Raw genomic sequence first — 57,671 nt, forward strand, 5'->3', positions numbered from 1 at the left:
AAAACCAGTAGAAGGCCTGGTATTCCCTGGGCAGCGGCGCCAGCAGGGCCATGAAGATGGCGACCAACAAGATGGCGGCCCCTTGGTAGAAGGGGCTGTCCAGCAGTAGTTGTTGGATGATATCGTACATCGCGTCGTTGTCTGTATGCCGTCCCTGAGCCTGACTGTTACAGGTGCTTCAGCAGCGAGATCACCATCAGCGCAGAATGATGACCGGCCTTCACCAGGTAGCTGTCAAAATCTACCGGCGAATCGTTGTTGGCGTTGTCTGAGAGGGAGCGGATCACCACGAAAGGCACCTTGAACTGGTGACACACCTGGGCAATCGCCGCACCTTCCATCTCACAGGCCGCCATGGTCGGGAAGTTACTTAGCATCACCTTAGTGCGTTCAGGGTCGCAGATAAAGCTGTCGCCGGTGCAGATAAGCCCCTCGATAGCCTTCACCTCCCCCAGATCCGCCACTGCCTTCTTAGCCGCCTCGACCAGTGTTCTGTCTGGCATGAAGGCCGCAGGTTGCTGGGCCATCTGACCTATCTCATAGCCGAAGGCGGTCACGTCCACATCGTGGTGACGTACCTCAGAGGAGATAACGATGTCGCCGATGGCCAGGCTGTCGACGAAGCCGCCCGCCGAGCCCGTGTTGATCACGTAATCTGGGGCATATTTCTCAATCAGCAGTGTGGTGGCGACACTGGCGGTGACCTTGCCGATGCCAGAGCGGGTGACGATCACCTCTTTGCCCTCTAGCTGTCCGGCGACAAACTCTATGCCCGCGATGGTCTGGCTCTGGGTGTCTGTCATGGCCGAAATTAGGTGAGCGACTTCTGGCTCCATGGCGCCGATAATACCAATTTTCATTGAATGCCCTTTATGGTCTAGGTGGATCTGGCCGCGCGAAGGCGCAGCCTGTCTAAAGATAATGGGCGCTAATATAGCAATAAAGTGGTTCGGTGGCGAGATAGGGGGACTCACGCCGAGACATCAGGCGTTATTTTCAATTGCCTGCGGCAATTCGGTTTCGCTTCTTTAGCATCTACCATAAATAGTATTTGAAGGTTAATTTATAATCATTGCTTTATGGTTTACCTATTGCCTGCGGCAGGCTCATGTGCAGATACGCCTGTGAGCCGCCGTGAATACATTCCCTGTAGGCTCTGCCGAAACATCCATGTTTCGGAAGCTCACCGGCGTATCTACACCCGGTTTTCCATCTCTTCGATTTGACCGTATTTGATAAGCATAGGTATTTGAATAGGGCGTGAATGGCCAAGGTTTTGTGGAAATGAATTTTGCCTGCTGAAGACCAATGCTACATAGTTTTGAATTGCTTGGCAGCAAGTGCAGTGCATGGATGCACCAATTTTTTTGGACATTTTTGTGTTAGAACTTTAGTTCCATATTGATGAGTTTCAGATTAATTTTTTTATGTGCTAGCGCCGCATTAAGGTGTGAGCAACGCTACCACTGAATCTAACCGTACCACAGTAAACACAAAACCCAACGATGACATTAAAAATGCCAAGCGTTGGGAATCACTCTTAAATGCTTTGTATGGTTGCCTTGTGCTTATACGCAAAGCTTTTTTATATGTTCTTGTTGAGCAAGTTGTTTCCCATGTTCAACAACATCACCAATACAGGCAAGAATAAAGTTTTCCTCAATGGCAGTAGATGCACTTACCAACTCTTGATGTAAAAGTCCTATTTTTTTCTTTACTTCTATTGAAACATTACCATAGTCAACAAACTTATATAAGAACCGCAAAAGGCCACAAACCTCAATTGTTTCTTTACCTTTTGAATCTAATGGGATAAAGAATAAAGAAGAGTTAAGTATTTTTATATGCTGATGATATATATCCAGATGAGGATGAATAATTAAATAATCTTCTTTGTTTGATGGTAATGTCTTTCTCTTTCTATTTTTTAAAACGTTCTTGTTGCTTTTTGCTTGATTACAATCTTTACAAGATACACATAAATTTAATGGAGAAAACATAAACTGAGGAAAGTCATCCTTAGGAATTATGTGCTCTGCATCCCATACACCATTGTGCTCAACTACATTCTTTTGCTTACAATATGGACAAAGAAAACCCTGAACATTTATATAGTGGTCTTTTATGCTTTTTTTTAGGTTTTTAAGGTCTACATCTTTATCATTATTCCAGTACTCGCCACACTTCTCAGTATTGTCTAATTCATTATAAGAGTCTACTTTTCTCTGATCTTTATCATTATACTTTATTAACATTTCAGACATTCGCGACTTCCATAAAAGCTTCTTGCGCCATTTCCATTAGCTTAAATACAGGGTCAGAATTATCTATTTTATCTTTCAACGACAAAAGAGTACTAAGCTTGTTTTTCTCGTATTCATCTAGCCTACCAGTCTCTCCAAAACTGGTTAAGATTGATATTAACTCTCTAGTTAGATACTCATTTTTGTACCCCGGCGTCATAAAGGTGTTTGCCAACTGAAAGTCAACAGATTTTTTATTTACCTCAGATGCTGAAACTATCGAACCATCGTCCATTTTCACAAGATAACAGTTTTCATCTCTTAACTTTGAAACTAGTAATGGGGAGTGCGTAGCAATCAGGAATTGACAGCCACTGAAGTTCTTAAATGTATTAATAAGAACATCAATATATCTCTCTTGCCACTCAGGATGAAGACAAACTTCTGGCTCATCAATACAAATTAAACTGTTATCTTCAATTTGACTTGCTATCCCAAGAACGTTCATTACAACACTCTGCTCTCCAGAGCTAGCATCTCCAATTCTAAAAATACTACCACTATTTTTTTCTAGATTGATTTCCCTTAAGCTTGCCATACCAAGCTCTGAAAGGAAGAATAAATCATCAATATTACCGAGTTTATCAAGATCAAAGTGAATCCCATTTTCCTCGAAAACAATATCTATCCTAGGTCTTAAATCCATAGACCCCATCCTAGAATAAATATCAATAAACCTCTCAACTATTTCATAATTAACATTTCGATCTTCGTTAAAAAAACCTCTATATCTCGCAGATATGGATGGTCTTCTATCGTTTGACGTGAGAAAGTCAACAAAATTATCTACAGGATTTGAACTGTTTATTACATCGTTTATACGGTTCCTTGGTAGTTCCAAGTGATACCTAGCTTGAATTATAGGGTTATATCCAAGAAATCCCAGAACTTCACAAATTTTTGATATTCTAGATTTATCACCACAAGCTGATTTAAGTAAAGACATATATATATTACTCATATAAGCCATGCCTAGATCAGCACTTCTCAAATTACGTAGCCCAAGATATGAATATTTTTCGTGGAGATTACCTCGTAAATCCAAGGGGAATTTATCAAACGGGCTTGTTGACACTGCAATTATTTTACTTGGTAAAGTATTTACTACTATTTTGTCACTCAACTTTCCATCAAATAGCCCAGGTGAAACCAGTGTCTCTCTTCGAAAATCATTCCGTCGAGACGTGTTACCAATGAATTCTTCAATAATAGCTTTCATCAACCGACTTTTACCGGTACCGTTTTTGCCTACGATCGCAGTATAAATATTCCCATTATTCTCAATTTCCCCTTGAGAGAAACTAAAAACCTTGCCTTTAAACCTGTACTCTATTAACACTCTATTTCTCTCTATATTTGCAACATTGACTTGGCAACTAACGCTTATTAGCGAGAATGCCGCCTATGTAAATCACCATCATCTAATGTAAATCGCGACCATTTTTTTAACCATCTGAAATTTATATCAATAATGGCATTGCATAACAAGTTGAAAGTAAACAGCTCTAAAACAAAATGAGACTCGATTTAACGAGACCCTCACCTGTTCCCATTAAATAGAAAGCTCTAAGTCATTAATTCAAAATAATCAATACGTTAAACCTTAAAGTAAAAGTAAAGCGAGAATCGAGAGATTACATAATAGGAAGTGAAAGTGGGGCGTTTTAGCAAAAAAACATTATACCTGTATAGATCCGCAGTATAGCGAGCAGAGTTTGGTAACCTTCTGAACATTCAACTAGTCCCCTAAGCATCATCAAAAATGGCCAAATCGAAGAGACGTTAGATACCGAGTGTAGATACACTGGTGAGCTTCCGTGACAGGGATGTCACGGCAGAGCCTACAGGGAGCGTACTTGCGGCGTCTCACAAGGGTATCTGCACAACCCCCGCCGGGCAGGCGTTAGGTTGCCCTGAAGGTACGACCTTCAACAATCCACCCAATACTCAAACAGGTAGACGCTACAACCTATAAGCACCCCATACGCCCTCGCTCCACAGGCTATAAGCATCAATGAAGGTGCGGCCTTCAACACCCCACCAAATACCAATAACCGCTAGAAGCAACAAAACAAAAAACCAGCCTGGTTTTCCCCAGGCAAAAAAAGCGCTTTAACTCTCACTCAAAGTTAAAGCGCCAATCACAAGCCAAATTGTGTAGCTCAGAGACTGAGCCAGTTCAGACTTAAGCCTCGAAGCTGTTCAGTATACCGAGTGCGGCGTCGCGGCCCTCGGCGATGGCGGTAACCACAAGATCTGAGCCGCGCACCATGTCGCCACCGGCGAACACCTTAGGGTTACTGGTCTGGAAGGGGTTATCGGCGACCTTAGGCGCCACAACCCGGCCCCACTTATCCAGCTCTATGCCATAGTCGCCAAACCACTTGGCGGGGCTCGGCTGGAAGCCGAAGGCGATGATGATGGCATCGGCCTCTATCAGCTGCTCGCTGCCAGCAATCGGTTCAGGGCGACGACGACCCGAGTCGTCTGGATCGCCCAGGGCGGTCTCGACACACTCGATGCCGCTGACCGCGTCGTCAGCGGTCTTGATCGCCGTCGGCTGGCGGTTAAACAGGAAGTTGACTCCCTCTTCGCGGGCGTTTTGCACCTCGCGGCGTGAGCCCGGCATGTTCTCTTCGTCGCGGCGATAGACACAGGTCACCTCGCTGGCGCCCTGTCTGACGGCGGTGCGCACACAGTCCATGGCGGTGTCGCCGCCACCGAGTACTACCACCTTTTGCCCGGCCAGGCTCAGGTAAGGGGTCTCTTCATCTGTGGTGCCCATGACGTTATGGGTGTTACCAATCAGGTAGGGCAGGGCCTGGTAGACGCCCTTGGCATCCTCGTTGTCCAGTCCGGCCTTCATCGGGGTGTAGGTGCCCATGCCGAGGAAGACGGCGTCGTACTCTTCCAGCAGGGTGTCGAAGCCGATATCTTCACCCACGGTGACGCCGAGCCTGAACTCTATCCCCATGCCTTCCATGACGGTGCGGCGGATCTCCATGACAGACTTGTCCAGCTTGAAGGCGGGAATGCCATAGGTGAGCAGGCCGCCTATCTGAGGATGCTTGTCGAACACCACCGCCTTGACGCCGTTGCGGGCGAGGATGTCGGCGCAGCCAAGGCCAGCCGGCCCCGCGCCTATGATGGCCACGCGCTCCTGACGCTTGACCACCTTGCTCATGTCCGGGCGCCAGCCCTGGGCGATGGCGGTGTCGGTAATGTATTTCTCCACATTGCCTATGGTGACGGCGCCAAATTCGTCGTTGAGGGTACAGGCACCTTCACACAGCCTGTCCTGGGGACAGACGCGGCCACAGATCTCCGGCAGTGTGTTGGTCTCATGCACCAACTCGGCGGCCTCCATTATGCGTCCCTGTTTGGCCAGCTTCAGCCAGTTGGGGATATAGTTGTGCAGCGGACACTTCCACTCGCAATAGGGGTTACCACAGTCGAGGCAGCGGTCTGCCTGTTCGTTAACCTGAGGCTGTGCAAATGGCTGATAGATCTCGATAAACTGCGTGGCGCGCTGTTTGGCGTCATGCTTGGTCGGATCCTTGCGGCCTACTTCGATAAATTGAAAATCGTTACTCATGGCCATTACCCCGCTACCACTGCTAATGCAGGTTCAGTTTGTTCCAGACGCAGGAGATCATCGAGCGCCACATTCTTAGGCTTGACCAGGACGAAACAATCGATCCAGTTTTCAAAATCGTTTAACAACATCTTGGCGTGCTCGCTGCCGGTCTCGGCCACGTGCTCTTCGATCAGCCCCTTGAGGTGCTGTTGCTGTATCGGCGCGGTCACCTTCTGCATATCCACCATCTCGGTATTGAGGCGACGGTTGAAATGACCGAAGCGGTCGAACACATAGGCGAAGCCGCCCGTCATGCCCGCACCGAAGTTCACCCCTGTCTTACCCAGCACCACCACGATACCGCCTGTCATGTATTCACAGCCGTTATCGCCCAGGCCTTCGACCACGGCGATGGCGCCAGAGTTACGCACTGCGAAACGCTCGCCCGCCTGACCCGCGGCAAACAGCTTACCGCCGCTGGCGCCGTAGAGGCAGGTGTTGCCCAGGATAACGCTCTTCTCGCTCTGGAACATGCTGCCCACTGGCGGATAGAGGGTGATCTTGCCGCCCGACATGCCTTTACCCACATAGTCGTTGGCATCGCCGCACAGATCCAGTGACAGGCCAGGGGCGTTCCAGACGCCGAAGCTCTGGCCGGCACTGCCGCTGAAGTTAAGCTGTATCGGCGCCTTGGAACCCTGACGGCCCACCTTGGTGGCGACATAGCCAGAGAGGGCGGCGCCCACGGAGCGGTCGGTGTTGTTGATCTCGAAGCGCGCTGTCAGTGGCTCACCCGCATCCACCGCCGCCTGGCAATGGCCGAGAATCTTCTGGTTAAGCTGGCCCTTGTCGTCGGTTGGGTTGGTCTCACGCCAGGTGAGGGCGCAGCCTTCCGGCACTTCTGGCTTGTAGAGGATGGCGGATAGATCCAGCTGTTGCTGCTTGTCTGTGGCGCCTTCCAGCGCAGCGAGCCAGTCGCTGCGACCCACGAGCTGTTCAAACTCGGTGACGCCGAGGGCGGCCATCCACTCGCGGATCTCGCGGGCCATAAACTCGAAGTAGGTCATCACACGCTCGGGCAGGCCGTGGTAGTGATTGTCCCTCAGCTGCTTGTTCTGAGTCGCCACGCCGGTGGCGCAGTTGTTCAGGTGACAGATACGCAGGTACTTACAGCCCAGGGCGATCATAGGCACGGTACCGAAGCCGAAGCTCTCGGCGCCCAGCAGGGCCGCCTTGATCACGTCTGTGCCCGTTTTGAGGCCACCGTCCACCTGCAGGCGGATCTTGTGGCGCAGGCCGTTGGCGACCAGCGACTGATGCACCTCGGCAAGCCCCAACTCCCAGGGGCTACCGGCATATTTCACCGAGGTGATCGGGCTGGCGCCCGTACCGCCGTCATAGCCCGAGATGGTGATCATGTCGGCGTAGGCCTTGGCGACGCCTGTGGCGATGGTGCCGACGCCGGGCTCTGATACCAGCTTGACCGAGATCATCGCGCTTGGGTTGATCTGCTTGAGGTCGAAGATCAGCTGAGCCAGATCTTCGATAGAGTAGATATCATGGTGCGGCGGCGGTGAGATCAGGGTGACGCCGGGGCGCGCGTTACGCAGCGCGGCGATCTCCACACTCACCTTGTCGCCGGGCAGCTGACCGCCTTCGCCGGGCTTGGCGCCTTGGGCGACCTTGATCTGCAGTACCTCGGCATTCACCAGGTAGTGCGCGGTGACGCCGAAGCGGCCCGAGGCGATCTGCTTGATGGCCGAGTTACGCTCAGAGTTGAAGCGGCGCGGATCTTCCCCGCCTTCGCCCGAGTTAGAACGTCCGCCCAGGCGGTTCATGGCCACGGCCAGTGCCTCGTGGGCCTCTGGGCTGAGGGCGCCGATACTCATGGCGGCGCTGTCAAATCTTGGGTAGAGGCTTGAGGCGTCTTCGACCTTATTTAGCTCGACGGCCTGCTGGTCGCCCTTGACGGTGAAGAGATCCCTCAGGGTCGCCACGGGTCTGTCGTCCACCAACTCGGTGAAGCGCTTGTAGATGCCATAGTCCTGGTCGCGCAGGCTCTGCTGCAGGGTGTTGACCACATCCGGGTTGAAGCAGTGATATTCACCGCCTTCCACATATTTCAGCAGGCCGCCCTGAGGCAGCGGCTGGTGGGCCTGGAAGGCAAGCTTCTGCAGCGTCTGTTGATCTTTCTCCAGCAGGGCAAAGTTTGCCCCCTCGATGCGGCTGACCACCCCCTTGAAGCAGAGTTCGACCACATCCGATGCCAGGCCCACGGCTTCGAACTGCTGGCTACAGCGGTAGGAGGCAACGGTGCTGATCCCCATCTTGGACATGATCTTACGCAGCCCTTTGTCGATGCCCTGACGGAAGTTGAGCATCAGCTGTTGGGTTTCGCGCACGCCGTGGCGGCTGGCCAGCGCCGAGATACTCTCGTAGGCCAGGTAAGGATAGATGGCGGTGGCACCAAAGCCCAGCAGCACGGCGAAGTGGTGCGGATCTCTGGCCGAGGCGGTCTCGACTATGATGTTGGTGTCGCACCTCAGGCTCTTGTCGACCAGGACGCGCTGCACGGCGCCCACGGCCATGGCGGCGGGGATCACCTGCTTACTCTTGTCGGTGGCCCTGTCTGAGAGGATCAGCAGGGTGGTGCCGGTGCGTGCCAGGCGCTCGGCCTCGTCGCAGACTCGGCGAATAGCCGCCTCTAATCCTTCGCTGAGGTCGTAGTTAAGATCGACCGTGTTGGCGCGGTAGTAGGTCGAATCCAGCGCCAGCAGCTGATTGAAATCGCTGTAGAGCAGGATAGGCGAGCTGAACATCACCCGGTAGGCATGGCCCGTGGTCTCGTTAAACAGGTTCTGCTCTCGGCCGATACAGGTGGCCAGAGACATCACATGCTTTTCCCGCAGCGGATCGATTGGCGGATTGGTCACCTGGGCGAATTTCTGGCGGAAGTAGTCGTACAGGGTACGGGACTTCTTCGACAGCACGGCCATAGGCGTATCGTCGCCCATGGAGCCGGTGGCTTCTTCGCCTTTTTCGGCCAGCACCCAGATCACCTGCTCCAGCTCCTCGCGGGAGTAGCCAAACTGCTTCTGATATTGCACCAGGGTATCGGCGGAGAACTCGCATACCCCCTGGGCTTCGCTCGGCATCTGCTCGGCGGGGATCAGGGTCTGACTGTTCTTGGCCATCCACTCCTTGTAGGGGTGACGGCGCTTGAGGTCGTTATCGATCTCAAACGAGGAGTAGAGCTGACCATTGAGGGTGTCGAGCACCAACAGCTCACCCGGGCCGACACGACCCTTCTCGACCACCTCGTCTGGTCCGTAGTCCCAGATGCCGATCTCTGAGGCCAGGGTCAGGATGCGGTCTTTGGTGATCACATAGCGTGACGGGCGCAGGCCGTTACGGTCTACCGCGCAGGCCACATGGCGACCGTTGGTCATCACTATGCCCGCCGGGCCGTCCCAGGGCTCCATATGCATGGAGTTGAAGTCGTAGAAGGCCTTTAGCTCATCATCCATCTCTGGGTTACTCTGCCACGCGGGCGGAATGAGCAAGCGCATGGCGCGGTAGAGGTCCATGCCGCCGGCGAGCAGCATCTCCAACATGTTATCTAACGAGGAGGAGTCGGAGCCGCTCTCGTTGACGAAGGGCGCCGCCTGCTGCAGATCCGGCAGCAGTGGGGCATTAAATTTGTAGGCGCGGGCGCGGGCCCACTGACGGTTACCCGTGATGGTGTTGATCTCGCCGTTATGGGCAAGGTAGCGAAACGGCTGTGCCAGCGGCCACTTGGGGGAGGTGTTGGTTGAGAAGCGCTGGTGGAACAGGCAGATGGCACTTTGCAGGCGAATGTCGGCCAGATCCGGATAGAAGGCGGGTAGATCGGCGGGCATCATCAGGCCCTTGTAAACGATCACCTGGCCGGAGAGGCTGGCGACATAGAAGTCTTCGCAGTCTGTCATCTGCTGCTCTAGTCGGCGACGGGCCATATAGAGGCGGCGCTCGAGATCTTTTTCACGCCAGCCAATTGGGGAGTTGATCAGCACCTGCCAGATCTTAGGCTGGCTAGCCTGGCCTATAGGGCCAAGCACCTCAGAATTGACCGGGACTTCACGCCAACCGGCGACACTCAGGGTCTCTTTCTCAAGCTCTCTTTCCAGGGTGCGTTTAGTGTAGTCGGCCTTTTCCTCATCTTGGCTTAGGAATAGCATGCCCACGGCAAACTTACGGCTCAGGTGCCAGTCGTTCTCGCTGGCCACGGCTTCGAAGAATTTAATGGGGAGTTGCATGAGTAGGCCGCAACCATCGCCGGTACGACCGTCGGCGGCGATGCCGCCGCGGTGTTTCATGCGATCCAGGCCATGAATGGCAGTACGTACAATTCTATGGCTGGCCTCGCCATCCATCTGGGCGATTAAGCCAAAACCACAGTTATCCCGTTCAAAACTGGGGTGATACAAGCTCATATAAAAACTCCCTAATACTAACCAATACATCGTCGGGGAAATTCAAGCGATTGATGTGCACCCGAACCATCCAAATTAACTTTTGCCTAGGAAAAGGTCAATTCAAATTTGTGCATAAAGTGTGACTAGGTGAGGGTGTTTGATACGGTTTATATTTTAACCTTACGTTAACGTTAACTGTAAAAGTTGCTGTATAACATTATGAATAAAAAGAATTTTGAATCTAGTGCCGAATGTTTTTTACCAAAATGTAACAAAGTGGATTATTGTCTTTTAATCTAAAAAAGTGATTTTTATTGCATATACAGTGAATTATTTAACAAGGCTTAGACCAATGTATTAGCCTATATTGTGCTACATAGCTAAGTTTGCACCGGCTTTGTGAGCTAGCGCACCGGGAAAGGGGCTAAAAATTGATGTAGCACCAAGAACGACGCTATCAAGCCAGTTACAATCGCCGCCCCTTTATTGAGCGAGAGAATACCCCGTGGGACTGGATAGTCACGTCAATACCTTTGGTCTGCATTGCAAGCGTCAGTATGGTCAGCGCCTTAAGAAGCTGACTCTGGACGCCAAGTTTACCTGCCCCAACCGCGACGGTAGCCTGGGGCGGGGTGGCTGTACCTTCTGTAACGTAGCCTCCTTTAGCCATGAGCATGGCTCGGTAGACAGCATCGCCGTGCAGCTGGCCAATGGCCGCGAGCGTACCCAGGGAAAATCGACCAAGTTCATCGCCTACTTTCAGGCCTATACCAGTACCTATGACGAGTACCGCCTGCTAAAGCAGCGCTATGATGAGGCGGTGGCCGACAGTGACATCGTCGGCCTGTGTGTCGGCACCCGGCCCGATTGTGTCAGCGACGAGGTGATCGCGCTGCTGGCGGGTTATCAGGCTCGCGGTTTGGAGGTGTGGCTGGAACTCGGCTTGCAAAGTGCTCACCCTGAGACGCTTAAGCGGATCAATCGCGGGCATGGTTTCGAGGAGTATCGTGATACTGTCACCCGGGCGAGAAAGGCGGGAATCAAGGTGTGTACCCATCTGATCTTGGGGCTGCCCGGTGAGACTCATGAGGACTTTTTAGCCAGTCACAGGGCCGTGCTCGAGGCCGGGGTCGATGGGCTCAAAATTCATCCACTGCATATCGTCGAGGGCAGTACCATGGCCAAGGCCTGGCGGGCCGGGCGCATGAGCTTATTGACTCAGGAAGCCTACGCCGAGAGCGTCGGTGAGCTTATTCGCCTCACGCCTAAAGAGGTGATATTTCATCGTGTTACCGCCTATGCCAAGAAACCTATGCTGCTGGCTCCCGACTGGTGCGCCTATCGTTGGGAGGGATTAGTCGCCATCGTTAAGAACCTGGAACGCCTCGGCGGACAGGGTCATTACTTAACCGATTCGCTAGGTGATCAAGTGTCGGTTTAGGGGCAAAAAAACGTGAATAATTGAGCAATTAATTTAATGCATGGTTAATGGAAGGTTAAATAAGGAGGTATTTAACTTGCATATGCTTCAATTAGTTGCGCCCGCCATTCTAGGCGCTATTATGGGGTGAATTTTATTCTTGTCCCGTCAGCTTTTTTTCGAGAGGTGCCTTAAGATGGCAACAGCCGAGTTAGAATCAATATTGGATCTCAACACACTTGAGCAGTACTGCAGCGCTATCGGTGCCGGCACCCTGTTAAAGAGTGTTGTCTTGTTTGAGCAGTTGATGCCTGAGTATGTTGGCAATCTGGTCAATGCTAAAGAAGCACAAGACAAAGATACCTTATGTTCTGAGGCCCACAAGTTCAAAGGCGCCGCCGGTTCAGTGGGACTGAAACGCATTCAGCAATATGCCCAGCTGCTGCAGCATGGCGAGGCGGTCGAGTGGCCAGCCGAGCACGCCAACTGGCTGCAGGTGATCGTAGACAACGCCAGCCAGGATCTGGCCGAGCTTAAGGCTTACCTTGAGTCTAAGGCCTAATACGGCAAAGGCAGTAGGCTAAGGCCTGTATATCAGAGCTAAGCTTGATAGCGCCCTCGATGAGAGATCATCGGGGGCGTTTTTGTTTGCGCGCTATTTGGCCGCTTTTGGGTAGCGTCTCACACTTCTGACATAAGAGAGGGTTAATCCTAGGGCCGCTTGTGCTAGAGTTAGATTGAGTAATTGAATGTAAATGGAAGTTGGTAATCGATTTTATGAAACATCTGCCGAGCCTGAAAAACCTTTACTATCTGGTCAATCTCTATCAGGAACAGAACTTTAATCGTGCGGCCAAGCTGTGCCACGTGAGCCAGTCGACGCTGTCGAGCGGGATTCAAAACCTGGAGGAGCAGCTAGGTCATCAGCTGATCGAGCGGGATCACAAGTCTTTCATCTTCACCGCCATAGGTGAGGAGGTGGTACAGCGCTCCCGTAAGCTGCTGACCGACGTCGACGATCTGGTGGAGCTGGTAAAGCACCAGGGCCAGCCGATGACGGGGGATATCCGCCTGGGCTGCATTCCTACCATAGCCCCGTTTCTGTTGAGCCGGGTGGTGAGGCTTTGCCAACAGGACTACCCAGATCTGACCCTGTTTTTGAAGGAAGACACCACGGAGCGACTGCTGGATGCCCTGGGCAAGGGCGAGCTGGATCTGCTGCTCCTGGCCCTACCGGTCGACACCAGTGGCTACCACAGCATGAAGGTGGGGATAGATCCCTTTAAACTGGTGATGCATAAGGAGCTGAGCGGCGAGGTGCGCCAGCCCATAGATTACAAGGCGCTGCCCGATGAGAGCATCTTCCTGTTGCAGTCAGAGCACTGTATTACCGGCCATGCCATCAGCGCCTGTCGCCTGGCCGACAGCGATAAGATTAACCCCTTTGCGGCGACGAGCCTGCACACACTCGTGCAGATGGTAAACAGTAAGCTGGGAACGACCTTCTTGCCGCAGATGGCTATCGATGCGGGGATCCTCAAGGATACGGATCTCACCGCACTGACACCGCCGGGTGAGGCGCCATACCGGGATATCGGCCTGGTCTGGCGTCAGACCTCCAGCCGTATCATGACCTTCAGAACCTTAGGCAAGGCGATTCAAGGCTTGTTGGAACAGGCGGAAGCGGAAAGTTAGCTCTAACTATTGCTACCCTTGGGGGAAACGCCATACACCTCGATAGAGTGTTGTTTCCCCTTGAGTTTGATCGGGCCAAGATTAGCAAAATCGTAATGACTGTCGCCGGTGTCGATAAGCGACTGCAGGGAGCCTGAGATCAACATTCGCTGCCCGAGCGGGTTACACTGATCTTGGAGTCTCGCCAGGGTATTGAGCACATCGCTGAAGAAGCTGATCTCCTGCTTCTGCACCCCAACCACAGCCGCCACCACCTGACCACAGTGGGCCGCCGCCTTGAATTTAGGCACGAAGCCATATTGCTCTTCGAAGTACTTGCGTTGCCAGTTAAGCTGCTGGCTGAACTCATAATAAATATTGAAGCTGCGATCTTCTATGATGCCGTTCTCCAGCGGCCAGTGGATCAGCACGGCGTCGCCCATATAGCGATAGATCTCGGCGTCGTTATTGACCACGGTATCCGATAGCAGGCTGAAGCAGTCCTGGATCAGGCGGCTGAAGCGATAGTCGCCCAGGGATTCCGCATGGGTAGTCGAGGCCACCATATCCAGATAGAGAAACAGGCGCTGCTCATATCTAGGTCTGTGATATTTACCCAGGCCGATATTAAACAGAATGCGTGGGCCGACGAGTAGCGCCATCTGCTCGATGAAGGCCAGGCCGACACGCACCACTACCAGGTAGATGAGCAGTGCCTGGAACGAGGGGCTATAGAGGATATGGGCGGTCAACATCTGCCTGAGCGTCGACATATGGTTCTCGATGGCCCACATGTTTAGGAATTGGGTCATGTAGGCGAGGGTCGTAGCCCCCAGCAGTAGGAAGAGGCCCTTGAAGATCACCGAAAACAGATAGGGCAGGCGGTTGATGGCGCTAAAGTCGGCGATCAGGTTCGACATCCAGTGCAGACTACCAAAGATGATCCCCATATAGATCGCCAGGGTCGCGAGATCGGCGGTGCCTACCGCCCATTGGGGCAGCTCTGGTGTTTGCGCATAGCGGAAAAACACAAAGGCCGCCATGGCAATAGCCCAAGCGAAAATGGCAAATATGAGCTTCTTTGCTTGAATGCGTGCTCTCACGGTGACAGAAAATTCCTAAATGCTGCACAAATCTCAGGATGCGCTAGTGTATAGAAAACACCCCTATAATTTCCAGTGATATTTGTGATCTAAGTCAAATGAAGTCTAGAAGTGCCAAAAATACGACAATTTCATGTTGAATACTTGTTAAGTTACCGTTGTGATTGTTTTTTTTCTTGGGGGATACTTACAAAAAAAGGGGTACCTTGTCGATTATCTAAAAGTCTAAAGTGTGACAAATAACCCTTCGCTACTATCCCTTTTAACTAGAGAGCAGAGCCTGGTTCAATTAGCTGTGAGATAGCGGCTTAAGATCTGCTGGGTGAAGGGGATCTTGAGATAGAAGCCTCTGGGGTTGGTGAGCTTAACCTGACCATCTTGGGCTATGCTCTGGGTGAGGGCGCGGCTGTTGGCGCCCTTGGGTCTGAGCTGTAATACCTCTCCGTGACGGGCGGTGATCTGTTCGACCTTGCCTAGGGCGATCAGCTCCATGATCTCTTCCCAGTCCTGGCGTATCTGGGTCATCTCCGCTTCGCTTGGGGTCCAGAGGATGGGGCTGCCGATGCGCCGCTCGCCTATGGGTTTCTGACGAATGCCTTCCACCGGGATCCATAGCACGCGCTGTAGCTTGTGGTATACCAGACTCTCCTGCCATCTGAGCCCATTGATATTCATCAGCGGCGCGACTGTTACATAGGTGGTCTCGAGGGGTTTACCCGACTCATCCACAGGAATGGTTTTGAGCTCGACACCCAGGTGAAGGAAGTCCTGCTCAGGTTTAGAGCCAGCGGTGGCGCCCAGTTCGAGTTCGATAAGCTGGCCTATCCAGCCCTTGTCCCGTTTCAGGTTGCTTGGTACGGCGACATTGTGGATCTCGGCCAGTTGGCCCAGGTTGAGTCCAGCCATTTCCTGGGCGCGGTGCATCAACTCATCGATGGATTCGGGGGGAAGAATTTTACTTTTCATGGAAGGGATTTTACTCGAGTTATCTACTTAATCAATCGAGGTTAAAAATTGCCCGATCTTTTTATCAAGGAATCGAGACTGTGAGTATGGATATTAAGTTACTGAAATTAATTGGTTTAGTCATAAAGTGATCTCTGTCTGATATCCAAGATCTTAAGTTACTCTGTTATTTCCCCACCCTTTCCAACACAGTTATCCACAGATTTATTGGATAACTGTATAAGTCTTGCGAATGCCTAGATTAAAAATGGCTTGTCAAGGGGGTTTTGATGACATTTTTACGGCGAAGCCGTAGATAAATCTGTGAGTCTGTGAATAACCTTTGAGATATTCATCGAGATTTTCCTCAAGCATCGGCTTTGGGTGATTTTTGTGCGATCCTTGTTTGTGAACAAGTCATCTTACCTTTTGGATAGTTTATTTGGTTTGTTTTACATGTGGTTATGTAAGATTATCTTGTGGGGTTAAGGTGAGGTTTTGATCTGGAATTTGGCCAAATTGACAATTTTAACTGAGTTTCAAACATAGATATCCACAGATTTTGTGGATATCCTCCGCTTGGTGATGGTGGCTCTGTTGATAAAAATAAAAATTTTAGTTTTTTATCCAGACAATATCTGTTAATGGGGAATTGCCGCCGACGCCGCTTTGTGAAACAATCGATTCATTAGATTATTTCAATTTGGAGTCCATGTGATTGATAGTGACGGCTTTCGTGCAAATGTAGGCATCATTATCTGTAATCGCTTTGGGCAGGTGATGTGGGCCAGAAGATTCGGTCAACATTCCTGGCAATTTCCGCAAGGTGGCGTGGATGAAGGCGAAAGTGCCGAGCAAGCCATGTATCGGGAGTTGTATGAAGAAGTTGGGTTAAGGCCTGAACATGTGCAAGTGTTAACCTCAACTCGTTCCTGGTTGCGTTATAGATTACCAAAACGGTTAATTAGGCAAGACAGTAAACCCTTATGTATCGGACAGAAACAGAAGTGGTTTCTATTACAATTGAAGAGCCAAGAGTCTGCCATCGATCTGGCGGCTAGCGGCCACCCCGAGTTTGATGACTGGCGATGGGTCAGCTACTGGTATCCGGTCAGACAGGTGGTATCCTTTAAACGAGACGTGTACCGAAAGGTCATGAAAGAGTTTGCGCCGACGGCCTTGCCTTTTCAGGCGCAGGAAAATTTCCATAGTGGCAGAAGAAGAGGTCGCCGCAGGTAAGTATAAGATGGCGAAGGTCAGCATCGAGGCATAAAGAGAGGTAGGCTGTGTTAAAGACGCTCAGAGATATTACTCAGGCCGTTGCCGCTGCCGACGATCTTCAATCAGCCCTCTCTTTGCTTGTTAGCCAGACCAAGTCGGCCATGGAGACCCAGTGCTGCTCTATCTATATCTTAGAGGAGCAAGAGCTGGTGCTATCGGCCACCGATGGACTGGACCCCAGGGCCGTGGGCAGTGTAAAGATGCCTCTAAGCCAAGGTCTGGTAGGTCTGGTGGCCGAACGCGAAGAGCCGGTCAACCTAGCCGATGCTCAGCAACACCCCAGATTTAAGCTATTCACCGAAGTCGACGAGGAAGATTTTCGAGCCTTCCTCGCCGTGCCCATCATCTATCAGAAATTAATCCTAGGCGTGCTGGTGGTGCAGCAGGCCGACGCGCGCCAGTTCAGTGAGGCCGAGGAGGCCTTCCTGATGACGCTCGCCGCCCAGTTGGCGGTGGCGGTACGCGAGCAGCGTAAGAAGGCCGAGGTCAAATCGGCGCCGGACAAGTGTGTCTATACCGGTATCTCGGCGGCCGGTGGGGTAGTGATTGCCCATGCCATGGTGCTGGGGGGGGAGATCCCCCTCGAGCAGCAGGGGCGTCGCACCCAGCAGGTCGATGAGGAGCTGCTGGCCCTGAGTCAGGCGCTGGATGCCTGTCGCAACACCCTAAGTGCCCTGTCCCAGCGCTTCGATGGCGAGAATGAGAAAGAGGTGCAATCTATCTTTTCCGCCCTACAGCTGCTGCTGGACGATACCAGCCTGGGCGGGGAATATGTGCGGGAGATCCAGGCGGGCTGGACGGCTATCTCGGCGGTGAGCCGGGTGTCGCTGCGCTACATAGAACATTTCCTGCAGATGCAAGACCCCTATATGCAAGAGAGAGCGACGGACATTCGCGATCTGGGCCATAGGGTGTTACGTGAGCTGATCGAGCCGCAGAAGATGCAGCTGGAACTGGATGTGCCTGTGATCCTCGTGACCAAGGAAGCCACTGCTACCATGCTCGCCGAGTTTCCCGAGCACAAACTAGTCGGCATAGTCACAGAGCAGGGCGGGGTTAACTCTCACGCGGCGATTCTGGCCCGGGCCTTTGGCGTCCCGGCGGTAATAGGTGTCGAGGGGATCCTCAATGCCGGTATCGATGGTAAGCAACTGATTCTGAACGCCAATCGCGGACAGGTATTAATCTCGCCCACGCCGACCCTGATCGGCGAGTATCGTAGCCTTATCTCGGCGGAGAAGGCGCTGCAGAAACGCTATGCCGAGGAGCTGTCCAAGCCGGCCAAGACACTGGACGAGCGCAGAATTCATCTCTACCTCAATGCCGGGCTCTTAAGCAGCCTGGCCTCGGAGATTGCCGAGGGGGCCGATGGTGTCGGCCTGTATCGCACCGAGATCCCTTTCATGTTGCAGACTCGCTTCCCCAGCGAGGCCGAACAGGTTGAGGTTTATCGTCAGGTGTTGGATGCGGCCCTGGGGCGCCCCGTGGTGATGCGTACCCTGGATGTGGGCGGCGACAAGCCCTTATCCTATCTGCCTATCATAGAGGAGAACCCCTTCCTTGGCTGGCGTGGGGTCCGTCTGACGCTGGATCATCCCGAGCTTTTTTTGGTTCAGCTTAGGGCCATGCTCAATGCCTCGGGAGAGGGTAAACAGCTGCATATCTTGCTGCCCATGGTCTGCTGTTTAGATGAGATAGATCAGGCGATCGTCTACCTGGAGCAGGCCTATCTCGAGGTGAAGCAAGATGTGCATCCAAACCTGAAGCGGCCTCAGATAGGCATAATGCTGGAGGTACCGGCGCTGCTGTTCCAGCTCGAGGAGGTGGCCAAGCGGGTTGACTTTATCTCCGTGGGCTCGAATGATCTGACGCAATATCTGCTGGCGGTGGACAGGAACAACCCTAGAGTCAGCACCCTGTATGACTCCTATCATCCTGGGATATTACGGGCGCTGACTCAGGCGAGGCTGGCGTGTAAGGAATATCAACTGCCTATCAGTGTGTGTGGAGAGCTGGCCGGTGAACCCATGGGCGTGTTGCTGTTGGTGGCCATGGGCTATACCCAGTTGAGTATGAACCAGGGAAGCCTTGCCAAGATCAACTATCTGATCCGTAGGGTGTCCTATCAAGACTTGAGCGAGCTGCTTGCTCAGGCGCTCTCGCTCGCCAATGGCGCCGAGGTGCGGGAGTTGCTGACCCTTTACCTGAGAGAGAAGGGCTTAGACGAGTTCCTCTAACTAAGTCTTTAGTCTGTAGCGATGTTTTCAATCTGTGGGTATTTCCATTAAGCTAGTGCCTCCTTTTGCCACTGCCGTAGAGGTTTCATGTTCACCATAGTTGTCAGTTGTATCGCCCTGGGGGCCTTCATCGGCTTTATGGCGGGCCTGTTAGGCATAGGCGGTGGCGTGATAGCCGTTCCCGTCTTGCTGTTTCTCCTGCCCATGGCGGGTGTGGTGCCAGAACACCTGACTCATGTGGCCATAGCCACTTCGCTGGCGGCGATCATATTAACCTCGCTCTCTTCGGCCAGGGCCCATCATGCCCGCGGCAATATTCCCTGGCATCTGTTGACCATCATGTTGCCCGGCTTAATCATAGGCGCCCTGTCGGCGGGTTTTATCTCGTCGCTGTTTTCTGCAGATCTGCTCAAGCAGGTGTTTGCCGGCTTTGTGGTGCTGATGGCGCTGCAGATGGTGTTTCCGTTTAAGGCGGCCGAGGGCGAACGTAGTCTCCCGGCGACGCCATTTCTGTTTATCGCCGCTATGCTTATCGCCATCATCGCCGCTTTGATGGGGATAGGCGGGGGCATCTTATTGATCCCGTTTTTGAGTTGGTGCGGCGTGCAGATGCGCCACGCCATAGGTTTCTCCTCGGTGACCGGCCTGATGATTGCCCTGTTTGGTAGTCTGAGCTATGTGTTTGCTGGCTGGGCGACACAAGGACTGCCCGAATACACCTTAGGTTATATCTATCTGCCGGCCCTGTTTGGCATCGTCTGTACTTCTATGTTGACGGCGCCACTGGGGGCGAAGGCAGCCAGTGTCTGGCCGACGGCAAGACTAAAGAAAATCTTCGCCGTCATGTTATTCTTTACCGGAATCAAGTTAGCCCTCACCTAGCGACGGGCTAAATAAAAAATGCGGCTAATAGAAAAATCGGTTAATAGAAAGCGGCGGCTAAGGCCTGACTAATACTCGACTTAGGCCCGACTAGGGCAGGGCACTAGGGCAGGGCACTAGGGCGGGCATCCAAGCAAAAATGATAAGTAGGAAAAGATGAAACAGTATTTGGCATTATGTGAACGAATCATCAATGAGGGCGTCTGGGTTGAAAATGAGCGCACGGGAAAGCGCTGTTTAACCGTGATCAATGCCGATCTGGAATACGATGTGGCCGCAAACGAGTTTCCCTTAATCACCACCCGCAAGAGTTTCTGGAAGGGCGCTATTGCCGAGCTGCTGGGTTACCTCAGGGGCTATGATAATGCCGCCGATTTTCGAAAGTTGGGTGCCAAGACCTGGGATGCCAACGCTAACGAGAACAGCGTCTGGTTAAATAACCCCCATCGTAAGGGCCATGACGATATGGGCCGGGTCTACGGGGTGCAGGGCAGAGCCTGGGCTAAGCCGGATGGTGGCACTGTGGACCAGTTGAGAAAGATCATCGACAATCTCTCTAAAGGGGTCGATGATCGCGGCGAAATCCTAAGTTTTTATAATCCCGGCGAGTTTCACATGGGCTGTCTACGTCCCTGTATGCATACCCATAACTTCTCACTGCTAGGCGATACCTTATACCTCAACAGTTTTCAGCGTTCATGCGACGTGCCCCTCGGGCTTAACTTTAATCAGGTACAGGTGTTTGCCCTATTGGCGATCGTGGCGCAGATCACAGGTCACAAACCGGGTAAGGCCTATCATAAGATAGTCAATGCGCACATCTATGAAGACCAGCTCCCCCTGATGCAGGATGTACAGCTTAAGCGCGAGCCATTCCCTTCCCCTAAGCTAAGCATCAATCCAGACATTAAGTCGCTGGAAGATCTCGAAACCTGGGTCACCATGGATGATTTCGAGGTGACAGGCTATCAGCATCATGAAGCGATTCAGTATCCCTTCTCCGTTTAAGGGTCAGCCTTAAGACTGAGGAATTTCTGAGGTAAGGTGCGTCGGCTCATCGAGGAGTCGTCGTACTTTATTAATTTATTCTGCATAAAAAATCTTCATTCCATTTAAAACTCTCCTGTGACCCCCGTCACACATGGTTTTCAAAGGCCATGCCCGCCGGTAAGTTGCATGCTATTGATTAGTCCCTTGTGACTGACTACACTTAATACCTCGGAATTACCGATGTTTAATGCCGATGCAAACGATTATTCAGCTAGGTTGCATTCCGCTAGACTCGATACATTAAGTGTTTTTGGAGTTTATATATGGAAAAGGCGATTAGAAATTTTCTGAGCCAGGAATCGGCCGGGGGCATCTTATTGATGGCCGCCGTCATCTTGGCGATGATCATGGCGAACTCACCGCTGTCAGGTCTGTATCAAGGCTTCTTGCATACTGAGATGCAGGTGCGCGTGGGCAGCCTGGATATCGATAAGACACTGATCCACTGGATTAACGACGGCCTGATGGCCCTGTTCTTCATGTTGATCGGCCTCGAAGTGAAGCGCGAGCTGCTCGAAGGCGCCTTATCGAGCCGCGAGCAGGCATCTTTGCCGACCTTCGCCGCCATTGGTGGCATGATCTTTCCGGCGGCGATCTACCTGATCTTTAACTATGCCGACCCTATTACTCAGGTGGGCTGGGCTATTCCTGCCGCCACAGATATCGCCTTCGCACTCGGTATCATGGCATTGCTGGGTAGCCGGGTGCCGGTGGCACTCAAGGTCTTCCTGCTGGCGCTGGCCATCATAGATGACCTGGGCGTGGTAGTGATCATCGCCATGTTCTATAGCACAGATCTGTCTGCGGTCAGCCTGGTCGTCGCGGCACTGGCGATAGTGATCCTGGTCGGCCTGAATCGCAAGGGCGTGACGGCGTTAGCCCCCTATGGTGTGGTGGGGCTCATCCTCTGGATCGCCGTGCTGAAATCTGGGGTGCACGCGACCCTGGCCGGTGTGATCATCGCCTTCTGTATTCCGCTGAGGGCCAAAGACGGCAGCTCACCTTCGGAGCACCTGGAACACAGCCTGCATCCATGGAGCACCTTCGTCATCCTGCCTATCTTTGCCTTTGCCAATGCGGGTGTGGATCTGTCGGGCATGAGCCTGGGGGATCTCTTCTCACCTGTTCCTGTGGGTATTGCCCTTGGCCTACTGTTGGGTAAGCCGCTTGGGGTGCTGCTGTTTAGCTTTGTTGCGGTCAAGCTTAAGCTGGCGGCCCTGCCCGAGGGCATGGGCTGGCGACATATCGCTCCAGTAGCCGTGATGTGTGGTATCGGCTTTACCATGTCTATGTTCATCTCGTCTCTAGCCTTTATCGGCGATGGCGAGGCCTACGGCGATCTGGCGAGGCTTGGCATTCTGACGGGGTCAATCTTGTCGGCTGTGATAGGTTATTTTTGGTTATCTAAGGTGCTTCCAGAGAAAGGAGAAAAATCATGAAAAAACTCGTCGTGACACTCATGCTTTCATTCGGTTTGACAGGGGGCGCATATGCGAGCCAGCTAGAGGCGTGCGATAAGGATGTCAACAGCGTCGCCTGTCAGCATTACCTCGAGGGCGTGGTCGATGGTGCCCTCATGTTTAAGCCCAAGTCTATGGGGAAGCGTGTAGAGAGCAATGGTTATGAGTCTCGTGCGCTCAAGTATCGTAGCGGTAAGCGCTTCGAACAGGCCAACCGAACCTACTGTGAGGGACGCCTACCCGACCGAGATAACCTGGTTCAAGGGCTGTCTGAGGCCGTCGAGGCCGGTAAGGTAGATTCGATAGATGCGTTGAGCGAAGTCATCTATAGCATGATGGATTGTCAGCGTCTTAAATAGTCGGGAGAGCCGCGGATCTTTATGTCGCATCTGAACTACAACCATCTCTATTATTTCTGGATGGTGCATAAGAAAGGCTCGGTGGCTAAGGCCGCCGAAACCTTGTGTCTGACGCCGCAGACGGTGACCGGACAGATCCGCGTATTGGAGCAGCGTCTCGACGGCACCCTGTTTAAGCGGGTAGGGCGCAATCTGGAGCCTACCGAGCTGGGCGAGTTGGTCTTTCGCTACGCCGATAAGATGTTCAGCCTGAGCTATGAAATGTTGGATATCCTTAACTATCAAAAGGATAACAATATACTGTTCGAAGTGGGCATCGCGGATGCCCTCTCCAAGGCGCTGGCCAGCCGGGTGCTGCTCTCCGTGGTGCCTAGCGACGGCTCCATGCATCTCGCCTGCTACGAGGCGACCCACGAGAGCCTGATGGAGCGCCTCAGGGCCCATAAGCTGGACATGATCTTGTCCGACTGCGCCGGTGAGTCGCTTAAGTATCCGGAGATCCTGTCGAAGAAACTCGGCGAGTGTGGCGTGGCGTTTTTCTCATCCAGTACCTACGAAAAGCCCTTTCCAGCCTGTCTGGAGGAGGGCAAGTTGCTGATCCCGGGTAAGCGCACCTCGCTCGGCCAGCAGCTGCATCACTGGTTCGACGAGAATGGTTTGGATGTCACCATACTCGGCGAGTTCGACGATGCGGCCATGATGAAGGCGTTTGGCTTCTTCAAGCAGGGAATCTTCGTGGCGCCCTCTATCTATAAGCAGGATATTCTTGCTCACGATATGCAGCTGCTGGGCGAGACGAACGATATCAAGGAGGTCTATCACGTGATGTTTGCAGAGCGGATGATCCAGCATCCGGCAGTCAAGTCGTTGCTGGAGACCGACTTTAGCGATCTCTTCTCGGGCAAGGATCTCGAGGTGGAGCGGCTATAAAACGGTGTGAAGCCGACGGCCTAACTGGTACACTATCGCCAATCGAAAATAAGGGAGTAGTTGTGTGTCAGAGCCAATGAACATAGCCAGAGTAAGATGGGCGTGCCGACGGGGCATGTTAGAGCTTGATGTATTGTTTCAACCCTTTGTTGAGACTCAATATGAACAGCTGTCTTTTGACGATAAGGCGGTTTTTGTTCGTCTGTTAGAGTGTGAAGACCCCGAGTTGTTTGCCTGGTTTATGGGCCATGAGGCCTGTCCAGATCCACAGCTTGCCGACATGGTGGTCAAGGTCCGTGGTCGGGCGGCGCCATAACTTTTACCTGACAGCCTCCTTTGACCAGCGGCTCTCGCTGGTCTGTTTCGCGGCCGTGTGCCTAGCTAGTTTCCTGGTCTGGCCGCCGATTGTTTCCCTCTGGTTTCTCATCTTCAAATATGGCCTCTTGCTGACGACAATCGGTTTCTTTCTCTATCAGTTTGTTGTGCTAAGAAGCTGGTCTTTTGCCTTCTGGCTGGATGAGTCGGGCAAGATAGGTCTTATCCAAGACATGCTCGACACTCAAAATCATCAGTTGCATGTTGCGGAGCCTGACGAGCAATGCCTTAGCTATCGCCGGGTTTGGGTGAGTCCCTTGGTGGTGCTCTTCTGGTTGTATGAGGGGGAGCAGAAACGTCTGGCTATCTTATGGCGGGATATGTTCGACGACACAGGTTATCGCCACCTGTGTCGTCTGCTGCTGAGATTTGGCTAATACCCCTAACTTATTGCTCGGGATGCAATATGGTCGGTAGCGGGTTATTGCTCTTGTTGGGATGGTCGATATTGTAATGCAGGCCTCTGCTTTCCTTACGCTCCATGGCACAGCGGATGATCAGCTCGGCAACCTGTACCAGGTTACGCAGCTCGAGTAAGTTGTTACTCACCCGGAAGTTACTATAGTACTCCTGGATCTCCTGCTGCAGCATGGCGCAGCGGCGCAGGGCACGCTCGAGTCGCTTATCCGAGCGCACGATCCCCACATAGTCCCACATGAACAGGCGCAGCTCATGCCAGTTATGGGCGATCACTACCTCTTCATCCGAGTTGGAGACCTTACTCTCATCCCAGTCGGGTAGCGTGCCCGGCATAGGGATCTTGACCAGCTGGCTCTCGATATCCTCGGCCGCCGCGCGGGCAAACACTAGGCACTCCAGCAGCGAATTGCTGGCCAGACGGTTGGCGCCATGCAGACCAGTATAGGCCACTTCACCTATGGCATAGAGGCCGTTGAGATCTGTCTGACCATGAAGGTCTGTCATCACGCCGCCGCAGGTGTAGTGAGCCGCGGGTACCACAGGAATTGCATCCTTAGTGATGTCTATCCCCAGCTCCAGGCAGCGTTTATAGATAGTCGGGAAATGCTTAATCACAAAGTCTGCGGGTTTATGTGTGATATCCAGATAGACACAGTCGACCCCGAGGCGCTTCATCTCGTAATCTATGGCGCGAGCCACGATATCGCGGGGCGCTAGTTCGCCACGTTCGTCGAAGTCTGGCATGAAGCGGCTACCATCGGGACGCTTAAGATAGGCGCCTTCGCCGCGCAGGGCCTCGGTCAACAAAAAGTTGCGGGCGTCGGCGTGGTAGAGACAGGTGGGGTGGAACTGATTGAACTCCATGTTGGCCACCCGGCAGCCCGAGCGCCATGCCATGGCGATACCATCGCCCGAGGCGATATCAGGGTTCGAGGTATATTGGTACACCTTAGAGCTGCCACCTGTGGCCAGGGCAACGAAGCGAGCCTTAACGGTTTCGACATGCTCTTCGTCACGGTTCCATACATAGGCGCCGAGGACGCGGTTGCCGGGACGCTTAAGTTTGCGTGTGGTAATAAGGTCGATGGCGTTATATCGCTCAAGCACCTTAATATTGGGGTGGTTCTGGGCGCGCTCCTGAAGGGTCACCTGCACCTCTTTGCCCGTGGCATCGGCCGCGTGCAAGATGCGTCTGTGGCTGTGGCCACCTTCGCGGGTCAGGTGGTAGGGGGCATTGCTCTCGTCACCATCGGCGGTTTCTTCTTTGTCGAAGGCGACGCCGCAGTGAATCAACCACTCCATGGCGCTCTTGGCGTTTTCGGCGGTAAAGGTCACAACTTCTTCATCGCATAACCCGGCGCCGGCGATCAAGGTATCGGCAACATGAGATTCGATGGTATCCTCTTCATCGAATACTGACGCGATACCGCCCTGGGCGTAGTAGGTTGATCCTTCGCTGAGTGGGCCCTTGGAGAGTAAGATTACGTTTGATTTTTCAGCCAGATGTAGCGCTAAAGTCAGACCAGCAGCCCCGCTGCCGATAACCAAAACGTCAGATTGATGTTCAACTACTTGTTTCATCAGGTATCATGGTAAGTTATGCGAGTATTGTCTATGGTAAACCAAGACGCCATTTATGGATACTGATCTCGCCGTAGAAAATAAATGTGGATATCGCAATTTTTTTAGAACTTTTTCGATGTGGGCTAGTCTACATATGTGAATATGATTCGAGCGACTGAGAAATCAGCATTTTAGATTTAGGAGTAGTCGGCTCGGATGAGTGGACAGATAAGTGATCAACAACTCGTTGAGCGAGTGCAACAAGGAGATAAAAACGCTTTTAACCTGCTGGTACATAAATACCAGAGCAAAGTGATTAATCTGATTGCCCGTTATGTGCGTAATCAGGCCGACGTGGCAGATGTGGCACAGGAAGCCTTTATCAAAGCTTATCGTGCGTTGCCTAACTTTAGGGGTGAGAGTGCGTTTTATACTTGGTTGTATCGCATCGCGGTCAATACTGCGAAAAATCATTTAGTGGCACAGGGTAGGCGAGCGCCTGCCAACGATGTCGATGCGGAAGAAGCCGAATATTATGACGGCAGCGATGCGCTAAAGGAGTTTGCCTCCCCCGAGCGTCTCATGCTGTCAGATGAGATTCAGAAGGTCGTCTTCGATACGCTCGATACCTTGCCGGAAGAATTGAAGATGGCCATCTCTTTGCGAGAGCTAGATGGCATGAGTTATGAAGAGATTGCCAATGTGATGGAGTGCCCTGTGGGCACAGTGCGTTCACGTATCTTTAGGGCACGTGAAGCCATCGATAAGAAGTTGCAGCCATTGCTGGAACGATGAAGCATTTTATTCGATACACTAAATTTAATGGGTGATAAATGGATAAGTTAGGTCAGGAATGGGTCTCCGCTGCCGTTGATGGTGAAGTCGACGAGCAGGTATTGGCTGAATTAGCAGCCGATACGGATTCACATGAAAAGTGGCGTGATTATCACATGATAGGTGATGCTATGCGTGGTGAGCTGCCCGCTGCGATCAATCTGGATCTCAGTGCCAACATTGCCGCGGCTATCGAGCTTGAGCCTAGTATCCTTGTGCCTAAGCGTGTCGACGCGCCCGAAGAGACTCCTCAAGAGCTACCTCAACATAAGCTTGCGAGTGTGGTACCACTGTTTAAGCAGTTTGGTCAGTATGCTATCGCAGCCAGCGTTGCCTTGGTCGCCGTGATTGGCGTGCAAAATTATAATCAGGGTGGCGTCGAAGATGCCGCGCCTATGCCTGTACTTAATACCCGTCCGCTGATTGGCAGCGCGTCGCCAGTGAGCCTACAGACTGGTCCGGTTCAACAAAATCAAAGCTATACCAATGAGCGTGTGATGGAGCAGCGTCATCGCATCAACACCTATATTCAAGATCATATGCTGCAGCAAAGATTGAATAATAGTGCCAATATAGACGACAATAGTGAGCCTACGCCGGTTCCGGTTAATCACTAGAAGCTATTTATACTGGTCACACTGACTATACTCTTTGTGTCGATTGGTATTGTTAAGGAGTTAGCTTGCGTTTTATTTGGTTGGCCCTGTTAGTCCTCGTCTTCCCTGTCAGTGCGCAGGAAGAGTTGTCCGCTAAGGCTTGGCTCGAAAATATGAGCCTCGCCTTAAAAGGGCAAGAATTCAAGATGTCCCTGATCCATCTGCAAGCGGATCACATTCGCCCCCTAGTCTATATACACGGAATGGTCGATGAACATGAGGTTGCCTTCCTCGAGCACCTCAACGGCCCGCCGAAAAATGTCGTGCGTGTGGCTAACACGGTAACCTTTATCGAACACGATCAACCTGCCTACAGCGTCAGGGCCGACCGTATTCAGGGCGTCTTACCTCCGGCATTTGCCGGTTCTATTGCGGATCTTGAGTCGGGTTACCAGTTTGTCCTGGGTGGACGTTCGCGCCTGGCCGGGCGTCCTGGCCAGCTAGTGCGTATCATTCCCAACGATGACAATCGCTATAGCTATCAGGTGTGGCTGGATATGGATACCTATCTGCCGCTGCGCTATGACATGCTCAATCTAGAGAAGCAATTGCTGGAGCAGGTGCTGGTGGTGGAGCTGATTGTCCTGGACGATGCCCCCGCAATTTTGCATGAGGCCTATAAGCAGGACTGGCCGGAGATCATGCCTCAGCCCCAAAGGGAGCAGGCCGATAACTGGCAATTTAAATGGTTACCACAAGGCTTTAAGATCTTGGTCAAGGATAATCACAGGCTCATAGGTAGCCATGAGGCGGTCGAGTATATCGCCCTGAGTGATGGTCTGGTGAATATCTCTGTGTACGTGGCCAGAGCTGGCGAGACGGCGCTGCCCGATGAGCTGATGACACGTAACGGTCTCTCTTTGGCCACCGAGCGGGTGGGCAATGCCGAGGTGGTTGCCGTGGGTAAGGTGCCGGCCGAGACCCTGAGCCGCATCGCCAAAAGCATCACCATAGAGTGATCTCGTTATGATGGAAGAAACCGCCACAGTGATCAGATGCCCGGGAGACGGCTGGGTCACGGTGGAAGTGAAAGTTAAAAATGCCTGCAATCATTGTGATAACAATGACTCATGTGGCACCTCGGCCGTGTCCAAGGCTTTCTCGCCTAAGGTGCAGCGATTCTCGCTGCCCTGCGATACCCAGTATGAGCCGGGTGAGCTGTTAAAGTTAGGCCTGCCCGAGAGCGTTATCTTAAAGGCGGCCGCCATTGTTTATCTCATGCCGCTCGCTGGGTTGTTTGTCGGCGCCGCGTTGGGGCATTTCCTAGCGAGTCTATCTGGGCTAAGCGGTAGCGATCTGCTGGCGATCGTTCTTGGACTTAGTGGAGCAACTGGCGCCTGGTGGCTGGGTCGGCGCTGGGCCAAAGCGCTGGAGATTAACAGTCAGCCGGTGATCCTCTCACGCCTCGGCAGACCCATAGGCGGTATTTCACCTGCCAGTTAGCCATATATTTACCTCGTCCGATTGATTCCAATTGGTATTAGTTTAGCGATCAGGTACAATTCGGCACTTTTAGATCATTTTCAATTTCGAGTTTAGTCATTTCGCACAATGAAGCATATTAGAAACTTTTCGATTATTGCCCATATAGACCATGGCAAATCAACCCTTTCTGACCGTCTTATTCAAGAGTGCGGCGGCCTGTCTGACCGCGAGATGGCGGCGCAGGTTTTGGACTCAATGGATCTCGAGCGTGAGCGCGGCATTACCATTAAAGCCCAGAGTGTGACTCTCGATTACAAAGCCAAAGATGGTGAAACCTATCAGCTGAACTTCATCGATACCCCGGGTCACGTGGATTTCTCATACGAAGTATCGCGTTCTCTGGCCGCCTGTGAGGGTGCACTGCTGGTGGTCGATGCGGGTCAAGGCGTTGAGGCGCAGACTCTGGCAAACTGCTATACCGCTCTGGATATGGATCTGGATGTGGTTCCTGTACTCAACAAGATTGACCTGCCACAGGCTGATCCTGAGCGTGTCGCCGACGAGATCGAGGATATCGTTGGTATCGAGGCCGCCGATGCGGTGCGTTGTTCGGCCAAGACGGGCATAGGCATCAGCGATGTCCTGGAAACCATAGTGGCTCAGATCCCGCCGCCAGAAGGTGACCCGGATGCACCGCTACAGGCCTTGATCATCGACTCCTGGTTCGACAGCTACCTGGGTGTCGTCTCTCTAGTGCGTATCAAGAACGGTGTGCTCAAGAAGGGCGATAAATTTAAGGTGATGTCGACCGGTCAGACCCATAACGCCGATCGCGTCGGTATCTTCACGCCTAAGCAGACAGATACCAACGAGCTGAAGACTGGTGAGGTGGGCTTCGTGATCGCCGGCATCAAAGAGATCCACGGCGCGCCAGTGGGGGATACCCTGACGCTGGCTAAACATGGCGCCGAGGAGCCGCTGCCTGGCTTTAAGAAGGTGAAGCCTCAGGTTTATGCGGGTGTATTCCCTATCTCGACCGATGACTATGAGAACTTCCGCGATGCGCTCAATAAGCTGAGCCTGAACGATGCGTCGCTCTTCTTCGAGCCGGAAACCTCCTCGGCACTGGGTTTCGGTTTCCGTATCGGTTACCTGGGCCTGCTGCACATGGAGATCATTCAGGAGCGTCTCGAGCGCGAATACAACCTGGATCTGATCACCACGGCGCCAACGGTAGTCTATGAGGTGGTGACCACTAAGGGTGAGACCATCTATGTCGATAATCCATCGGATCTGCCGCCGATGAACAACATCGAAGAGATGCGCGAGCCTATCGTTGAGACCAATATCCTGGTGCCAAAAGAGTACCTGGGTAACGTGATCACCCTGTGTGTAGAGAAGCGTGGCGTGCAGACCAACATGGTTTATCACGGCAACCAGGTAGCGATCACCTATGATATGCCAATGGCCGAGGTGGTAATGGACTTCTTCGACCGCTTGAAGTCGACCAGCCGCGGTTATGCGTCGCTGGAATATAACTTTAAGCGCTTCGAGGCCGCTGACATGGTGCGTCTGGACGTGCTGATCAACGGCGATCGCGTCGATGCGCTGGCGATGATTATTCACAAGGATAACGTGCGTTACCAAGGCCTGGCCTTGGTGAACAAGATGAAGGAGCTGATCCCAAGGCAGATGTTCGATATCGCGATTCAGGCGGCCGTTGGCAGCCAGATCATCGCCCGTTCATCGGTGAAAGCCCTGCGTAAAGACGTCACCGCTAAGTGTTACGGCGGCGACGTCTCTCGTAAGAAGAAGCTGCTGCAGAAGCAGAAAGAGGGTAAGAAGCGCATGAAGCAGGTGGGTAACGTCGAAGTCCCGCAGGAGGCCTTCCTCGCCGTGCTGAAGATCAATGAGTAATCACTTTTTAGTTAATAATTGTTAATAGTGATTGATAATGAGCGCCGCGGTTTGCGGCGCTTTGTTTGTTACAGTATAAATGGGCTAAAGGCCTGCCTGACAGGCATTCATCACCTCATTGTACTGGAGCATTTTTCAGGAGTTAGTTAGCGTATGGCAGCTTATTTTTCCCTTATCCTGGTCTTGGTAACCCTAGGCAGCGGCCTGATCTGGATGTTCGATGCCTTGGTATTAGCGCCCAAGCGTCAACAAAAGTTGGCAATAGCCCAGGCGGCCAACCAGGAGATTAGCGAAGAGAGCGCCGAAAAAATCGTGCGTGAGTCCACCATAGTGGAGACCTCGCGTTCGATTTTTCCGGTAATCGCTTTCGTGTTAATCCTACGCTCTTTTATCTATGAGCCTTTCCAAATTCCCTCGGGATCTATGATGCCAACCCTGTTGGTGGGTGATTTTATCCTGGTGGAAAAGTTTAGCTATGGGCTGAAAGATCCTGTGTGGCGTAGCAAGCTTATCGAGACAGGCAAGCCTCAGCGCGGCGACGTAGCAGTATTTAAATACCCAGAAAACCCTCAGATTGATTACATCAAGCGTGTCATCGGTCTGCCGGGGGATCGCATCGTCTATCGCAATAAGGACCTCTTTATTCAAAGAGCCTGCCCAGAAGGTCAGAGCGAGTGTCCCAAGCTTGAGAAAATTGAGCGCGCCGGTGTGAATCAGGGCGAATTTACTCAGGATAATATCCCGCTGCTGCGCTACAAGGAGCAGCTAGGCGATGTGACCCACGATATCCTGATTAACCCAGGGCGCGGTGAGCCGACCTCATACTATTTCCGCGAGAACAATTTGGCGGTGGGTGAGTTTATCGTACCCGAGGGGCAATATTTCATGATGGGTGACAACCGCGACAACAGCACAGATTCACGCTTCTGGGGCTTCGTGCCCGAGGCCAATCTTGTCGGTAAGGCGGTGGCGATCTGGATTAGTTTTGAATTTGAGCGTAAGCCGTCGGACTTCTTACCCACCTGGGTACCGACAGGCGTACGTTTTAACCGTGTAGGCGGAATTGTGTAGATGGAACCCATTAAGAATCTACCGCGTTTGGGTAGAACATTAGGTTATCAATTTCAGCAACTCGCGTTGCTGGAGCAGGCGTTAACCCACCGTAGTGCGGCTAGCAAGCATAACGAGAGATTAGAATTTTTAGGTGATTCGATACTGTCGATCATTATCTCAGACGCCTTGTATCATCAGTTCCCTAAGGCGACCGAGGGTGATCTGAGCCGGATGCGCGCCACCTTAGTGTGCGGCAAGATGCTGGCGGAGATCGCCAAGGAGTTTAAGCTCGGCGATTACCTCAAGCTGGGCCCGGGTGAACTCAAGAGTGGTGGCTTTCGTCGCGAATCTATCCTGGCCGATGCTACTGAGGCGATCATTGGTGCCATTTACCTGGATGCCGATCTCGAGACCTGCCGTACTTTAGTACTAAACTGGTATAAGAGCCGTTTGGCGGTGATCGAGCCAGTAAATCAGAAAGATCCCAAGACCCTGCTGCAGGAGCACCTGCAGGGATTTAAACAGCCGCTTCCTGTCTATAAAGTGGTGAACATCAGCGGCGAAGCCCATGCGCAGACCTTCACCGTAGAGTGTAAGGTCGAGCAGCTAAAAGAAGCCGTTATCGGCGTGGCGAACTCCCGGAGAAAGGCGGAGCAGATTGCCGCAGCAGAAGTGTTGGAGCGTATCAAGAAATGAGTAACAAACCCGAGCAGCCAGAAGGTGCACAAGAGCCGAGTCTAGACGAGCTGCTGGCGCGGATGAACAGCGGCAGCAGTGGCAGCCAGTATGAGGTGACCTACTGCGGCATGGTGGCTATCGTCGGTCGCCCCAATGTGGGCAAGTCGACCCTGCTGAACAAGCTGCTGGGCCAGAAGATCTCTATCACCTCCAAGAAGCCGCAGACCACGCGCCATCGTATCATGGGGATCCATACCGAAGGCCCGCGTCAGGTGGTCTTTATCGATACCCCTGGTCTGCATATCGAGGAGAAGCGCGCCATCAACCGTCTGATGAACCGTGCGGCGTCCAGCTCGCTGGCCGAGGTCAGTCTGGTGGTATTCGTGGTTGATGGTCTCAATTGGACCGAAGACGATGAGATGGTGCTGAAGAAGCTTCATAGCCGCGACGATGGCCGCAAGACGATTCTGGCCATCAACAAGGTGGATAACATCAAGGACAAAGAGGCGCTGTTCCCGCATCTACAGACCCTGGCGGCCAAGTTTGAATTTGACGAGATCTTGCCTATCTCGGCAACTCACGGCACCAATGTGCAGCGCATCATGGAGCTGGCCTTGGAGTCGGTGCCCGAGTCGCCACATTACTTCCCCGAGGATTATGTTACCGACAGATCCCAGAAGTTTATGGCCTCTGAGATCGTGCGTGAGAAGCTGATGCGTTTCCTCGGTGACGAGCTGCCCTACGATGCAACCGTGGAGATAGAGCAGTTTAAGATGATGGATAACGGCGTCTATCAGATCAATGCCTTGATCTTGGTGGAGCGCGAGACGCAGAAGCGTATGGTGATCGGCAACAAGGGCGAGCGCATTCGCACCATTGCCACTCAGGCGCGTCAAGATATGGAGGTCCTGTTTGACAACAAGGTCTTCCTCGAGGTCTGGGTTAAGGTCAAGTCGGGTTGGGCCGATGATGAGCGCGCCCTGCGTTCATTAGGCTATGGTGAGAGCTAAGCCTGCAAGAATAAAGGTAAGCCGAGGTAGTCACGCGAAGCTTGTGTTTATCTCGGCTTTTTTGTCAGCATTGTTTTTGGTAAACAGGGATTAAGGAAGAGGGCAATGCACAGGGGATATGTACTGCACACCCGCCCCTACCGGGAGTCGAGCGTGCTGGTCAATCTATTGGTGGACGGCCAGGGTAGGGTCGATGCTGTTGCGCGCCTGGGCAGTGGCAAGACCTCCATCAAGAGCATACTGCAACCCTTTCAGCCCCTGTTGTTTCAGCTATCGGGACGCACTAGCCTCAAGAGCCTGTACCAGGTGGAGGCCGCCAGCCCGGCTGTGCCTCTGAGCGGTAATGACAGTTTCGCCGGTCTCTATCTTAACGAGTTGTTGGTACGCTGCCTGTCAGTTGAGCATGGCGCCGAGCAGTTCTTCTTTACCTATCATAAGACACTTATGGCCATGGCGGCAGCCTTTAGCGAGGCGCAGCTCAGACAGTTTGAGTTGGCGTTGCTCAAGGAGCTTGGGGTGATGCCATCGCTCAACCTGGATATCGATGGCAGCCCAATTGAAGCCGATTTCTATTACCGCCTTTTGTCTGAGGAGGGCTTTAGCACGGCGCTCGGCCCGAAGCCCAATCATTTCAGCGGCGAGATGCTACGCGCCCTGGAGGAAGACAGGCTGACAGAGGCCGATTTTAAACAGGCAAAACTCCTGATGAGGCAGTTACTGTCACCCCTGCTGGGTGACAAGCCGCTCAAGTCGCGCGCCCTGTTTTTAAAGGGCAACAGGCCATCTAGTTACAGCAAGTAGCTCCTCATTCATGTTTGCAGCAGTCCATTGCGCATATTCATCGGGTGTTTCCCTTGTGGCCTTCCATTAAGCTTTAGTAAAATAGGCGCAAAATTCCAATCGCGACACTCTACACTTAAGGACTTTCCATGAGCCGTATTCATCTAGGCGTTAATATCGATCACATTGCTACTTTGCGTCAGGCCCGTGGGACCAGTTACCCGGATCCCGTCCATGCGGCGGCGGTTGCCGAGCATGCTGGCGCCGAAGGCATAACCGTGCATCTGCGTGAAGACAGACGTCATATCTGCGACAGAGATATCTATCTGCTGGCCAAGACCATTAAGACGCGTATGAACTTCGAGATGGCGGTGACCGACGAGATGCTGGATATCGCCTGTGAGGTGAAGCCTACCTATGTTTGTCTGGTACCGGAAAAGCGTGAAGAGCTGACCACTGAAGGCGGCCTGGATGTCGCGGGTCAGCAGGATAAGATCCGCGTGGCGGTAGAACGTTTGACCGCCCAGGGTATCAAGGTGTCGCTGTTTATCGATGCCGACCCGGTGCAGATCGATGCCACCGTTGCCGTGGGTGCACCTGTTATCGAGTTGCACACAGGCTGTTACGCCGACGCGGAGACAGACGCCGAGCAGGCCAAGGAGCTGACACGTATCACCGAGATGGCAACCTACGCCCACGGTAAGGGGCTGGTGGTCAATGCGGGCCATGGTCTTCACTATCATAATGTGAAGCCCATCGCGGCCATTCCAGAGCTGTATGAGCTCAATATCGGTCATGCCATCATTGCCCGCGCCGCGATTGACGGTCTAGATAGGGCTGTGCGCGACATGAAGCAGCTGATGATCGAAGGTCGCAGCGGTCAGTAGTCGTCAGTTCGTTAGAATTAATCTCATGTTGTGGCTGGTAGGGAAGGGCATATGATTGTTGGCTTAGGGACAGATATTGTCGAGATCGCGCGCATCGCCGACAAGGTGCCTGCGGCTGGAGATGAAGCGGAGCTGGCTAGGTGTCCGCTCGCCAAGCGTGTGCTGACCCAGGCAGAGATGGCAATATTCTTGATTTCCTCCCAGCCCGGTCGTTACTTGGCGAAACGTTTTGCGGCTAAAGAGGCGGCCGCCAAGGCGTTGGGTACCGGCATAGGCCGCGGCGTGTCCTTCCAACATATCGAGATCAGTAATGATACCAATGGCGCGCCGCTTATCGCCTTTCAAGGCGGCGCGGCCGAGCGGCTACGTCAGTTGGGAGGCAGCCATGCTCACCTCTCTATCGCCGATGAGAAGCACTACGCCACGGCGACAGTTATCCTCGAGTCAACCTAGATTCTTGTCTCGATAATGCGGCCTGTTTAAGTGGCACAAGATTGCTCCCAGGAGTGCTAAGATTCAGAAATTCGGACTGTTTCAATTCTTCTTTCGATAGTTTGAAAAACCATATTACTCTGGCATCTGTTAATAAAATGTTTTAGCTTAGGCTAACTGAGACGAGCGTCACACTTAGCCTGACTGCCTGAAGGGTGGTTGTTGCGATAGGGCTGGCTTTGGTCTCGTAAGATAATGAGACGATGGAGCCGAGTCATGAAATCTGCAATCGAGCAGCTATCTACCTATAAGAGTGTTCACCTCAACCCCACCAATATTAAGACCCACTTTGTCGGCATTCCGCTGATCATCTGGGCGGCCTTCGTGATGTTAAATACCATCCCCTTTAGCCTGTATAGCTTCGAGTCTATAGGGCTTGAGCTTAACGTGGCCGTGTTGTTTGCCTGTGGCGTCTTGGTCTATTATTTTGCACTGAATACCAAGCTGGCGCTGGGACTGGTGCTGTTTATTCTGCCCGTGCTCTACACCTCTTTTCTGGTGTCAAGGATGGAACAGGCATGGCCCATCGCCATCGGTGTGTTCGTGATTGGCTGGATCTTCCAGTTGATTGGCCACAAGTATGAGAAGGCTAAGCCGGCCTTTATCGACGATCTTAACCAGCTGTTGATCGGTCCCTTCTTTCTGATGGCAGAGCTCTACTTCATGTTGGGGTTGGAGCGGGACTTAGACGAGGCGATAACCCCCTTAGCGAGAGATAAGCGCCGCGCCCTGACCCATGCCGCTAAGACCGAGAAATAGTGAGTGACAATTAGCGCTTTGGTCGCTATGGGGGAGAACAAAAAGGCGCCTTAGAGCGCCTTCTTTGAATAATAGTGAGATTAGTTGCGACTGCCCTTGGGTGCCTTGTAGTGCTGAGGCATGACCCGCACCGTTTTCACCATGTTGTCTGCCACCTCGACGACCTCAAGCGGATAGCCCGAGAGGCGCATAGAGGTGTTAGGCTCAGGGATCTCCTCGAGATACTCAAGGATCAGGCCGTTGAGCGTCTTAGGCCCATCGATAGGGAAGTGCCAGTCCATCTCCTTGTTGAGATCGCGGATATTGATGGTGGCGTCGATGACGAAGCTGCCATCTTGCTGCTTGTTGATATCCTCGCTAGGCGTGGTGATCATCGAGGTGGTAAAGTCGCCGACGATCTCCTCGAGAATATCTTCCAGCGTCACTAGCCCCTGAATATCCCCATACTCATCCACCACAAGGCCGATACGTTCCTTGTTCTGCTGGAAGTTGGCCAGCTGCACGTTGAGGGGAGTCCCCTCGGGAATGAAGTAGATCTCCTTTACCGCGCGCAGCAGCGAGGACTTACTGAACTGCTGCTTGGATTGCAGCCGCAGGGCGTCCCTTAGGTGAACGAAGCCGACGGCATCGTCTATGTTGTCGCGGTAGAGCAGGACCCGGGTGTGTGGGCTCTGAATCACCTGTTTATTGATGCGGCTAAAATCGTCGTTGACGTTGATGGCGTAGAGATCTGAGCGGGGGATCATGATGTCCTCGACCGTGACCTTTTCCAGATCCATGATAGAGAGCAGCATCTCCTGGTGGCGCTGTGGGATCAGGGCGCCGGCCTCGTGTACCACGGTGCGCAGCTCTTCCTGGCTCAAGGCGTCATCGGCCTTTACCGAACGGATCCCCAGCAGGCGCAGGAAGGTGGAGGTGATAAAGTTAACTATCTTCACCAAGGGGGATAGCACCACCAACAGCGCTTTGAGCAGTATGCTGGACGGGAAGGCGATACGCTCAGGGTGTAAGGCGGCCACTGTTTTTGGGGTCACCTCGGCAAACACTAGCACCACCAGGGTGAGTACACCCGTGGCGATAGCTACCCCGACGTCACCAAACAGGCGTATCCCCAAGATGGTGGCGATGGCCGACGCGAGGATGTTCACCAGGTTGTTGCCGATCAGAATCAAGCCTATCAGCCTGTCCGGGCGCTCTAACAGTCTGATCGCGCGTTTGGCACCCTTATGACCATTGTTGGCCAGATGACGCAAGCGGTAGCGGTTGAGCGACATCATGGCGGTTTCAGAGCCGGAGAAATAGGCGGAGATGATGATGAGTACGAACAGGATGATGACAAGTACGCTGGTGGATATAGCTTCCAATCAGTGGCCCCACTTTGGCGTTGATGAGTAAGAATGGCGTTAAGATTTAGTAAATACAGCGATTTGGACTGTGAGTCAAGTTCACCTAGGTCGCACTTTAGTCCATCTTGACCTAGGTGAGGAGCGCAGTATTTAGCGTGTTTAGCCTATTGCAGGATCAACTCTTTGACGATGCGGGCGCCGAAGTAGGCCAGTGATAGCAGAGTGGCGCCGGTTAGGGTGTAGGCCACAGCGGTGCGGATCTTACAACCCACCCAGTACTGCTGTGCCAACATGGCGATATAGGTAAACCAGGCCATGATAGAGAGAATTGCCTTATGGCCCTGGCCGTCGGCAAACATGTCATCGAGGAAGATAAAGCCGGTCGCCAGCGACAGGCTCAAGAGCACCACGCCGATGATCACCAGATGGTAGAGCTGCTTCTCTACCGTCATCAGCGGCGGAATCGCAGGGCTCAGCATCAGCTGCTTCTTCTTCAGCTTGTTTTGAATCATTGCCAGTTGGATGGCATAGAGGGCCGCGATCATCAGGGCACTGTATGCCATCAGCGACAGCACCACGTGGGCCAACACCTCGGGGTAAAGCTCGAAGTGGGTGATATATTTTGGTGGCAATAGCCACAGCAAGGCTACCGAGATAACAGAACAGGCGTAGACCACAGGCACGACGACGATTACCTTGAGGCGGAACATCAAGATGGTGAAGGTGAAGGCGATGATCCAGTTCACCATGGAGATCACGTTGGTCAGGCTAAAGTTTTGCCCTTCACCTGTGAAGATGGCCTGAGACAAGGCGGCGGCATGGAGTACCACGGCCACGGCGGCGAAGGCGGCAACGGCTTTACGGTTAGGGCCATCGGCATGAAACAGTCTGCTGACGACCAGAACGAGCGCGATACTGTAGAAGAAAATGGCTGAAGCCGAAAAAATCACCATCGAAAATTAACCTATCGTTATGTGAGCTTTCTTGTGGTTATCGAACCGCGCGAGGCGGTCGAGTTATTATCCTTAGTTGATCGTTAGAATAACACGATGGATGCTATTTTGGGCAGAGGCTTTACACACAAAAATTAGTTCTTTCTGAGCGTTACTCCTAAGTTTTGACATTTTTCTTCCATGGGAGTGTTATGGTGTAAGTCATAACTTACGCTGCGCGGTAGCATAATATCTGCGCATCGCTATAATACTGCCCCAATCATGTAAATTCTAAACGGTAAAGAACGCGATAATGTTTGAGAACCTCACCGACAGATTATCACGCACCCTGAAAAATATTAGCGGTCGTGGTCGCTTAACAGAAGACAATATTAAAGAAACGTTACGCGAAGTGCGCATGGCGCTACTGGAAGCCGACGTCGCCTTGCCTGTTGTACGCGCCTTCGTTAACAGCGTTAAAGAGCGCGCCGTAGGCCAGGAGGTCACCAAGAGCCTGAGCCCAGGCCAAGCCTTCATCAAGATCGTCCAGAGTGAGCTCGAAAATGCCATGGGCGAGGCCAACGAGGCGTTAAACCTCTCGGCGCAGCCGCCAGCGGTGATCATGATGGCCGGTCTACAAGGTGCGGGTAAGACCACCAGTGTTGCCAAGCTGTCTAAGTTCCTGCGTGAGAGACAGAAGAAATCTGTGCTGGTGGTCAGTGCCGACGTCTATCGTCCGGCGGCGATCAAGCAGCTCGAGACCCTGGCAAATGAGGTAGAGGTCGAGTTCTTCCCATCGGATGTTTCGCAAAAGCCTATCGATATCGTCGATGCGGCTATGGCTCATGCCAAGCTCAAATTTATCGATGTGGTGATCGTCGATACCGCGGGTCGCCTGCATGTCGATGAGAGCATGATGGACGAGATCAAGGCACTGCATGCTGCGGTGCAGCCGGTAGAAACCCTGTTTGTGGTCGACGCCATGACGGGTCAGGATGCAGCCAATACCGCCAAGGCTTTTAACGAAGCTCTGCCGCTGACAGGTGTGGTACTGACCAAGGTCGATGGTGATGCCCGCGGTGGTGCGGCGCTGTCGATTCGTCACATTACCGGCAAGCCGATTAAGTTCCTGGGTGTGGGCGAGAAGACTGATGCGCTCGAGCCTTTCCATCCCGATCGCGTCGCCTCACGCATTCTGGGTATGGGCGATGTGCTTTCCTTGATCGAAGAGGTTGAGCGCGGCGTCGATAAAGACAAGGCGATGAAGCTGGCCTCTAAGGTTAAGAAGGGCGGTAGCTTCGACCTGGAAGACTTCCGCGAACAGCTTCAACAGATGAAGAACATGGGCGGCATGATGAACATGCTCGAGAAGCTGCCAGGTGTTGGTCAACTTCCTCCTGAGGCTCTGGCTCAGGTGCAGGATGGCAAGATGACTGGGCAAATGGAGGCTATTATTAATTCTATGACCCCGGCCGAGCGTAAGCGCCCTGAGATCATCAAGGGATCTCGTAAACGTCGTATCGCCATGGGGTCTGGTACCCAGATCCAGGACGTCAATCGTCTGCTCAAGCAGTTCACTCAGATGCAGAAGATGATGAAGAAGATGTCCGGTAAGGGGGGCGTGAAGAAGATGATGCGCGGCATGAGCGGCATGCTGCCTCCTGGGATGAAGATGCCGGGACGTTAATCGTCTTACTTTGTATAGATTTAGCTAAGTCCATTAAGGGTTTTCAGCCCTTAGTGGGTTTGCTATTTTTGCGTGAAAAACGTTGCATTTGTCACCGGTTCAGGTAGAATCGGGCGGCTTTCTATCTGGGACTCTTCGCGAACACGGGGTTCCAGTTTTTATTTTTGCTTCAGAAAGAAGCAAATCATTAGAGGATAAAAGACGCATGGTTACCATTCGTTTAGCTCGAGGCGGCGCAAAAAAGCGTCCATTTTATAACATCGTTGTTGCTGATAGCCGTAACGCTCGTGACGGTCGTTTCATCGAACGTGTTGGCTTCTTCAACCCTGTAGCTCGTGGTCAAGAAGAAGCTCTGCGCTTAGATCTTGATCGTGTAGAACACTGGGTTGCTAACGGTGCTGCTACTACTGATCGTGTAGCGAAACTGATCAAAGACGCTCGTAAAGCTGCTGCTTAATAGCGTTTAGGTATAGATTGATGAGTAGTCACCAAGAACCTGTCGTACTAGGCAAATTAGGCGCTAGTCACGGCATTAAAGGTTGGTTGAAGATCACTAGCTATACCGATTCTGTCGAAGATATTTTTGACTATTCACCCTGGTTGATTAAAGAGCAAGGTGAATGGCGCGAAGTCAAGGTTGCACAGTGGCGTTACCAAGGTAAGGCGATTATCGCCGCCCTGGAAGGCGTAACCACTCGAGACCAAGCGCAAATGCTCACTAACTGTGAGATTGCCATTCCCGCCGAGGCGATGAAGGCGCTGCCGGAAGATGAATTCTACTGGCGTGATCTTATCGGCTGTGAGGTGGTGAATACTAAAGGCTACAACATGGGCAAGGTCGACCAGATCGTGGAAACAGGATCGAACGACGTGCTACTTGTGAAGGCCAACGCGAAAGATGGCTTTGGCAAAACGGAACGTATGATTCCTTTTGTTACCGAGCAGTTCATCCTAGAGGTGAATCTGGCGGAAAAACAAATTTTAGTGGATTGGGATCCGGACTTCTAAGTCGAGGGGCAACAGATGTGGTTAGGGGTAGTAACCCTGTTTCCAGAGATGTTTCGTGCCGTAACAGACTTTGGTGTAACGGGTCGGGCCGTAAGTAACGGTTTGTTAGAGTTGCAAACGTGGAATCCCAGAGATTTCACCCATGATAAGCATAGAACAGTGGACGACAGGCCTTATGGCGGCGGACCTGGCATGTTGATGATGGTGCAGCCTCTACGTGATGCCATCCATGCAGCGAAAGCCGCTGCGGGTGATAAGGCTAAGGTGATTTATCTCTCTCCTCAGGGACGCAAGCTGACACAGCAGGGCGTCGAAGAGTTAGCTAAATCGGAGCGTTTGATTTTAGTGTGTGGTCGCTACGAAGGTATCGATGAGCGCATTATTCAAACGGAAGTGGATGAAGAGTGGTCGATTGGAGATTACGTGCTCTCGGGCGGTGAACTTCCAGCGATGACTCTGATCGATTCGGTCTCTCGTTTGGTTCCTGGCGTGCTAGGAAAACAGGCGTCGGCAGAGCAGGATTCCTTCTCTGACGGATTGCTGGATTGTCCCCACTATACTCGCCCCGAAAGCCTAGATGGTATCGATGTACCGGCGGTATTGCTTAGCGGCAACCACGAACATATTAGACGCTGGCGTTTGCAGCAGAGTCTCGGAAGAACTTTACTGCGGCGACCAGAATTATTTGAAAATCTAGCTCTGACTGACGAACAAACCAAGCTATTAGCCGAGTTTGTTAATACCGCCCAAGCAGGCGAGTAAAAGTGGTCAGTTATTACTAGTATGGAGTTTATTCATGAATAACATCATTAAAATGCTCAACGATGAGCAAATGAAGCAAGACGTACCAGAATTTGGTGCAGGTGACACAGTAGTTGTAAAAGTACGTGTTGTTGAAGGCGGTAAAGAGCGTCTACAGGCGTTCGAAGGCGTTGTTATCGCTAAGCGTAACCGTGGTCTGCACTCTGCATTTACTGTACGTAAGATCTCTAATGGCGAAGGTGTTGAGCGTGCGTTCCAGACTCACAGCCCGCTCATCTCTAGCATCGAAGTTAAGCGTCGCGGCCGTGTTCGTCGTGCTAAGCTTTACTACCTACGTGAGCGTTCAGGTAAGTCTGCACGTATCCGCGAGAAGCTTGCTAAGTAAGCACTCGCTAAAACGTAAAAAAAGATGCAGTGTTCGCACAATGACCCGCCTTATGGCGGGTTTTTGTTTTTAAGCGTTCGCTAATGCGTTGTGCTGTCCTCCTCTACATTGGCTTGCGTATTTCCCTCCTTATCCTCTCGCGTTCGGTAAGTGCTCCCTCGGCATAATCCCTTTCCTAAGTTGGCCTTCACTAGCGCATTTTTCGCCTTAATCGTGAATTATTCTTGAAAAGCGAATTTCTGCTTGATCTAAATTTATGCAGCAGGCATAGTTAGCTCACAGGTGTAATGGTGTACCATTACGATATTGCATTTTAGGTATGAGAAAACACACTAGGTTGGTGACAGGTATGCAGCAAGACACGATTAATAATGTTCACATCAGCTCGGAGAAAGTGCTGGTGACCCCCCAAGAGTTAAAACAACAACTGCCCCTGTCGACTGCCGCCTATCATTATGTGCTTAACGCGCGCCGCACCGTATCGGATATCGTCCACAAGCGTGACAACCGTGTGCTGGTGGTCAGCGGCCCATGCTCTATCCACGATATCGCCTCGGCCAAGGAGTACGCCTTGCGCCTCAAGACGCTACACGATGAGCTCAAAGATGAGTTCTACATTTTGATGCGGGTCTACTTCGAGAAGCCACGTACTACCGTGGGCTGGAAGGGGATGATCAACGATCCCGATATGGATGAGTCCTTCGATGTCGAGAAGGGTTTACGCCAGGCGAGAGAGTTGATGATCTGGTTGGCGGAGCTTGGTTTGCCGGTGGCCACAGAGGCGCTGGATCCCATCAGCCCGCAATACATCTCAGAGTTGGTCACCTGGTCGGCCATCGGCGCGCGCACCACAGAGTCTCAGACCCACAGGGAGATGGCCTCGGGGCTCTCTATGCCGGTGGGCTTCAAGAATGGCACAGACGGCAAGCTAGGGGTGGCGATAAACGCGCTGCAGTCGGCGGCCAGCAGCCACAGATTTATGGGGATCAACCAGGCGGGGCAGGTCGCCTTGCTACAGACCGCGGGTAACCCGGATGGTCATGTGATCCTGCGTGGCGGTAAGACACCCAACTATGATGCTTCGAGCGTGGCCAAGTGTGAGCAGCAGCTGCATGCGGCTAAACTCAACGCTCGCTTGGTGGTGGATTGTAGCCATGGTAACTCGAGTAAAGATCACACCCGCCAGCCGAGCGTCTGCCAGGAAGTGTTCGAGCAGATCGCCAATGGCAACAAGTCGATCATTGGTGTCATGTTGGAGAGCCATCTGAACGAGGGCAATCAGAGCAGCGATAAGCCGATGAGCGAGCTGGCCTACGGGGTGTCGGTTACCGATGCCTGCATCGATTGGCAGACCACAGAGGAGCTCCTGCGTCAGGGCGCCGCACAATTGGCATCGGTTTTACCCAGCAGATTTGCTATGCTCAAGGCGGTTAATGCCTGATGGAAAGTGCGCAAATGAGTGAGAAAACCACCAAAGAGCTTGAAAAATTAAGAGAACATATCGACAGTGTCGATCAACAGCTGTTGCATCTACTGCGTAAGCGCCTGGATCTGGTGGCCCAGGTGGGTGGCGTCAAGCATGCGGCCGGGGTGCCCATCTACGCGCCTCAGCGCGAGGCCTCCATGCTGGCCAAGCGCCGGGAGGAGGCGGCTAAGATGAATGTCTCGCCTCAGCTGATCGAAGATATTCTGCGTCGCCTGATGCGCGAGTCTTATCTCAACGAGAAGGATGTCGGTTTCAAGCAGGTTAAGACAGATCTGGGCCATGTGGTGATCGTTGGTGGCCAGGGCAAGCTAGGCGGCCTGTTTGCCCAGATGCTGAGCCTGTCCGGCTATCAGGTGAAGTCTCTGGATAAAGATGACTGGCAGCAAGCCGAGGCGATATTCGATGGGGCAGGGATGGTGATCGTCACTGTGCCTATCAGCATCACCTGTGAGCTTATTCGCGACAAGCTTACCAGTCTGCCAAGCAGCTGCATTCTGGCCGATCTCACCTCAATCAAGGAGAAGCCACTCGATGCGATGTTAAGCAGTCACCGAGGCCCAGTGGTGGGGCTGCACCCCATGTTCGGCCCGGATGTCGGCAGCCTGGCCAAGCAGGTGGTGGTGGTGTGTCATGGCCGCGGCCGAGAGCAGTATGAATGGCTGCTTGAGCAGATTGGCATATGGGGCGCGCGTCTCGTCGAGGCGGATGCTCAGCAACACGACAAGGCGATGCAACTGGTGCAGGCGATGCGCCACTTCTCATCGTTTGTCTATGGCCTGAATCTCTATCGTGAGGCGGCGGATATCGACAACCTGTTGCAGTTCAGCTCGCCCATCTACCGGTTGGAGCTGGCCATGGTCGGGCGTCTGTTTGCCCAGAGTCCCGAGCTCTATGCCGACATCATCTTCGCCCAGCAGGAGAGCCTGACGGCGATTGGGGATTACCTGGATAACTATGCTCAGGCGCTCGAACTCTTGAAGCGTGGTGACAGGCAAGGCTTTATTCGCGAGTTTGAGGCGGTGGCCGCCTGGTTTGGGGATTTCGCGCCACAGTTCCAGCGCGAGAGCCGGGCCATGTTACAGTCGGTTAATGATATGAAGACAGGTTAATTGCTAACCTAGGGAAGGTGCGAATAAGTCCCGTGCTTGCTCTGCGAGTGCTTATAGTGGATAGATGCAAGGCACAGTTTGCAGCGAATGGCCCTAGTCCTTCGCAAGAACTGTAACGCAGCAAATACCGCTGTAAGCCTCGCCCTGCGGGGCTTTGACAGCAACACCATTTCGGCGTTATTCAACTTCAGCAGGCCTAGGCATGCCTTCAGTTGAATGCCTTGAACTGTCGCTGCTATCAAAGCCAGAGCTGTGCGACGACTTGTTCGCACCTTCCCTAGATTAAAGCTCCCTGGCGGCGCCCGAGTGATCGACACTCAGGGCGCCGTCTTTCTTTTGGGCCTCTAAAAAGGATAACTCGCTGTTTTAAATTGTTTTACCATATTTTTTAACAAGTTAGTTTCGCAAAAGCTAATTTGATCCGCTTCATAGTTTCTTACATTGCTGTCAATTTTATCTTCTGTGAGTGTCATTAGCACAGTAGACTGCCTCAAAACATGCAAAGAAAAAGCATGATTAAATAAAGGAGCTGTGTTGTGTTTTGTATTCAGTGTGAGCAAACCATTCGTACCCCTGCCGGCAACGGTTGTAGTTATTCCCAAGGCATGTGTGGCAAGCTAGCCGCTACTTCAGATCTGCAAGATCTGCTGATTTATATCTTACAAGGCGTGTCGGCCTATGCCGAGAAGGCGCGCGCCTTCGGCATCATTGACCCGGCCGTAGATACCTTCGTACCTAAGGCGTTCTTCGCCACCCTGACCAATGTGAACTTCGACGACGAGCGCATCATAGATTACACCAAACAGGCCTACGCCTATCGCGCTCAGCTTAAGGCGGCCTATGAGGCGGCTTGCAAGGAACAAGGTCAGGTAGTCGAGGCCCTCATCCCCGCCGCCAGCCTGGTACTTGCCAGCGTGAAAGAAGAGATGCTAGCCCAGGCCGCTCAGACGCTGCCTAATCGCGGTAAAGAGGAGGTCAATGAGGACATCATGGGTCTGCGTCTGCTCTGTCTCTATGGCCTTAAAGGCGCGGCTGCTTACATGGAGCATGCCCGCGTGCTGGATCAGACAGATAGCGAGGTCGCAGCCAAGTTTCACGAGATCATGGCCTTCCTGGGTTCTGATTCTGTCGATGCCGATAAGCTGTTTGCCACAGCGATGGAGATAGGTCAGCTAAACTATCGCGTGATGGCCATGCTAGATGAAGGTGAGACCCAGGCCTTCGGTCATCCCGAGCCGACTCAGGTGAACACGGTTGCGGTGAAGGGCAAGGCGATTCTGGTCTCTGGCCATGACATGAAAGATCTCGAGCTTATCCTTAAGCAGACTCAGGGTAAGGGGATAAACGTCTTTACCCATGGTGAGATGCTACCGGCACTGGCCTATCCCGAATTGAAGAAATATCCACATCTGGTTGGTAACTACGGCAGTGCGTGGCAAAACCAACAGAAAGAGTTCGCTAACTTCCCTGGTGCGGTGGTGATGACCTCTAACTGTATTATCGATCCTAACGTGGGCGACTATGCCGACCGTATCTTTACCCGCAGCATAGTGGGATGGCCGGGTGTGACCCATATCGTGGGGGATGACTTCTCCGCGGCTATCGATAAGGCCTTATCTCTTGAGGGCTTCGCCTATGATGAGATCCCCCATCACATCACCATAGGTTTCGCTCGCAATGCGTTAATGGCCGCCGCGCCTGCCGTTGTGGAAAATGTGAAGAGTGGTGCCATCAAGCACTTCTTCCTGGTTGGTGGTTGTGACGGCGACAAGGCCGAGCGCAGCTACTTTACCGATATTGCCAAGGCCGCACCAAAAGACTCCATCATCATGACCTTAGGCTGTGGCAAGTATAAGTTTAACAAGCTGGGCTTCGGTGATATCAACGGCATCCCACGATTGCTGGATATCGGTCAGTGCAACGATGCCTACTCGGCGATTCAGCTGGCGATCGCCCTGTCTGAGGTGTTCGAGTGTGAGATCAACGAGCTGCCGCTTAGCCTGGTGCTTTCCTGGTTCGAGCAGAAGGCGATCGTTATCCTGCTGACCCTGTTATCACTGGGCGTGAAGAACATACGCACAGGCCCAAGTGCGCCAGCATTCTTAACGCCAAATCTGCTTAAGGTGTTGGAAGATAAGTTTGGTCTGCGTAATACCACCACGGTAGAGCAAGACCTGAATGCCATCTTAAACGTTGCCTAAAACGCCCCCCAACGTCCACGGCAGTGTCGTGGGCGTTTTTCTTTTTGGTGAGTCACCCATGAATCAACAAGATTATCAATCACCCAACTGGCAAGCAGGCGAGACAAGACTCGTCTGTGTCGAGCGCTGGCAGGAAACCCATGATGTGACCAGCTTTCGCTTTCAAGGGGCCCAGCCGGTTAAGTTTCATTTTAAGCCGGGCCAGTTCATCACCTTCCTGCTGGATATCCAGGGAGAGCGCCTTGCCCGCAGCTATACCATCTCCTCGTCGCCCTCGCGCCCCTATTCTCTGGTGGTGACCATCAAGCGTATTCCTGGCGGGCGGGTGTCAAATTATCTCGTCGATAACTTGAAGACGGGACATAGCGTCAACGTCAGCGGCCCGGCTGGCGCCTTTAATCTGATCGATATTCCCGCCAGTCGTTATCTTTTCTTGAGTGCCGGCAGCGGCATTACCCCCATGTATTCCATGTCGCGTTGGCTGACCGATACCCAGGTGGGTAGCGATATCGCCTTCGTGCACAGTGCCAAGGCCAAGGAAGATCTGATCTTTCACGATGCGCTACTCAAGATGACCCAGCGTCATCCGAATATGGCGCTGCACTACAGCTTGGAATCGGGCGAGTCGCTCGAGGCCTGTCCCAGCTTCGAGGGGAGATTAACCCTGGAGATGCTCGCTAAGGCCGTGCCCGACTACCTTGAACGAACCGTGTTCGTCTGTGGCCCCGAGCCCTATATGCAGGCGGTCAAGGGGATGCTGGAAGGGGTTGGTTTCGACATGAGTCGTTATCATCAGGAGAGTTTCGGTGGGCCGTCTACCGCATCTTCCCTGCAAGCCGAAGGGCAGGGGGATATTGCCGCTTCTGCGCCATTCATGCTACAGGTTGGCGATCTGTCCACGCAGTTGACAGGTGAGCAGACAGTACTGGAGGGGATAGAGGCCAAAGGCCTACCCATTATTGCCGCCTGTCGCTCAGGAGTCTGCGGCGCCTGTAAGTGTCAGGTGCTAAGCGGTGAGACAGAGTCCAGCAGTGAAATGACGCTGACGCCGGCCGAGGTTGAGCAGGGCTTTATTCTCGCCTGTTCGACGCGATTAAAGTCTGATGTGACCCTCTCCTTGGCATAATAGGCATGGGGTGGCGCCAGGACTCGTGGCTGAGCAGCTGTCGCCAGTTCAGATGCTTTGGCGCTGTGCGAGCGAAGCTGACGTGAGGGGATAAATCGATTGCAAGATTTGCGCAAAAGACGATGACACAGTATGGTTAATGATAAGGACTAGGCGCAGTATGGCATCTGGTTCACTCTTTATCCCCTGTGTGGAATTTGTGTGGAGCGCCCTTATGGTATCGACTACGTCACAGCCTGTCGTTATAGACGACCATAGCCTTGGGCATCTACTCTATGCCTTGATGTCGGCCTTTCCCCTGCTGTTGTTACCGCCTCTTTTTGCCCTGGTGATAAGTCTCGGGCAGAAGAGTGACAAGATGAGTAGCCTGCTCTATTCACATATTCGTTGGCAGCGTTGGTCGATTATCTCACTGTTTTCGCTATTATTGCTGGCCTATTTAGTGCCCCAAGGCTGGTTGTCCATTAGCTTGTCATTGTTGGCGCTCTTGTGGTTCTGTCACCGCACCATCAAAGGCTGGATGAGTCTGGTGGATGGCCTGGCGATTTAAGCTTATCGGCAAAAATAAAAAGAGGACCTAGGGTCCTCTTTTTTTATGGCTTAGCAGGTCTCGTTATGAGACAGGTGACTAGCCGCGATAGAGGTGGGCAAGGATGTAGCTATGACCCTTAAGCTGCTCTGCATCGCTTAAACCCAGCACTAGGCCATCGGCCTTGAGAGCCTTAGCGGCACTTGCCTGGCTGCTCAGTTCGTCTGCCTGGCAGGCATAGCGGGTGTTGAGCAGTACAGGCAGGTGACTCCTCTCTTTGAGGCTGATCAAGCCGGATAGATCTAAGGTGGGTCGCTGCTGCTCGTTGAAGGTTCTGATACCGGCTTCACTCAGGATCAACTGCTGATTACCTGCGGCCAATATGATCTCGGCGGCGCCCAGCCACTCATCCAGGCTGGCCATGGTGTTGCGCTCTAAGATCGTAGGCATGTGCAGGGCGCCGATCTGCTCGAGCAGCTCTCGATTGTGCATCTGCTTGCCGCTGATCTGCAACATGTCGGCGTGATCAACGGCCAGCGGCAGTTCGCTCTCATGTTCGATGGCGACGATGCAGGCGAGATCAAACTGATTCAGGGCCCTGCGCATTTCGCTCAACTGGCGATTGGCCATGGGGTTGGCATGTAGCTCACTGACGGTCACCGCCTGGAAACCCGCCTCTTTTATCTGCTTTGCCAGCTGGCTGTAGTGGCCGGACTCTTGAGTGAGCGCCAGTTGGGCGATGGCGCCAAATTGGCCGTCGCCTATCTTCAGTTGTCTGGTGATGACGCAAGTGACCTGAGGGTGTTCGGCCAGGCTATGGCGTTGGTGCTTGGCGTCCTGTTTCTCTTTAGCCTGTTGGTCTGCTTCTCGGCTGGTAGTGGGCTCTATCATCAGCTGGCTGTTGCTCAGCTGGGTCGGATTGACGGTTTCACAAGGGTAGCAGCCCAGCACTTTGATAAAGCGGGTGATGCGCTCCAGCTCCTTTAATGCCTGCTGCATCTCGTCGCTGGCAAGATTTGCGTCGAGATCCAGATAGAACATCTCCTCCCAAGGCGTGCCAGGGATAGGACGGGATTCGAGCTTGCTCATGTTGAGATCGTGGGCCTTTAGAATAAGCAGGGCTTCCACCAGGGCGCCGGGCTTCTGCCCCGTGGCCATGATCAGCGTGGTCTTGGCCGGTAGTTGTGCCGGAACTGCAATCGCCTTCCTGGCCACGACTATGAAGCGGCTCTGGTTGATCTTCTGGTTGGCCAACTCGCGCTCGATAGCCTCGAGTTGATACAGGGCGCCCCCTTCGACGCTGCCGATGGCGGCGACACTGTTGTCATCGGCCTCCAGTACCCGTTCCATGGCCTCGGCGCTGCTGGAACAGTACTCCAGTTTAAATTCGCCATGTTGACTCAGGTAACGACTGCACTGACTGATAGGTTGAGGGTGGGCGTAGATGGTCTTGATCTGCTTAACATTGGTCCCCGGCTTGGCCAGCAGGCAATGTCCCACCTCTATGGTGGTTTCGCCGACTATGGCCAGGCTGGTGTGCTGCAGCACGTCATAGACTTCGTTGATCGAGCCTGAGGAGGTGTTCTCGATCGGCAGGAAACCGTAATCGGCATGTCCCGACTCTACCGCCTGTACTATCTCATCGAAGCTCTTGCAGCCGAGATCCTGCATGCCCACCTGGCGGCGTTCGCAGTAACGGGTGGCGGCGAGATAGGAGTAGGAACCCCGGGCGCCCAGGTAGGCGATGTTGTATTGCTGCTTCTGAAAGTCCGGATTGGCGCGGCCCTGCAGGTAGGCCTGCTGGTTTAATACCGAGTCTTCGATAATGCTCTGATAGAGAGACAGCACATAATGGGCATCTAGTCCCTGTTCGCGTCCCTGCTTGACCAGTCGGGCTAGCAGTTCTTTCTCTCTCTGGGTATCGCGTATCGGACGGATATCGACCTCTTTACTGCGGGCGACATCAAGGCTTAGTTCCCGTCGTTTGGCCAGCAGTGCCAGCAGTTCATTGTCGAGCGCGGTGATCTGTTCCCGGGTATGGCTAAGGGGATGTGGTTTGGTCATGCTGTCCTCTGTCGTTGAACGCTTCTCGATTATTAATACAAATAAAAAAGCCCCCCGTAATGGGAGGCCTTGGAATTCTTACTTTCGTTTTTACACCGAAATTCCGCCTCCCTAGAAGGGTGGAATAAAAAAGAAAGTAAAAAAAGCGTTGGTGTTTGTTTTCATAGCCTTCAAATTAAGCCCTGCTCTATACCCTGTCAATCAAAAAAGGGACAAAGTGAGAATTTATCCCTTTGGTAATAAGGTGTCTCATCTGACAGGCTTGTTTCGCCACAAATAGAAAGCGCACCTATCGAGGTGCGCCGGGAGAGTAAAAGATCAGAATTTAAGATGGGCATCCTCCTTTGCTTCTCGCCTGCAGATGAAAAGGGCTGCGGCAGGTAATAAGGAAGAGGCAGCGGGCTAATCGACTAGCGGTGATCCAATGGCCTGTTAACGTCTATTACGTTGGTTTGCCTTAATTGGCTATCTGGCTGCCTCAGTTATGGAAAAAGCACTCGATATTAAAATGGGACTGCGCTCCTTTCTTCACTACTTAGGGGGCAATAGTTTGAGATTATCTCATCGGCCACCCTATGGCCCTTGGGGACGACTTATCTGGCGCTATGCCTGTTTCCTACTTGGGCTAATCTTAAGCCTTAGGTTGTGTGAGTCGCCTTCAATAAATCAAACGTGAAAGATAAATATCTTTCGTTTGGCTATTTTGACCTCTTACTCCTGTATTGGCTTGCTTGTATCATCAGAGACGGCACTTAATAGTAAGTATAACAAGGGCGGACAACATAGCTAGTTCGTTAGCTGAGTTCCACGGCTTCCTAGTGAACGCCTGTGGCGGGTGTGATTGTCCGTCCTCGTCATTTTTGCCTGTCGCTGTACCTCTATCTAGGTGGTGATTTAACTTTCCACCAAATTTGGGTAAGTGGCTTTTGTGCCAGTTCGTTAGCGTTCGTTCCTCGGCCTACGCCTGAGGCGATGGTTCGCCACTTACCGTTAAATCTGTTACGCCGCGTATTCCTCATCTAATGTGTCGTCATACTCGTCGTCTATATCGGCGCTTTCTGGCGTTGGGCTCATCGCTGGAGCCGTGTAGCGAGCTCCTTCCGGTTTATGGCTGAGGCGATTGAGCTGTTTCTCCAGTTTCTGACCCATTGCATTGATTGCTGCATAGAGATCTTTGTCTTTCGCCTGAGCAAATAAGGTGTTGCTTGGTATACCGACTGAAGCTTCTATCTTAAATCCTTGCTTCTCTTGACCTATGATTACATGTGGATTAATGAGCTGTACATCGTGTCTACTTAGTTTTTCTAAACGGCTCTCGATACGTTCACGAATAGGAGTGGTGACTTCGAAATCTTTACTTGTAATCTTTATCATATGTCGAACCTTTCGTTGTTTCCTTGACTTCAGATTACCAATTTAGCCCTCATAAAATGTGATCTAGATCAACTTTTTGCCGCCAATATTTTCCGTTCGTTGCTTATTTGAGCCCTTAGACAAAATTGCAAAATAAACATTAGGAATGGCTTGTGTTTCTCAATTTTTGGCTGCATATTTGACTGGATAACACTGCTTACATAAATCTATTTGCCTCTCCCCATCGCTTCAAATATCATCAATTTCATTATTTTCTAAAGCGGTGAGTTATAAGATGTCCTCAGGAGAAAACCCTAAGTCTGCCCAGGTAAAAATTAAGGTATGGGATCTGCCTACGCGTCTGTTTCATTGGTCCATGATAGCGCTTCTCGGCGGTCTGTGGTGGAGCGCTGAGGTGGGGGAGATGCAATGGCATCAGGTGTTTGCCTATGGTCTGCTGATCTTGATTGGATTTCGAATTCTCTGGGGCTTAGTAGGTAGTGAGACCTCGCGTTTTAGCCATTTCGTTAAATCGCCGACACAGGTGCTTGCCTATGTCAGGCAGCCAGAGCGTCGCAGCATAGGCCACAATCCACTAGGTGGTTATATGGTGGTGGCGATGATATTGGTGCTGGTGGCGCAGCTCACCACGGGCTTATTTGCCACGGATGAGATCTTTACCGAAGGGCCGCTTTACAGCTATGTGAGCAGTGAGCTGGCCGGAACCCTGACCTGGCTGCACAAGCAAAATTTTAATTTACTCCTGCTGCTGGCAGCTTTGCATATTCTTGCAGTGATCTGGCACGGTATCAAAGGTGATAAATTGGTGGGCGCCATGATCACCGGCTATAAGAGTGTGAGTCATGAGAGTGTTATCGAGTTTAAGTTTCGTTCTGGCTTAGTGGCCTTGACCCTGGTCGGGGTGCTGGCAGGCTTGGTGGTGAACTATCTGATCTGGCCTATCGCGGCCATGCTTTAGGGCGATGGCTAACGGTAAAAGTTAGGCTAGAGAAACAGGATAAGAAAAGGGGAGCTTAATTGCTCCCCTTTTTATTTGGCTTTCAATATTATTTGTCAATATTCGTCTTGTTGTTAGTCTTTCTTGTAGACGTCGTGGCAGCCCTTACAGCTCTTGCCTGTGTTCATAAAGGCTTGCTTGATCGCGTTTTTATCGCTTGATTGTGCGGCAACGGCAAGTTTAGCGGCGTTGTCCTGGAAGGTGCTCATCTTAGCATCGAAATCGGCCTTGTCGCTCCAGATTTTTGCCAGCGCATCGGTGTTACCCTTGTCAGAACCGGCAACGAAACCTTCGGCAGGCAACTTGCTCAGGGCGGCAACGTTTTGTGCACGCATGGCAAAGACTTCGGCGTCGAAAGGCTTTTTGCCCTTAAGCATGGCGCCCATGTCGCCAAAGTTGTGAGCGATCAGGCCAAAAGCAGATTGACGATAGTGGATCGCATCGTCACTCTCTTTGAAGTTATTGGCTTGTACCGCTGAGGCCAGTAGGGCACTGCCGGCTAGTGCTAGCAGGCTTAGTTTAAATTGTTTTTTCATGGCAATCATTCTCACTACTTTGTGGATTTATGTGATCTAACGCAAACATTCTAATCTTAATTAACTATCAGATACTATAGATTTTTCTTTAATATTACGGCCAAAATGTGTCCGAATGTGTCTAACCCTTAAGCACCTGACTAACAGCATCTATGGCCCCGATAGCCAGCGCGGCAGATTTCTTGATACACTTTCATGTAATGGTAGGCAATGACAGCTTAGGAGCCGACGTGCGGGCAAATTGGGATCTGGTATTAGAAAAAGTGGTCAACCATCAAGACAGCGACGCCTTGATGGACCTGTTCGATTTGCTACTCACCGAAGAGGAGCGCAGCGCTATCGCTGGGCGCTTGAAGGTGTTTCAAGCCTTGCTGCTGGGAGAGATGAGCCAGCGACAAATCGCTGCCGAATTCGAGATCAGTATTGCCACCATCACACGTTGTTCCAACTACCTCAAACATATGCCAGAAGAGCAGCGCGAGCGTATCAAGGCACTCATTCTCTAATTGGAAATAAGTTCTCTAACCAGTAACTCAGCTCTTTAATTAGATCACCCGAATTGGCATGGGGAGCTGGTGTTTACGATAACTGCGGCGCTGCGCCAGACGAAACAGCGCGAAACAGAATAGCCCGGCACCAGCAAACATAAGATAACTCGAGTCGCCATGGCGAAAGACAAATAGGGCGCCTAACAAGTATGCGTAGGGGAGCAGGTTGTAGAGCGCTTCTGGCCAGAAGCCGTGTTTGCGACGCTTGGGATTATCGCTACGCCGGTTCTGCGAACGCATGTTGAAGATACGCGCGCCGAGCAGGAAGATAATCACGGCTAGGAGCACGGCAAGGGGCGCCTGAGTGAGTAATATGGTGCTTGCTGCGATGAGTAGGTAAATCGCAGGCAGTTTCTCATAGACGGGCTGAGCTATCATTTCGACATCCTTATCGTTTATATCAATCGTAATAAATAATTGATCATTCTAGCTTGTTAAAATGCTCGATAACTGTATTAGTATTTTTAATTGTAGAATAACTACTTATCTAAAAATCCTGCTTTGTTCTCGAGCGTTTTTCCTGCGCTATTTCTGATCACATACTTACTGTGATTGGTATTATGCGCAGCTAGCTCATGTTGTCTTGAAGCATAAAATAAAAGAGTCGGCATCACCTAATAAAAGGTGGCCGACTCTATTCAGAATCCTACCTGAGTCTGACGTCACTGCGTCAGATTAAGGCTTTAGGTTGAGCTGCTTTAGTCTAGTGCTGGCAGCCGCAACCGCCGTTGCCGTCGCAGCCCTCTTTGGCTGGTTTCTCAGGGTCTTCACTACAGCAACCGCCTTCATGGCTGTGTTCGTGACTACCACAGCCGCCAGCCGCATGGATATGACCATGGGCGATCTCTTCGGCGCTGGCGTCGCGAACCGAGATGACTTCAACGGTGAAGTTTAGTGTTTGGCCCGCTAATGGATGGTTGCCGTCGACAACGACAATATCGTCTTTCACTTCGGTGACTTGAACCGGACGTTGCCCCATCTCTGTTTCGGCGATAAAACGCATACCTGGAACGATATCTTCGATATCGCCGAAGGCTGCCAGTGGGACATCTTGGCGTAAACCATCGTGGTAAGGACCGTAAGCCTGCTCGGCTTCTACGGTAACGTCGAGCTTGTCGCCAACACTTTTGCCTTCGAGCGCCTGCTCAAGGCCTGGGATCATGTTTTCTGCACCGTGAAGGTATAGCATTGGCTCACCTTCAAATGAACTCTCGATCAACTCGCCTTGCTGGTTCGTTAAGCGGTAATGGATGCTAACAGCTTTGTGTTGGGTGATTATCATATCGCCTCCAATTCAGAATGTGGCGGCATTTTAGCTCGCTTTGTTGGCCTTGGCGATGACCTAGCGCAGCTTCTTGGAGGAAATTCGGTAAATTTTTTTTTATCAGCCAAGGCGCAGGAAGAATGTGGGCTGGACTTATATTCTCTTTTTGAATTCTTATTCAATGTATTCGAGAAAATATTTGGTTTTGCTGGTGGCGTAATTTGTTGGTTAATCGTCGATTTTAGCTCTCTCATTTGTATAAGCCTATTAGCACACACAATGCTTAAATTTATACCGGTTAAAATCCTTGGTTGGTTTGTATGTTTCTGTTTAATAAGGGCTTAAATGTCATTTTGATTGAGGGTTTTAATAGCGAATTTTAGTTTTAGCCTTTCTCATGTCGCCGTGAAACCATATCTTGTTATGTCATCTTGCCGCTCGACGCTTGCCAAGTGCTTAAAGTGTATTTTTATAAAGTTTTGTTTCAGGGGTTGACACCTTAGGGCAAAAAAGGCAATTCTGTAGGCACTTCAACAAAAATGTTTTGATACGACGACAAGAATTTAAATGTTTAGCCTTAACCTAGTAGTAACCACCATTATTACAACCACCACGATTACCAGCGTGGGGGCAGGCTAAGCATACTCGAAAGAAATGATTTGAAATGACTAAGCCCGCTCCCCACCAAGGAGCGGGTTTTTTTGTTTCTGGGGCGCGGTACTAAGGAGAGAAGATGAAGGTAATGAAGTTCGGTGGTACCTCGCTGGCCAACTGGCAGAGGTTTAATAGTGCGGCGCAAATAGTCTTGGCTTCGGCCCAGGAGCAGCCGACGGCTGTGGTATTAAGCGCCCCGGCAACCGTGACCAACGGCTTGCTGGAGATGGTCGACCTGGCAGTGGCCGGAGATGATTTCTCTCCCGTATTGAGTCAGGTGCATGAGGTCTTTAAGACCCTCTATGCTCAGGCCGCTAGCGAGGTCTTGGGTTGTGAGCAGTCTACCGGTCTCGAAGCAGTTCTGGCCGCGCAGCTCAAGCACTGGCAAGACAAGCTACAAGGTGTGGTGTTATTGGGAGAATGTCCCGACTCCGTCCGCGCCGAGATAGTGGTTGGTGGCGAGCGTCTCTCGGCGGCGCTGATGGAGCAGTTGATGTTGGCGTCTGGCGTGTCGGCCAATCAACTGGTGCCGCAACAGCTATTTGTGGCCCATGGGCCTGTACTGGAATCGGTTGTCGATATCGAGTTGAGTAAGCAGCGTTTCGCCCAGCTTTCCCTCGATGCCCATCAGGTGTGGGTAATGCCTGGCTTTACGGCGGGTGACAAGGATGGCCGTGTGGTGACCCTTGGCCGTAACGGCTCAGATTATTCCGCGGCCGTGCTGTCGGCTTGTATCGACGCCAGCTGCTGCGAGATCTGGACAGATGTCGATGGCGTCTATAACACAGACCCTCGTGTCGTCGTCGATGCCAAGCTGCTGACTCAGCTGAGCTATCAGGAGGCGATGGAGCTGTCTTATTTCGGCGCCAAGGTGCTACATCCTAAGACTATTGCCCCTATCGCCCAGTATCATATCCCTTGTTATATACGAAACAGCTTCAATCCTCAGGCTCCCGGCACCTTAGTGTCCAATCAGGTGGATGAGACAGGCCTGAATGTTAAGGCTATCTCCAATCTCGATGACCAGACAATGTTCGATATCGCCGGTCCCGGCATGAAGGGCATGGTGGGTATGGCGAGTCGCACCCTGGGTGCCATCTCCCGCTCTGGTGTGTCAGTCTCCCTCATCACGCAAAGCT

54 protein-coding genes and 1 other annotated feature (2 of these 55 cut by a window edge) are annotated in these 57,671 nt (G+C 52.3%); of the genes, 38 read left to right on the forward strand and 16 right to left on the reverse strand.

The window, feature by feature from the left end; genetic code table 11:
- From GNT65_RS04900 to gltB, 6 genes are all read right to left on the reverse strand, one after another.
- On the reverse strand, positions 1-130 hold the 5' portion of the coding sequence (locus GNT65_RS04900; protein ID WP_160793994.1) for a cobalamin biosynthesis protein CobD/CbiB. Its footprint begins 854 nt before the window's first position; the window shows 130 of its 984 coding nt (coding positions 1-130); its start codon is at positions 128-130; its stop codon lies off the left edge, out of view.
- 37 nt (positions 131-167) lie between these two features.
- Positions 168-860, reverse strand: coding sequence for a 5'-methylthioadenosine/S-adenosylhomocysteine nucleosidase (mtnN, locus tag GNT65_RS04905; protein WP_160793995.1), 693 nt, complete (start codon positions 858-860; stop codon positions 168-170).
- A gap of 708 nt (positions 861-1,568) precedes the next feature.
- Complete coding sequence (locus GNT65_RS04910; RefSeq protein ID WP_160793996.1) at positions 1,569-2,264, reverse strand: HNH endonuclease; 696 nt, start codon at positions 2,262-2,264, stop codon at positions 1,569-1,571.
- On the reverse strand, positions 2,257-3,642 hold the full coding sequence (locus tag GNT65_RS20735; protein ID WP_160793997.1) for an AAA family ATPase: 1,386 nt from the start codon (positions 3,640-3,642) through the stop codon (positions 2,257-2,259). Before GNT65_RS20735 ends, GNT65_RS04910 begins: the two co-directional genes overlap by 8 nt.
- Before the next feature lie 846 nt (positions 3,643-4,488).
- On the reverse strand, positions 4,489-5,898 hold the full coding sequence (locus GNT65_RS04920; RefSeq protein ID WP_160793998.1) for an FAD-dependent oxidoreductase: 1,410 nt from the start codon (positions 5,896-5,898) through the stop codon (positions 4,489-4,491).
- Between the two features lie 5 nt (positions 5,899-5,903).
- The gene (gene gltB / locus GNT65_RS04925) at positions 5,904-10,352 is read right to left on the reverse strand and encodes a glutamate synthase large subunit (protein WP_160793999.1); all 4,449 of its coding nucleotides are present in this window, start codon (positions 10,350-10,352) and stop codon (positions 5,904-5,906) included.
- Positions 10,353-10,839: 487 nt separating this feature from the next.
- Between gltB and mnmL the strand changes: the two genes are divergently transcribed.
- The 3 genes from mnmL to oxyR all read left to right on the forward strand — a co-directional run bounded on the left by mnmL (position 10,840) and on the right by oxyR (position 13,449).
- On the forward strand, positions 10,840-11,775 hold the full coding sequence (mnmL, locus tag GNT65_RS04930) for a tRNA modification radical SAM protein MnmL/YtqA (RefSeq protein WP_160794000.1): 936 nt from the start codon (positions 10,840-10,842) through the stop codon (positions 11,773-11,775).
- Between the two features lie 175 nt (positions 11,776-11,950).
- Positions 11,951-12,316: an Hpt domain-containing protein gene (locus GNT65_RS04935; RefSeq protein WP_160794001.1), complete on the forward strand. Its 366-nt coding sequence runs from the start codon at positions 11,951-11,953 to the stop codon at positions 12,314-12,316.
- A 215-nt stretch (positions 12,317-12,531) separates the two neighbouring features.
- Complete coding sequence (oxyR, locus tag GNT65_RS04940) at positions 12,532-13,449, forward strand: hydrogen peroxide-inducible genes transcriptional activator OxyR (RefSeq protein WP_181006164.1); 918 nt, start codon at positions 12,532-12,534, stop codon at positions 13,447-13,449.
- Between the two features lie 2 nt (positions 13,450-13,451).
- Here oxyR and GNT65_RS04945 read toward each other — a convergent pair whose 3' ends face one another.
- A complete protein-coding gene (locus tag GNT65_RS04945) occupies positions 13,452-14,531 on the reverse strand; it encodes an adenylate/guanylate cyclase domain-containing protein (protein ID WP_160794003.1) in 1,080 nt (359 codons plus the stop codon).
- Positions 14,532-14,816: 285 nt separating this feature from the next.
- Positions 14,817-15,497, reverse strand: coding sequence for a DNA mismatch repair endonuclease MutH (gene mutH / locus GNT65_RS04950; protein WP_160794004.1), 681 nt, complete (start codon positions 15,495-15,497; stop codon positions 14,817-14,819).
- A gap of 693 nt (positions 15,498-16,190) precedes the next feature.
- Here mutH and rppH point away from each other — a divergent pair.
- The 9 genes from rppH (at position 16,191) to GNT65_RS04995 (ending at position 24,427) form a co-directional block, all read left to right on the forward strand.
- Positions 16,191-16,715 (forward strand): RNA pyrophosphohydrolase, encoded by a 525-nt coding sequence (gene rppH, locus GNT65_RS04955; RefSeq protein WP_160794005.1) that lies wholly within the window; start codon positions 16,191-16,193, stop codon positions 16,713-16,715.
- Positions 16,716-16,762: 47 nt separating this feature from the next.
- The gene (ptsP, locus tag GNT65_RS04960) at positions 16,763-18,994 is read left to right on the forward strand and encodes a phosphoenolpyruvate--protein phosphotransferase (RefSeq protein WP_160794006.1); all 2,232 of its coding nucleotides are present in this window, start codon (positions 16,763-16,765) and stop codon (positions 18,992-18,994) included.
- A gap of 87 nt (positions 18,995-19,081) precedes the next feature.
- On the forward strand, positions 19,082-19,876 hold the full coding sequence (locus GNT65_RS04965; RefSeq protein WP_160794007.1) for a sulfite exporter TauE/SafE family protein: 795 nt from the start codon (positions 19,082-19,084) through the stop codon (positions 19,874-19,876).
- 156 nt (positions 19,877-20,032) lie between these two features.
- Entirely contained in the window at positions 20,033-20,884 is an 852-nt protein-coding gene (locus tag GNT65_RS04970) for a thymidylate synthase (RefSeq protein ID WP_160794008.1), read from the forward strand.
- Between the two features lie 305 nt (positions 20,885-21,189).
- Positions 21,190-22,365 (forward strand): Na+/H+ antiporter NhaA, encoded by a 1,176-nt coding sequence (gene nhaA, locus GNT65_RS04975; protein WP_160794009.1) that lies wholly within the window; start codon positions 21,190-21,192, stop codon positions 22,363-22,365.
- Positions 22,362-22,745: a hypothetical protein gene (locus tag GNT65_RS04980; protein ID WP_160794010.1), complete on the forward strand. Its 384-nt coding sequence runs from the start codon at positions 22,362-22,364 to the stop codon at positions 22,743-22,745. The genes nhaA and GNT65_RS04980 overlap by 4 nt, the downstream gene beginning before the upstream one ends.
- 21 nt (positions 22,746-22,766) lie before the next feature.
- Positions 22,767-23,675: a transcriptional activator NhaR gene (nhaR, locus tag GNT65_RS04985; protein ID WP_160794011.1), complete on the forward strand. Its 909-nt coding sequence runs from the start codon at positions 22,767-22,769 to the stop codon at positions 23,673-23,675.
- A gap of 76 nt (positions 23,676-23,751) precedes the next feature.
- On the forward strand, positions 23,752-23,991 hold the full coding sequence (locus GNT65_RS04990) for an FAD assembly factor SdhE (protein ID WP_160794269.1): 240 nt from the start codon (positions 23,752-23,754) through the stop codon (positions 23,989-23,991).
- Complete coding sequence (locus tag GNT65_RS04995; RefSeq protein WP_420853498.1) at positions 23,924-24,427, forward strand: protein YgfX; 504 nt, start codon at positions 23,924-23,926, stop codon at positions 24,425-24,427. Before GNT65_RS04990 ends, GNT65_RS04995 begins: the two co-directional genes overlap by 68 nt.
- A 10-nt stretch (positions 24,428-24,437) precedes the next feature.
- On the opposite strand, the gene nadB is transcribed toward GNT65_RS04995, so the two are convergent.
- Positions 24,438-26,051: an L-aspartate oxidase gene (gene nadB, locus GNT65_RS05000; RefSeq protein ID WP_160794013.1), complete on the reverse strand. Its 1,614-nt coding sequence runs from the start codon at positions 26,049-26,051 to the stop codon at positions 24,438-24,440.
- A gap of 198 nt (positions 26,052-26,249) precedes the next feature.
- On the opposite strand from nadB, the gene rpoE reads away from it, so the two are divergent.
- From rpoE to GNT65_RS05060, 12 genes are all read left to right on the forward strand, one after another.
- Positions 26,250-26,828, forward strand: a complete 579-nt coding sequence (rpoE, locus tag GNT65_RS05005; protein ID WP_011864852.1) for an RNA polymerase sigma factor RpoE — start codon at positions 26,250-26,252, stop codon at positions 26,826-26,828.
- 38 nt (positions 26,829-26,866) lie between these two features.
- A complete protein-coding gene (locus GNT65_RS05010; RefSeq protein WP_160794014.1) occupies positions 26,867-27,484 on the forward strand; it encodes a sigma-E factor negative regulatory protein in 618 nt (205 codons plus the stop codon).
- A gap of 65 nt (positions 27,485-27,549) precedes the next feature.
- A complete protein-coding gene (locus GNT65_RS05015) occupies positions 27,550-28,482 on the forward strand; it encodes a MucB/RseB C-terminal domain-containing protein (protein ID WP_160794015.1) in 933 nt (310 codons plus the stop codon).
- A gap of 7 nt (positions 28,483-28,489) precedes the next feature.
- Positions 28,490-28,966: a SoxR reducing system RseC family protein gene (locus GNT65_RS05020; protein ID WP_160794016.1), complete on the forward strand. Its 477-nt coding sequence runs from the start codon at positions 28,490-28,492 to the stop codon at positions 28,964-28,966.
- A 108-nt stretch (positions 28,967-29,074) separates the two neighbouring features.
- Entirely contained in the window at positions 29,075-30,865 is a 1,791-nt protein-coding gene (gene lepA / locus GNT65_RS05025) for a translation elongation factor 4 (RefSeq protein ID WP_160794017.1), read from the forward strand.
- Positions 30,866-31,018: 153 nt separating this feature from the next.
- The gene (lepB, locus tag GNT65_RS05030) at positions 31,019-31,936 is read left to right on the forward strand and encodes a signal peptidase I (RefSeq protein ID WP_160794018.1); all 918 of its coding nucleotides are present in this window, start codon (positions 31,019-31,021) and stop codon (positions 31,934-31,936) included.
- Positions 31,937-32,614, forward strand: a complete 678-nt coding sequence (gene rnc, locus GNT65_RS05035; protein WP_160794019.1) for a ribonuclease III — start codon at positions 31,937-31,939, stop codon at positions 32,612-32,614.
- Positions 32,611-33,606 carry a GTPase Era gene (gene era, locus GNT65_RS05040; protein WP_160794021.1) on the forward strand — a complete coding sequence of 332 codons (996 nt, stop codon included), beginning with the start codon at positions 32,611-32,613 and terminating at the stop codon, positions 33,604-33,606. Before rnc ends, era begins: the two co-directional genes overlap by 4 nt.
- A 105-nt stretch (positions 33,607-33,711) precedes the next feature.
- The gene (recO, locus tag GNT65_RS05045; protein ID WP_160794023.1) at positions 33,712-34,407 is read left to right on the forward strand and encodes a DNA repair protein RecO; all 696 of its coding nucleotides are present in this window, start codon (positions 33,712-33,714) and stop codon (positions 34,405-34,407) included.
- 128 nt (positions 34,408-34,535) lie between these two features.
- Positions 34,536-35,273, forward strand: a complete 738-nt coding sequence (gene pdxJ / locus GNT65_RS05050) for a pyridoxine 5'-phosphate synthase (RefSeq protein WP_160794025.1) — start codon at positions 34,536-34,538, stop codon at positions 35,271-35,273.
- A 51-nt stretch (positions 35,274-35,324) separates the two neighbouring features.
- On the forward strand, positions 35,325-35,726 hold the full coding sequence (gene acpS, locus GNT65_RS05055) for a holo-ACP synthase (protein WP_160794027.1): 402 nt from the start codon (positions 35,325-35,327) through the stop codon (positions 35,724-35,726).
- Between the two features lie 255 nt (positions 35,727-35,981).
- Positions 35,982-36,524, forward strand: coding sequence for an Mpo1 family 2-hydroxy fatty acid dioxygenase (locus GNT65_RS05060; protein ID WP_160794029.1), 543 nt, complete (start codon positions 35,982-35,984; stop codon positions 36,522-36,524).
- Positions 36,525-36,604: 80 nt separating this feature from the next.
- On the opposite strand, the gene GNT65_RS05065 is transcribed toward GNT65_RS05060, so the two are convergent.
- Together GNT65_RS05065 and GNT65_RS05070 are read right to left on the reverse strand one after the other, a co-directional pair.
- The gene (locus tag GNT65_RS05065; protein WP_160794031.1) at positions 36,605-37,888 is read right to left on the reverse strand and encodes an HlyC/CorC family transporter; all 1,284 of its coding nucleotides are present in this window, start codon (positions 37,886-37,888) and stop codon (positions 36,605-36,607) included.
- Positions 37,889-38,034: 146 nt separating this feature from the next.
- Positions 38,035-38,823: a cytochrome C assembly family protein gene (locus tag GNT65_RS05070; RefSeq protein WP_160794033.1), complete on the reverse strand. Its 789-nt coding sequence runs from the start codon at positions 38,821-38,823 to the stop codon at positions 38,035-38,037.
- Positions 38,824-39,115: 292 nt separating this feature from the next.
- On the opposite strand from GNT65_RS05070, the gene ffh reads away from it, so the two are divergent.
- The 10 genes from ffh (at position 39,116) to GNT65_RS05120 (ending at position 49,116) form a co-directional block, all read left to right on the forward strand.
- Positions 39,116-40,489, forward strand: coding sequence for a signal recognition particle protein (gene ffh / locus GNT65_RS05075; RefSeq protein WP_160794035.1), 1,374 nt, complete (start codon positions 39,116-39,118; stop codon positions 40,487-40,489).
- A 205-nt stretch (positions 40,490-40,694) separates the two neighbouring features.
- Positions 40,695-40,946, forward strand: coding sequence for a 30S ribosomal protein S16 (gene rpsP, locus GNT65_RS05080; protein WP_012154307.1), 252 nt, complete (start codon positions 40,695-40,697; stop codon positions 40,944-40,946).
- 20 nt (positions 40,947-40,966) lie between these two features.
- Positions 40,967-41,497 carry a ribosome maturation factor RimM gene (rimM, locus tag GNT65_RS05085; RefSeq protein ID WP_160794037.1) on the forward strand — a complete coding sequence of 177 codons (531 nt, stop codon included), beginning with the start codon at positions 40,967-40,969 and terminating at the stop codon, positions 41,495-41,497.
- A gap of 15 nt (positions 41,498-41,512) precedes the next feature.
- Positions 41,513-42,259: a tRNA (guanosine(37)-N1)-methyltransferase TrmD gene (gene trmD, locus GNT65_RS05090; RefSeq protein WP_160794039.1), complete on the forward strand. Its 747-nt coding sequence runs from the start codon at positions 41,513-41,515 to the stop codon at positions 42,257-42,259.
- A 34-nt stretch (positions 42,260-42,293) separates the two neighbouring features.
- Positions 42,294-42,644, forward strand: a complete 351-nt coding sequence (rplS, locus tag GNT65_RS05095; protein ID WP_011864870.1) for a 50S ribosomal protein L19 — start codon at positions 42,294-42,296, stop codon at positions 42,642-42,644.
- 349 nt (positions 42,645-42,993) lie between these two features.
- A complete protein-coding gene (locus tag GNT65_RS05100; RefSeq protein ID WP_160794041.1) occupies positions 42,994-44,085 on the forward strand; it encodes a 3-deoxy-7-phosphoheptulonate synthase in 1,092 nt (363 codons plus the stop codon).
- Positions 44,086-44,099: 14 nt separating this feature from the next.
- Positions 44,100-45,239 carry a bifunctional chorismate mutase/prephenate dehydrogenase gene (gene tyrA / locus GNT65_RS05105; RefSeq protein ID WP_160794043.1) on the forward strand — a complete coding sequence of 380 codons (1,140 nt, stop codon included), beginning with the start codon at positions 44,100-44,102 and terminating at the stop codon, positions 45,237-45,239.
- Between the two features lie 536 nt (positions 45,240-45,775).
- Positions 45,776-47,440, forward strand: coding sequence for a hydroxylamine reductase (gene hcp / locus GNT65_RS05110; RefSeq protein ID WP_160794045.1), 1,665 nt, complete (start codon positions 45,776-45,778; stop codon positions 47,438-47,440).
- Positions 47,441-47,498: 58 nt separating this feature from the next.
- Entirely contained in the window at positions 47,499-48,566 is a 1,068-nt protein-coding gene (locus GNT65_RS05115) for an FAD-binding oxidoreductase (protein ID WP_160794047.1), read from the forward strand.
- Positions 48,567-48,780: 214 nt separating this feature from the next.
- Entirely contained in the window at positions 48,781-49,116 is a 336-nt protein-coding gene (locus GNT65_RS05120; protein ID WP_160794271.1) for a hypothetical protein, read from the forward strand.
- 78 nt (positions 49,117-49,194) lie between these two features.
- Here the strand turns inward: GNT65_RS05120 and GNT65_RS05125 are convergent, their stop codons facing one another.
- Together GNT65_RS05125 and hpf are read right to left on the reverse strand one after the other, a co-directional pair.
- On the reverse strand, positions 49,195-51,159 hold the full coding sequence (locus tag GNT65_RS05125) for a chorismate mutase (RefSeq protein ID WP_160794049.1): 1,965 nt from the start codon (positions 51,157-51,159) through the stop codon (positions 49,195-49,197).
- A 40-nt stretch (positions 51,160-51,199) separates the two neighbouring features.
- Positions 51,200-51,322 (reverse strand) — a sequence feature (Phe leader region).
- An 836-nt stretch (positions 51,323-52,158) separates the two neighbouring features.
- The gene (gene hpf, locus GNT65_RS05130; protein WP_160794051.1) at positions 52,159-52,533 is read right to left on the reverse strand and encodes a ribosome hibernation-promoting factor, HPF/YfiA family; all 375 of its coding nucleotides are present in this window, start codon (positions 52,531-52,533) and stop codon (positions 52,159-52,161) included.
- Positions 52,534-52,807: 274 nt separating this feature from the next.
- Between hpf and GNT65_RS05135 the strand changes: the two genes are divergently transcribed.
- Positions 52,808-53,491 (forward strand): cytochrome b/b6 domain-containing protein, encoded by a 684-nt coding sequence (locus tag GNT65_RS05135; protein ID WP_160794053.1) that lies wholly within the window; start codon positions 52,808-52,810, stop codon positions 53,489-53,491.
- Between the two features lie 113 nt (positions 53,492-53,604).
- Here the strand turns inward: GNT65_RS05135 and GNT65_RS05140 are convergent, their stop codons facing one another.
- The gene (locus GNT65_RS05140; RefSeq protein ID WP_160794055.1) at positions 53,605-54,066 is read right to left on the reverse strand and encodes a c-type cytochrome; all 462 of its coding nucleotides are present in this window, start codon (positions 54,064-54,066) and stop codon (positions 53,605-53,607) included.
- 230 nt (positions 54,067-54,296) lie between these two features.
- Here GNT65_RS05140 and trpR point away from each other — a divergent pair, with 230 nt between their 5' ends.
- On the forward strand, positions 54,297-54,572 hold the full coding sequence (gene trpR / locus GNT65_RS05145; protein ID WP_160794057.1) for a trp operon repressor: 276 nt from the start codon (positions 54,297-54,299) through the stop codon (positions 54,570-54,572).
- A gap of 39 nt (positions 54,573-54,611) precedes the next feature.
- Here the strand turns inward: trpR and GNT65_RS05150 are convergent, their stop codons facing one another.
- Both GNT65_RS05150 and slyD read right to left on the reverse strand, forming a co-directional pair.
- On the reverse strand, positions 54,612-54,992 hold the full coding sequence (locus tag GNT65_RS05150; RefSeq protein WP_160794059.1) for a hypothetical protein: 381 nt from the start codon (positions 54,990-54,992) through the stop codon (positions 54,612-54,614).
- A gap of 325 nt (positions 54,993-55,317) precedes the next feature.
- Positions 55,318-55,896, reverse strand: a complete 579-nt coding sequence (gene slyD / locus GNT65_RS05155; RefSeq protein ID WP_160794061.1) for a peptidylprolyl isomerase — start codon at positions 55,894-55,896, stop codon at positions 55,318-55,320.
- On the opposite strand from slyD, the gene GNT65_RS05160 reads away from it, so the two are divergent.
- Together GNT65_RS05160 and thrA are read left to right on the forward strand one after the other, a co-directional pair.
- Complete coding sequence (locus GNT65_RS05160) at positions 55,861-56,223, forward strand: hypothetical protein (RefSeq protein ID WP_181006174.1); 363 nt, start codon at positions 55,861-55,863, stop codon at positions 56,221-56,223. The genes slyD and GNT65_RS05160 overlap by 36 nt on opposite strands.
- Positions 56,224-56,611: 388 nt before the next feature.
- Positions 56,612-57,671: the 5' end (the start) of a bifunctional aspartate kinase/homoserine dehydrogenase I gene (thrA, locus tag GNT65_RS05165; protein ID WP_160794065.1), read on the forward strand. The gene runs 1,409 nt beyond the window's last position; the window shows 1,060 of its 2,469 coding nt (coding positions 1-1,060); the start codon lies at positions 56,612-56,614; the stop codon falls past the right edge of the window.

It is taken from the genome of Shewanella insulae (genome assembly GCF_009831655.1).
Lineage (GTDB): Bacteria > Pseudomonadota > Gammaproteobacteria > Enterobacterales > Shewanellaceae > Shewanella > Shewanella insulae.

Bases quoted from the DNA above. Each gene is read 5' to 3' on its own strand.
- mtnN (WP_160793995.1), bottom strand. From the start codon at position 860: ATGAAAATTGGTATTATCGGCGCCATGGAGCCAGAAGTCGCTCACCTA.
- GNT65_RS04910 (WP_160793996.1), bottom strand. From the start codon at position 2,264: ATGTCTGAAATGTTAATAAAGTATAATGATAAAGATCAGAGAAAAGTA.
- GNT65_RS04920 (WP_160793998.1), bottom strand. From the start codon at position 5,898: ATGAGTAACGATTTTCAATTTATCGAAGTAGGCCGCAAGGATCCGACC.
- gltB (WP_160793999.1), bottom strand. From the start codon at position 10,352: ATGAGCTTGTATCACCCCAGTTTTGAACGGGATAACTGTGGTTTTGGC.
- GNT65_RS04935 (WP_160794001.1), top strand. From the start codon at position 11,951: ATGGCAACAGCCGAGTTAGAATCAATATTGGATCTCAACACACTTGAG.
- oxyR (WP_181006164.1), top strand. From the start codon at position 12,532: ATGAAACATCTGCCGAGCCTGAAAAACCTTTACTATCTGGTCAATCTC.
- mutH (WP_160794004.1), bottom strand. From the start codon at position 15,497: ATGAAAAGTAAAATTCTTCCCCCCGAATCCATCGATGAGTTGATGCAC.
- GNT65_RS04965 (WP_160794007.1), top strand. From the start codon at position 19,082: ATGTTCACCATAGTTGTCAGTTGTATCGCCCTGGGGGCCTTCATCGGC.
- GNT65_RS04970 (WP_160794008.1), top strand. From the start codon at position 20,033: ATGAAACAGTATTTGGCATTATGTGAACGAATCATCAATGAGGGCGTC.
- nhaA (WP_160794009.1), top strand. From the start codon at position 21,190: ATGGAAAAGGCGATTAGAAATTTTCTGAGCCAGGAATCGGCCGGGGGC.
- GNT65_RS04980 (WP_160794010.1), top strand. From the start codon at position 22,362: ATGAAAAAACTCGTCGTGACACTCATGCTTTCATTCGGTTTGACAGGG.
- nhaR (WP_160794011.1), top strand. From the start codon at position 22,767: ATGTCGCATCTGAACTACAACCATCTCTATTATTTCTGGATGGTGCAT.
- GNT65_RS04990 (WP_160794269.1), top strand. From the start codon at position 23,752: ATGAACATAGCCAGAGTAAGATGGGCGTGCCGACGGGGCATGTTAGAG.
- GNT65_RS04995 (WP_420853498.1), top strand. From the start codon at position 23,924: ATGAGGCCTGTCCAGATCCACAGCTTGCCGACATGGTGGTCAAGGTCC.
- nadB (WP_160794013.1), bottom strand. From the start codon at position 26,051: ATGAAACAAGTAGTTGAACATCAATCTGACGTTTTGGTTATCGGCAGC.
- rpoE (WP_011864852.1), top strand. From the start codon at position 26,250: ATGAGTGGACAGATAAGTGATCAACAACTCGTTGAGCGAGTGCAACAA.
- GNT65_RS05010 (WP_160794014.1), top strand. From the start codon at position 26,867: ATGGATAAGTTAGGTCAGGAATGGGTCTCCGCTGCCGTTGATGGTGAA.
- GNT65_RS05020 (WP_160794016.1), top strand. From the start codon at position 28,490: ATGATGGAAGAAACCGCCACAGTGATCAGATGCCCGGGAGACGGCTGG.
- lepA (WP_160794017.1), top strand. From the start codon at position 29,075: ATGAAGCATATTAGAAACTTTTCGATTATTGCCCATATAGACCATGGC.
- lepB (WP_160794018.1), top strand. From the start codon at position 31,019: ATGGCAGCTTATTTTTCCCTTATCCTGGTCTTGGTAACCCTAGGCAGC.
- rnc (WP_160794019.1), top strand. From the start codon at position 31,937: ATGGAACCCATTAAGAATCTACCGCGTTTGGGTAGAACATTAGGTTAT.
- era (WP_160794021.1), top strand. From the start codon at position 32,611: ATGAGTAACAAACCCGAGCAGCCAGAAGGTGCACAAGAGCCGAGTCTA.
- recO (WP_160794023.1), top strand. From the start codon at position 33,712: ATGCACAGGGGATATGTACTGCACACCCGCCCCTACCGGGAGTCGAGC.
- pdxJ (WP_160794025.1), top strand. From the start codon at position 34,536: ATGAGCCGTATTCATCTAGGCGTTAATATCGATCACATTGCTACTTTG.
- acpS (WP_160794027.1), top strand. From the start codon at position 35,325: ATGATTGTTGGCTTAGGGACAGATATTGTCGAGATCGCGCGCATCGCC.
- GNT65_RS05060 (WP_160794029.1), top strand. From the start codon at position 35,982: ATGAAATCTGCAATCGAGCAGCTATCTACCTATAAGAGTGTTCACCTC.
- GNT65_RS05070 (WP_160794033.1), bottom strand. From the start codon at position 38,823: ATGGTGATTTTTTCGGCTTCAGCCATTTTCTTCTACAGTATCGCGCTC.
- ffh (WP_160794035.1), top strand. From the start codon at position 39,116: ATGTTTGAGAACCTCACCGACAGATTATCACGCACCCTGAAAAATATT.
- rpsP (WP_012154307.1), top strand. From the start codon at position 40,695: ATGGTTACCATTCGTTTAGCTCGAGGCGGCGCAAAAAAGCGTCCATTT.
- rimM (WP_160794037.1), top strand. From the start codon at position 40,967: ATGAGTAGTCACCAAGAACCTGTCGTACTAGGCAAATTAGGCGCTAGT.
- trmD (WP_160794039.1), top strand. From the start codon at position 41,513: ATGTGGTTAGGGGTAGTAACCCTGTTTCCAGAGATGTTTCGTGCCGTA.
- rplS (WP_011864870.1), top strand. From the start codon at position 42,294: ATGAATAACATCATTAAAATGCTCAACGATGAGCAAATGAAGCAAGAC.
- GNT65_RS05100 (WP_160794041.1), top strand. From the start codon at position 42,994: ATGCAGCAAGACACGATTAATAATGTTCACATCAGCTCGGAGAAAGTG.
- tyrA (WP_160794043.1), top strand. From the start codon at position 44,100: ATGAGTGAGAAAACCACCAAAGAGCTTGAAAAATTAAGAGAACATATC.
- GNT65_RS05115 (WP_160794047.1), top strand. From the start codon at position 47,499: ATGAATCAACAAGATTATCAATCACCCAACTGGCAAGCAGGCGAGACA.
- GNT65_RS05120 (WP_160794271.1), top strand. From the start codon at position 48,781: ATGGTATCGACTACGTCACAGCCTGTCGTTATAGACGACCATAGCCTT.
- GNT65_RS05125 (WP_160794049.1), bottom strand. From the start codon at position 51,159: ATGACCAAACCACATCCCCTTAGCCATACCCGGGAACAGATCACCGCG.
- hpf (WP_160794051.1), bottom strand. From the start codon at position 52,533: ATGATAAAGATTACAAGTAAAGATTTCGAAGTCACCACTCCTATTCGT.
- GNT65_RS05135 (WP_160794053.1), top strand. From the start codon at position 52,808: ATGTCCTCAGGAGAAAACCCTAAGTCTGCCCAGGTAAAAATTAAGGTA.
- GNT65_RS05140 (WP_160794055.1), bottom strand. From the start codon at position 54,066: ATGAAAAAACAATTTAAACTAAGCCTGCTAGCACTAGCCGGCAGTGCC.
- GNT65_RS05150 (WP_160794059.1), bottom strand. From the start codon at position 54,992: ATGATAGCTCAGCCCGTCTATGAGAAACTGCCTGCGATTTACCTACTC.
- GNT65_RS05160 (WP_181006174.1), top strand. From the start codon at position 55,861: ATGGATGCTAACAGCTTTGTGTTGGGTGATTATCATATCGCCTCCAAT.
- slyD (WP_160794061.1), bottom strand. From the start codon at position 55,896: ATGATAATCACCCAACACAAAGCTGTTAGCATCCATTACCGCTTAACG.